Origin of the sequence: Mycobacterium sp. IS-1264, from assembly GCF_001954195.1 — a bacterium.
Classification (GTDB): Bacteria; Actinomycetota; Actinomycetes; order Mycobacteriales; family Mycobacteriaceae; genus Mycobacterium.
In genome coordinates this window covers 56,217-113,231 of the sequence record NZ_MBES01000074.1, presented here as the reverse complement: position 1 = coordinate 113,231, position 57,015 = coordinate 56,217, and the positions used below count along the sequence as shown (strand labels likewise).

Sequence of the window (57,015 nt, the reverse complement as noted above, 5' to 3'; positions counted from 1 at the left end):
TGGCCAGCGACACCGCGTGCGCCTCGTCCCGGGCAACCAGGCTCACCACACCGTTGTGCCGCTGGACGTCGATCGGCCCGATCGCCTCCGGCGGGTAGACCCCGAGGCCGCCCCCCTCGATCATCGCGGGACCGCCCATCCCGATGTTGGCGTCCGGGGTCGCGACGATCACGTCGCACACCCCCGCCAGCGCGGCGTTGCCGGCGAAGCACCGGCCGGAGACGATCGCCACCAGCGGCACCCGGCCGCTGAGGCCGGCCAGCATCCGGAAGGTCGGGACATCCAGCCCGGCGGCGCCGCCGACGTCCGTGTCACCGGGCCGCCCGCCGCCGCCCTCGGCGAAAAGCACCACCGGCAAACGCTTTCGGGCGGCCAGCTCGAAGACCCGGTCGGTCTTGGCGTGGTTGCGCATGCCCTGCGTGCCGGCCAGGACGGTGTAGTCATAGGACACGACGACGGCCTCGGCTCCCCCGATGGTCGCCACGCCGGCGACCAGGCCGTCGGCCGGGGTGTTGGCGATCAGATCCTCTTCCGAGCGCCGGCTGCGCTGCGCGGCGATGGCCAGGGCGCCGTACTCGACGAAGCTGCCGGCATCGACCAGGTCGGCGATGTTCTCCCGCGCGGTGCGCCGGCCTTGCTTGTGCCGCTTGGCAACCGCGGCCTCCCGGCCCTCGTCGAGGGTGAGCCGGTGGCGCTCGCGAACCTCGTCGAGGTCGGCGCGTGGGCGATCGAGATCCATTGCGGCCCCGGCGGACTCGCTCCCACCGGCGGCCCCGGTTCGGGTGAAGACCAGTAACGGGTCTCCCGTGCCGACGACCTGGCCGGGTGTCACCAAACGGCGCACGGTGAACAGCGCGTCCGGCGCGACGAGCGCGTGCTGCATCTTCATCGCCTCGAGGACGACGAGCTGGGCACCGGGGGCGAACTCCACGCCCTCGGGCGCGACCTCGACCACGGTGCCGGCCAGCTGCGCGCGCAGCGCTTCCTCACCCGGATGGAGCTCGACGGTGGCAACACTGGTGTCATGCCGGTGGGCGAGTGCCGCGGCCGCCAATTCGGGCAGCTTCTCGTCGAGGAAACCGGTCGTTACTATGCCCGACTGGATTTCGCTGTCGGACAACAGCTCTCGCAGAAACTCTATGTTGGTGCGAACGCCCTCGACGCCGAACTCGCCCAGGGCGGTGCGGGCCTTGCGCACCGCCGCGGCAAACGACGATCCCCGCACATGGGCGACGACCTTGGCCAGCAGCGAGTCGTATCGCGTACTGGTGGCCAGCCCTGGCCGGCCGTAGCTGTCGACGCGAACTCCCGGACCGGTGGGCGGCGAAAACACCGTCAGGGTGCCGGCCGCGGGAACGACGGACCCGTCGGCGGCAAACGTCTCCATGTTGACCCGCGCCTGTATCGCGATGCCCCGCCGCGCGGCGGGCTCCCCGATGACTTCGGTACCGTCGGAAGCGATTCCGGCCGGCAGGCCTAGCTGGTAGTAGGACGCGCCACCGGCGATGGCCAACTGCACCTCGACCAGGTCAACCCCCGTGGTTTCCTCGGTGACCGTGTGCTCCACTTGAATACGGGGGTTGATCTCGAGGAAGACGTGCTGGCGGTTGGTGACGAGGAACTCGACCGTCGCCAGCCCGTGCAGGCCGACCCTGGCGCAGATCCGGACGGCCTCCTGATGCAGTTCTCGGCGCAGACCATCCGAAAGCCCTTGCGCAGGCGCGATTTCCACGAGCTTTTGGTAGCGCCGCTGGATGCTGCAGTCGCGATCGCCGAGAGCCAGCGCGCGCGTCTGATACCCGGCCGGTGCGCCCACGACTTGGACCTCGATGTGCCGCGCGGCGTCGAGAAGCGCCTCGGCGAACAGCGCCCGATCGCCGAAGCCCAGTTGTGCCTCCGCGGCGCACTGGCGGTAGGCGTCGGCGATGTGGTCGGCGCTGCGCACCTGGCGCATTCCCCGCCCGCCGCCGCCGGCAAGCGCCTTGATCATGATCCCGCCCGACTGGGCTGCGAAAAACGCCGCGACGTCCTCGACGGTGCTCGGGCCGTCGGTTGCGGGCAACACCGGCAGCCCGGCGGCGATCGCGGCGGTACGGGCCGACGATTTGTTGCCGGCCAGCTCCAGCACGTCGGCGTCGGGCCCTACGAACGTGTATCCGTTCGCCCGGCACGCGCGGGCGAACGCAGCGTTCTCGCTGAGGAAGCCGTAGCCCGGATGAATCAGTGCGGCGCCGGACTTTTTTGCGGCCGACAGTATCTGGGCGTGATCCAGGTAGGCCGGCGGACCGGCGCCGGGTAGGCCGATCGCCTCGTCGGCCGCATGCACGTGCGGGCTGTCGGCGTCGTCCTCGGCATAGACCGCGACCGTTTGCAGGCCCAATTCCGTTGCGGTGCGGATGATTCGAAGCGCGATCTCGCCGCGGTTGGCGATCAGTAGCGTCATCGCAGCGGGTCGCCCCACTGGACCTGCTCGCGGAGTTTGCCCTTGAGCAGTTTGCCGCCGGCGTTGCGGGGCAGCGCGCTGTCCACCACCGTCACGTACTGCGGCACCTTGAAGTCGGACAGCTGGGCGCGGCAATGGTCGAGCACGGCCGTCACGTCGATCCGGTCTTGGTCGCCGAACAGCACCGCACCGACCTTCTCCCCCATGACCTCGTCGGGCACCGCCAGCACGCACGCATCCGCGACATTGGGCGCCGACAGCAGCACCGCTTCCACCTCGACGCTGGATACGTTCTCGCCGCCGCGGTTGATGATGTCCTTGAGCCGGTCGACGATGTGCACCCGGCCCGCGTCGTCGACCCGTACCACGTCGCCGGTGTGCAACCAGCCGTCCACGATCGTGGCGGAGGTGGCCTCGGGCCGGTTCCAGTAACCGCTGCTCACATTGGCCCCGCGCACCACCAATTCGCCCACGCCGGGCTCGTCGCCGCCGAACGGGACCAGGCCGAGATCCACCGACGGCACCGCGTATCCGACCGAGTCGGCGTGCTCGACCGCGTCATCGTCGGGCAGGACGGTCATCAGCGAGGCGGTCTCGGTCATGCCGTACCCGTTGAACACCGTGGCTTGGCCGAACGCCTCCTTCACCGATCGCACCAACGACGGGGCGATCGGCGCGCCGCCATATCCCACCCAGCGGACCCCGGACACGTCGGCGCTTCCAAAGGCCTTGTGCCGCAACATTAAAGCGTAGATCGCCGGAACGGTCACCATGACCGAGATTCGCTCGGCACTCAGCGTGGCGATCAGTTCGTCGAGGTTGAGCGCGGGCATGATCACCGACGCTCCCCCGAGACGGGCCGCGGCCAAAAGCTGTGAGTTGCACCCGGTCACGTGGAACAGCGGCACCGAGATCAGCGTGCGCATGCCCTCGCCGAGATCCCTCGGCTGGTCGAGACACCGGATCGCGTTCTCGGTGTTGGTCACGAACGCCTCATGAGTGGTCGGCACGCCCTTGGGGTGGCCGGTGGTTCCCGAGGTGTAGAACAGCGCTGCCGTGTCGGTATGGCTGAGGCCGTGGGTCACATGCGGCTCGCCGTCGGGCAGCGGGGCGTCGGGCGCGAGGTCCATACGCGCTCCCGAGTCGGACAGGACGAACTCGATCTCGGGCTGCGCCGATCGCGTATTGACCGGCACCGCAACGCCCCCGGCCATCACGATGCCCCAGAATGCGAGCACCCAGTCGATGCCGGCCGGGTAGCGCACGGCGACACGGTCACCCGGGCCGAGCCCCTCGGCCCGCAGGCCGCCGGCCACCCGCGCCGCGCGGTTCCACAGTTCCCGGTACGTCAGCCGGCCGGCCCCGAGCTCGACGACGGCCTCGCTGTTCGGGCGGTTGTCGACTTGCTCGGCGAGCATGTCCAGCAGCGTGGCGGGCAGCCGATCGTAGCGCGGGATGCCGTTGGGATCACGGGAGACGCCGGTGCTCGGGAACGGGTTGCGGTCACGGGGAATTTCGATCACTGCAGGCATGCCCTGTCCTTGTCCTAGCGTCCTAGCGTCCTAGCGTCCTTGCCCTAGCCCGGTATCCGGTGTCCTATCGTGATACTGGTGACGACCGAGGATTCCGCCATCATGCCCGAGGCTTTCTTCACTGTCGATGGCGAGTTCTATTTGCCGGGCGCGCTGACGCGGGGACCGTGGGGCGCGGCGATGGGCGGCCAGAACGTCGGCGGTTTGTTGGGTTGGGGGATAGAGCGATCCGGTATCGATCCCGAGTTCCAGCCCGCCCGCTTCACGGTTGATCTGTTGCGTCCGGCGCTGCCCGAACCGGTGCGGATTGAGACGTCGGTGCAGCGGGAAGGCCGGCGCATCAAACTGGTGGATGCGGCGCTGGTGCAGAACGGGACGACGGTCGCGCGGGCCAGCGCGCTGTTTCTGCGGCGGGGTGATCATCCCGACGGACGGGTCTGGTCCTCGCCGGTAGAGATGCCGCCGCTGCCGACGCACTCCGACGGCTTCCCGGCCGACATGCCGTTCCTCATCTGGGGATACGGCGCCACCCTGGAAGGCAGTCCCGGCATCGCCGCGGGCGAGTGGGAGCAGTCGCACTCGCAGAAGTTCGCCTGGGTGCGATTGTTCCGTCCGATGGTGGACGGCTATCCCCTCACGCCGTTTACCCGCCTGGCATTCGTCGGCGACATCACCAGCTCGCTGACCCATTGGGGCACAGGCGGATTGCGCTATATCAACGCCGACTACACGGTCACCGCGAGCCGATTGCCCGACGGTGAATTCCTTGGCCTCGCGGCCCAAAGCCACTACGGCACAGCCGGTGTGGCCACCGGCGCCGCGACCCTGTTCGACCGGCACGGGCCCATCGGCACCAGCTCGGCGCTGGCTTTGGCTCAGCCGGCCGACGCGTTCCAGCCGGCTTAGGAGGTCAGCACGGTGATCCAGCGCATACGGGACAATCGGCTGGCGACGGCCGCCGCTTGCTTCGTGGGATACACGGCGGGAATGCTCGTGCTGGAGCGTCGAATGCGGCGCAGCGGCGGGCCCGGGATCATCCCATTTGAGCTGGCCGGCAGCGCATCTCGAGCCGAGGAGATCATGACCCGGTGGGGCTCCGACGGTCAGCGTGCCGCGCGATTGTCGCTGTGGCTGGACTTCGGCTACATGACGACCTATGGCATCCTCACGGCGCTCCTGGTCGATCGCACGCGGCGGCGGCGCGGCCATCCGGCCTTCTTGCCCGCCGTTGTGCTCGTCGCAGTCGCCGGCGACGCGGTGGAGGGGGCGTCGCTGCTGAAGGTGCTCGAGCGCAGGCGGATTGCCGTTCACGCGCGGCGCGCGCGGATCGCGGCCCTCATCAAGTTCGCCGTTCTCGCGGGCGCCCTCGGCTACGTTGCCTACCCCATGAGCTGAGCCGCAACCGTCGCGCCGAGATTCCAGCACGCCTCCAGGTCATCCTTGCTCGGCTTGCTCGACACCACCACGTGCTCAGCGGCTTTCACCCAACCGAGCCCGGTGGTGATCGCCTCCACGGCGCGTTCGGCTCCCTCGGTGCCCTCGTTGCCGTGCAGGTACAGCCCGAACGGGCGCCCGCGCGTCGCGTCGAGGCACGGGTAGTAGCAGACGTCGAACGCGTGCTTGAGGGCGCCGCTCATGTAGCCGAGATTGGCGGGGGTTCCCAGGAGATAGCCGTCCGCCTCGAGCATGTCGGCCGGGGCGACGGTAAGTGCCGGCCGCCGCACCACCTCAACACCCTCGATCTCGGGGTCGGTCGCTCCGGACAGGACCGCCTCGAACATCGCCTGCGTGAACGGCGACGGCGTGTGATGGACGATAAGCAGTCGCGGCATCCGCTGGCTCCCATCTGATGGCCGCGCCGGAGCGGCAGTCCGGCTGGAGAGCAATAGAGTATCCCTCCACATAGGAAACCAGATGTCACCGCGCCCCTTCTTGCCCCGGTGAGAACAGCGGGCCAAGTTGCGGAACTCTTGACCCTATATACCCTACCGGGGTACCCTTCACGAAGGGCGGCGACCTTGGAGGAAATGTAATGACGATGTGGTATGGCGGGAATGGCTGGGGCTGGTGCAGCGCGATCGCCCACCTTCCGTCGATGGTGATTTTGTGGGCGTTGGTCTTCGCCGTCACGAGCATCGCGGTTGGTTTTGCTATCAGACCGCGACACGATGCCCCGGCCCGGATTGGGCGAAGCGAAACGGACGATGACGACTTCTACCGTCGATTGATGTAGCCACACGGGAAGCGTTGAGCTCCAAGTCTATTCGTTGAAGACATACCACCGAGGCGCTTAGGAGGCCACCCGATGGCTACATTCACGCGGCGGGCAGCACTTGCCGCGCTTGGTGCTGGCGCGGTGCTGGGTATCGGATATGCCCTTCGCGGGGTCTTTGGTTCACCCGTCCCGCGAGTCCGCTTGACCGACGGCGGCATGATGGGTGCAAGTCCGGCGGACATGAGCCTCTACATGGACATGTTCAACCGACACACCGAGATCACCCGCACCGTCGAGGAGATCCCCGGAGGGGTGCGCACCACCACCGAATCAAATGCCCCCGACCTGGCTGCGAAACTGCACGCACACGTGTCCAGCATGTACTCCCACCTCGGCCAGGGTTCCGAGGTCATGTGTATGAGCCAGAGCCTGCCAACGCTGTTCCGCAACGCCGGCGGTTACCGTCGCCAACTGACGCTCACGCCCACAGGCGTCGTCGCCGAAGAAATCTCCGACAATCCCGTCCTCACCGAGACGATTCGCGCCCACGCCCGCGAAGTCAGCGGGTTCGTACGCGACGGAATGCCCGCCATGATGCAAGGCATGATGGGCGGTTCCGGCGGAATGATGGGACCCGGCGGAATGATGGGACCCGGCGGACGGCCATAACCCCTCCCGTCTTGCTCATCGGCTCGCCTGCATTTGGACAGCTGTCTTCATGGCCTCGCGGGCCCGGCGGCGATCCCCCGCGTAGTCGTAGGCCCGGGCCAGCCGGTACCAGCGGCGCCAATCGTCGGGATCGTCTTCAACCTCGGCGCGCACGGTAGCGAACAGCTCGTCGGCCGCGTCCCGCTCGATGCGTCCCGACGGCCGTCGCGGCAGCGCACTCGTGTCGAGTTCCATTCCGTCCTCCGCGATCAGGCGGGCCAGCCTCTGGTGGGCGAATCCTGCCCGAAGGGTGGCGATCATCGCCCACAGCCCGACGATCGGCATGACCAGCAGCGCCAGCCCCAGGCCCACGGCGGCGGACCGCCCCGAGCCGATCATCACGACGGCCATGCGGCCCAGCAGCACGAAGTACACCAGTAGCGCGACGCACAAGAACGCGATGAGCAGCTGGATGCGCAGCGTCTTGGTCATCGCGGGTTCTTAATGCAGGTTGAGCAGGGGCTCGATGCCAACCGTGAGGCCGCGGCGTTCCCGGATGCGGCGCACCGCCATCAGCACGCCCGGCACGAACGACGTGCGGTCCAGGCTGTCGTGACGGATGGTCAGCGTCTCCCCCTCGGTCCCGAACAGCACCTCCTGATGGGCGACCAGGCCGGCCAGCCGCACCGAGTGCACCGGAATTCCGTCGACGTCGGCGCCCCGGGCGCCAGGCAGGCTGGTGCTGGTGGCATCGGGGTTGGGCGGCAAGCCTTTTCGGGCCTCGGCGATCAGCTTGGCGGTTCGGGCCGCGGTGCCCGACGGGGCATCGGCCTTGTGCGGATGATGCAGCTCGATGACCTCTGCCGAGTCGAAGAACGGCGCGGCCTGCTTGGCGAAGTGCATCGACAGCACCGCCCCGATCGCGAAGTTGGGCGCGATCAGCACGGCCGTGTCGGGGCTATCGGCCAGCCACGCCTCCACCCGCTCGAGGCGCTCCGCGGTGAAACCGGTCGTGCCAACGACGGCGTGAATTCCGTTGTCGATCACGAACTTCAGATTGTCCATCACGACGTCCGGGTGGGTGAAGTCGATGACAACCTCGGTGTCGCCGTCGGTCAGCAGGCTCAGCGGATCACCGGCATCCACCTCGGCGGACAGCGCAAGGTCGTCGGCTGCCTGCACGGCGCCCACCATCGTCGCCCCGACCTTGCCCTTGGCTCCCAGCACGCCTACCCGCATGGCCTTCACCCTAGACCGGGGCGGTTCCGCGCCACGGCGTGCGTCTCTCGCGCAGATCAGGTGTGGACGATCCAGCCCGCTTCGGTGTAGGGCGCGCGTTGCGCGGGGTCGTTGATCGTGATGTATAGGTCGCCCGCCGTTGGCATACCGAAGCCGACGAATCCATGCGCGGTCTGCCCGTCGTGAAGGCCACCCGATTGCAGCGGGGGCATCTTGTCGAGCCTCCGGTAGTCGACCGCAAGCGTTGCCGGCTGCGGCGCGTCGTCGGGATGGGTCCACGGCTGATTGCCGCCGCCGTAGCTGGCAAACATGTAGCGCTGGTCGAACTGGAAGAACCGGTGCGATGTCGCGGTGATAGTCAGTTCCACCACGTTGCACGCGGAGCCAGGCGTCGGAGCCGCAAAATGAGTGGTGCACCCCGGCGGTAACCACGTTGCGCTGTTGACAGTGATGTCGGCGGTCGCGCCGTTGGCCGCCTGCGCATGCAGGGGTACGCCCATCTGACCGATCGGGAACGGTGGACCGTCGGACGGGGTGTCGGCCGAACCAGTGGCGCACACGGATGCGGCGGTGACCATGGCGACCGCGGCTGCCGCAAATACAAATCCCGCGCGCATCACTGGATATTACCCGCGCCGCTGCCGCGAAAAACGCGGAACTGTCCTTGGCCGCGAGCCTTATCCACAGTTGGGCGTTCATCCACAACGTACGCGTTCTCGGTGGCCTCGGGTGGGGCGCAGGACCTAGAATTCGAACATGCGTTCGATCGAGGTTCCGGCCGAAGTGGCTGCCGCTTTGGAAGCGCAGGACGCCGCCGACGCGGCGATCCGGCGCCTGAACTTCGACGTCCTGAGCCCCGCGGTCAGGCTGCGCCTGCTGGAGCGAATGGAGACGGCCCGACGACGACAGATGGCCGTAAGCAACGACGTCATCGGCGGCCTCGCGAAAGAGGATCCGGCCGACATTGGCGGCCCGGTCCACAAAGTGGTCGCCGACTGGCTGCGGATCAGCTGCGCCGAAGCCGGCCGTCGGGTCCGCGACGCCAAACAGCTTTCCCCGCGCCTGACGCTCACGGGCGAGGAATTGCCACCCGAGCTGCCGGCCACCGCCGAGGCCTGGCGCGAGGGGCTGCTTGACGGTCAGCACGTGCGGGTGATTCAGACATTCGTCGCTGACCTGCCGGATGCGATACCCGTCGAAACGGTAGAAAAAGCCGAGCGCTTTCTGGCCCGCCAGGCGATGAAGCTGCGTCCCGACCAGCTTCAGAAGGTGGCGCACCAATGCGCGCTGCGGATCAATCCCGACGGCAAATTCTCCGACTCTGACCGCGCGCGGAAGCGCGGCTTCACATGGTGCGGTCAGCGCCCCGACGGGATGAGCCTCGGGAAGCTGGTGGCATCCCCGGAATTGCGCGCCGGCCTCGACGCGTGGCTGGCCCGGTTCGCCGCGCCCGGAATGTGCAATCCGGACGACCAAACCCCTTGCGTCGAAGGCGAACCCACCGAGGAGTCGGCGGTCAGCGACACGCGCAACCATGCCCAGCGCCAGCACGACGCGCTGAACGCCCTGGTGCGCGGCCGGTTGGGCGATCCGAAACTCGGCGTGCACAACGGCTTGCCGGTCACCGTCATCGTGTCGACCACGCTGCAGGAACTGACGTCGGGCGCGGGCCGGGCAGTCACGGGCGGCGGGACGCTGCTGCCGATGCGCGACGTGATCCGCATGGCCGGCCACGCCTACCACTACCTGGCCGTGTTCGACGACCACTCAAGCCGGCCGTTGTACCTGGGCCGGTCAAGACGAATCGCGTCACCGGATCAACGAATAGTCCTCTACGCGAAGGATCGCGGCTGCACCCACCCCGGCTGCGACGGACCCGGCTACTGGTCCGAGGTCCACCACGTCGACGACTGGGCCACAGGCGGGATGACCGATGCGGACAAGCTCACCTTCGCCTGCACACCCCACCACAAGCTGATCGAAAAAGGCTGGCGGACAAGGAAACTCCCCGATGGTCGCACCGCGTGGATCCCACCACCGCAGCTGGACCGCGGCGCGCGCACCAACGACTACCACCACCCGGAACGCCTCTTCGACGATGACGATGACGATGACGACGACGACGACGAAGCCCCTTGACGCCCCATCACCGGTGCTACCTCTTGAACCGCCCCGCGAAGCCGCGCAGCGGCAGGTCGGCGCTGGTGATCAGTCCCGGGGGCGCCGCCACCACCGACTTGATCGAGTACAACGCGGGCATCCCGGTCACGGTCATGCCGATCGAGGCAAAGTTGTCCGGGTTGGACAGGTCCACACCGGGTTTGGGGAAAATCATGTGTTTGTTGTAGATGCACGGGTCGCCCTTGATCTGGGTGATGTAGCAGCCCTTGATGTTCCAGCTCGGGTCGGTGTGCGGGGTCATCTGCCACTCCAGGTGCGTCTCGACCCGCGGCACCCCGTCGACGATGCCCTGGTATTTGAGATAGTTGCCGCCCAGCGAGCCCTTGGGGAGCGTGTACCAGCCCAGGTCGACGTCCTTGGTGCAGGCGCCCAATTCGTAGCTGAACTTGACCTCGTCGAGCGGCAGATCGAAGCAATCCGCCATCATCAGCACGCTGTCGGCGAAGACGCGGGTGTACTTCTCCAACTTCGACGGGATTTCGGGATCGTCGACGGGCTGGCCGTAGCCGACCTCGATCCAGGTGTCCTTGGAGTGGTGGCATGACACGTCGACGGATTCGATGGTGGTGATGTTCTCGATGTCGGCGACGTCGGCCGAGCACACGACGCCCAGAATCTGGTTCAGCCCCGGGTTCATCCCGGTGCCGTAGAAGCTCGCACCGCCCTTCTCGCACGCCTCCGCCAGCAGCTGGGTCACCGGCTTGCCAGACGGGTGCGGGTGGTTCTTGTCGCGATGCCAGCCGGTGATCCAGTCGGCGGTGGTGACGATGTTGATCCCGGCCTCGAGCACTTTGACGTAGAGGTCCTCATCGGGAAAGACGCCGTGAAACGTCAGCACATCGGGCTTGGCGGCGATGATCTCCTCGACGCTCCCGGTAAACGTCACCCCGTTGGGAGCCAAGCCGGCGAACTCGCCCGTGTCCTTGCCGACCTTCTCCGGCGAATAGCAGTGCACGCCAACGAGTTCCAGGTCGGGCTGGGTGGCGATCCGCTTGATCATCTCCGAGCCGACGTTTCCACTTCCGACCTGGAAGACGCGGATCGGTCGAGCGGGTGCGTTCATGAAGTTCAGCCTTTCTGGGATGCTGCGTAGAACTGCTTGGCCCACTTGCGAATCGCGGTGAAACCCTCGTACTCATCGGTGGCCAGCGCGGGTGGATCCGAATAACGTTGGTGCTGCCAGATTTCGACATCCTGCTCGAACTGGCGGATCACTTCGCGGCCGAACTCCTGCGCCCTGGTCTCGGCCCGGGCCGGATCCTTGCCCGCGCCAACCTTAGGGCGGCCGATGTAGACCATGAACCGGACGTCCGAGGTGCGCTCGTCGACCGGTGTGATCGCCGAGATGGTGCGGTTGTCGACCATGCCCCAGCTCTTGGTCACAGCGATTCCCAGGCCGCCGTTGATGGCCTCCACCCCGCTGTTGACGTCCTCGATCTTCTGGCCGTCGTCGCCTTCGAAGGTGATGGTGAAGTCGACGAACGAGACCGGCTCGTCGAAGTCGTGCCGGGTGAAGACCGGCACGATCGGGGTGTTGTGCACGAACTTGAAGTGCGCGAAGTCGACGCCGTTTTCCAGCACGTATTGCGGGTGCAGCTCGAGGCTTTCGCGGTACAGGCGCTGCTGTGGGTAGTAGTCGTCGGCGCTGCTGCCGTCGCCGAACGCGGCAAATACGTCGGGCGCGTCGAAATAGGGCTCGCGACGTTCGGCGTCGTGCCAGATGTAGACGGACTCGTTGCGTTCGACGACCGGATAGGTGCGGATGCGCCGGCCGCGGTTGGGATGGTCCTGATACGGGATGCACACGTTGCGCCCCTGCGGGCTCCACTGCCACCCGTGAAACGGGCATTGCAGCACCTCGCCTACCACCTTGCCGCCGTAGCCCAGGTGCGCGCCGAGGTGTTCGCAATAGGCGTTCATCACGGTGAGCTCGCCGGACTCGGCGCGCCAGGCGACCATCTCCTGGTCGAAGTACTTCATCCGGTGCACGTCGCCGACGCCGATCTCGTCGGACCACGCGACCTGGAACCATCCGGTCGGTTTCATCGACAACGGCGGCTTAGCCATTTAACCCTGCCATCAGAGCCCTCCTTCGCGAACAGAATCACAGGCGCGCAGAATCACAGTACCGTCTATGAAAATGTTAGGCTAGGCGGGTGCCCGAAACAAAAGCCGCCGGTCGGCGCCCCAATCGGCGGCCCAATCGGCGGCCCAATCGGCGTGGCAACGCGACCCGCGAGAGCATGCTGGAGGCCGCGCTGCGGTCGCTGGCATCGGGCGAACCGGGCTCGGTGTCGGCCAACCGCATCGCCAAGGACATCGGCGCCACCTGGGGCGCCGTGCAGTACCAGTTCGGCGACACCGACGGTTTCTGGGCCGCGGTGCTGCACCGCACCGCCGAGCGGCGGGCCGCGACCTTCTCCGCGCTGTCCGCGCCGGTCCACCCGGACGCACCGCTGCGAGAGCGTGTCGGCGCCATCATCGAAACGCTCTACCGCGGCTTGGCGTCGGCGGACTCGCGCGCGATCGAGAATCTGCGGGCCGCGCTGCCCCGGGACCCTGACGAGCTCGAGCGTCTCTACCCGCGAACCGCCACCGAACTGTTCTCCTGGGGCAAGAGCTGGCTGGACACCTGCCAGCATGCCTTCGCCGGTCTCGACGTCGATCCCGAACGGGTACGCGAGGTGGCCGCCCTCATCCCCGGCGCGATGCGCGGCCTGGTGTCGGAGCGCCAGCTGGGGTCGTATGCCGACCTCGACATGGCGCGTCGGGGTCTGACCAACGCCCTCGCCGCGTACTTGGAGGGTTCGCGAGACAGAGATAATCGGAGATCATCGGAGAACACCGAATGATCAGGATCCGAGAAGCCACTCCGGCCGATTTCGCTGACGTCGCACGGATGCACTATCCCGTGTGGCGGCAGTCGTGGTCGGGGATACTGGCGGACCACCTGCTCGACATACTCGGCTCGCCACGGCGCTGGGCCACCGAGACTTACCCGCAAGATCTCAGTCGACCCGGCTGGTCCATGTGGATCGCCGAGGCCGACGGCACGACAGTCGGCGTGACCATCTTCGGACCCGACGAGGTCAATCCCGAAGACCTACAAATCGACGCCCTCTACACCGCGGAGGAAAGCCAGGGCTGCGGCATCGGTGGCCGCCTGCTCGACACGGCGGTGCGCGCCAACCCCTCCGGCGACGTGATCTTGTGGTGCGCCGAAAAGAACTGCAAGGCACGCGAATTCTACGAGAAGAGAAACTTCCGCCTCGACGGCCGCACCCTGGTCTGGAAGCCACTGCCCGACGTGCCCGTGCCTCATGTCGGCTACCGGCTGTATCGATCTTCGGCACGAGACTGACCCCGTCAGGCGTCGATGACCAGACGATCGCCTTTTGCCCGCGACACGCAGACCACCATCTCGTCGTTGCCGACCGCGGTTCGGCCGCGGTGATCGACTTGTCCGGCAAGGACTTTGACCTTGCAGGTCCCACAGAAACCCTGCTGGCAGGAGTAGGCGGTCGTCGGATCGTGGTCGAGCATCACGTCCAGCGCGGACCGATTCGCGGGCACGCGCAGCACCCGGTCGGAGCGCGCGAGCTCGAGCTCGAAGGGAACGCCGTCAACCACCGGCGGCGGGCTGAACCGCTCGTAATGCAGTGGCGCATCGGCATGTTCGTTGCGGGCCACGCGCACCGCTTCCAGCATGCCGGTGGGTCCGCACACGTAGACCGCCGTCGTCGGCCCGGCGCCGGCCAGTAGCTCGTCCACGCCGGCCACTCGGCCGTGCTCGTCGTCGGCCCACACGGTGACCCGATCTGGCGCCACCGCGACCACCTCGCGCAGGAACGGCATGAACTCGCGGCTGCTGCCCGCATAGACGGCGCGCCAGTCGATTCCGCGCTGCTGGGCCACCTGCAACATCGGCAAGATGGGTGTCACCCCGATGCCGCCGATCACGAACAGCACATCGCGCTCGGCCGCGCCCAGATAGAACGCATTACGCGGTCCTTCGAACACCAACGTGTCACCCACGTCGTACGCATCGTGCATCTCGATCGAACCGCCACCGCCGTCGGCGATCCGGCGGACGGCGATGCGGTAGTCGGTGCGCCGCCCGGGCGGACCGCACAGCGAGTACTGCCGTCGCCGGCCCGACGGCAACTGGACGTCGATGTGCCCGCCCGGGGTCCAGGACGGCAGCAATCCGCCGTCGGGATCGGCCAGCGTCAACGCAACGACGTCCGGCGCCGCGAGTTCGCGTTTGGTGACCACCGCGGCCTGCGTCCGCCGCACCGGCTTGACCCGCGACGGCTCCCATCGCGAGACCGAGGCGAATCCGCCGATCACCGTGCGAATCCCCCACAGCACCGTGCCCAGCCGATCGCGGTCGCGGCGGCCATAGAGGTCGGCGGGCCTAGATCCCCAAATGCTTGATCCCCAAATACTTTCCGGCACAGTCAAATCCCTAGCGCTGGCCTTATTTTCGGCGCAGGTCGAAACGCGCGAACAGCCGGATCATCGACGGGCTGATGCGGCTCATCGCGTAGCCGATCCTGGACTCGGCGGCGATCGGTAACACGGCCGGGCCGCGCTCGATGGCCTTGACGATCGCTCGGGCGGTGGCTTCCGGTGTGTAGTTGCGGCGCCGGTAGGCCGCGTCGGCCTTGTCCCGGGCGCGCGCCTGCTGTTCGGCCGACATGCCCGCGTAGATGGTGCTTTTGGCGATGTTGGTATTGACGAACCCCGGGCACACCGCAGTCACGGTGATCCCCTCGTCGGCGAGGTCGGCCCGCAGTGATTCGCTGAACGCCAGCACCGCCGCCTTGGTCGTGCTGTAGGCGACCATGGATTTCGACGGCAGGAACGCCGCCGCGGACGCCACGTTGATGATCGTTCCGCCCTCGCCCCGCTCGACCATTTGGGCGCCGAACGCCCTGCTGCCGGAGATGACGCCGCGGACGTTGACGCCGAGGATGTCGTCCCAGTTCGCCGACGTCGTCTCCAGGAACCGGCCGGCCATTCCGATGCCGGCGTTGTTCACCAGGATGTCGACGACGCCGTGCTCGTTGAGGACTTGTGCGGCAAGGTTATTCATCGCGGATTCGTCGCTGACGTCGGCCTGGTACACCGCCGCCTCGGCGCACGCGGCGCGAACGGCGTCCGCGGTTTCGTGGGCGGCGGCGAGGTCGCGATCGACGATCACGACCTTTCGTGCGCCGTGCCGGGCCAGTTCGACCGCGGTGGCCCTGCCGATGCCGGCACCTGCCCCGGTGACAAGGGCGAGCTTGCCTTGTACCTCGCGCGGTCCGCCGCGCACGCCCAGCCCGGCGGGGGCGCCGCTGATTGTGCTATCGACAGCGTGATCGACGTTACAGTCGACCCATTCTGCGGTCAGCCGGGCGATGACCTCGGGGCGCGAGGTCACCACCCAATGGCCGCCCTCGATCGAAATCACCCGGCCGCCATCGGGTATCGCGCCGGTGAACCGTTGCAGGGCCGGCGTCACGAAGACGTCCCTGCGCGGCACCAGCACCTGGACCGCCACGGTGGTTTTGGGTAGCTCCGGCCCCGGCGACAAGAACGGCGCGGGCATGTTCTCCCGGTACAGGTTGAGCCCGTTGACATAGTCGGCAACGGAGCGCGGCGCCTTGTGGTACTTGCTCCGCGTGCTCGACCGGCCGATACGTTCCAGAGCTTCAACGACTTTCACGCCCAGGCGCGAGCGAAACGCCAACTCCGGCACAACCGGACACAGGAAGAAACCGATATAGCCCGACGACACCAATTGCCTGGCGACCTGGGCCAGCGTCCGGGGCGAGCGGCCGGATCGCAGGAAGGCGCCCGCGTATCGCAGGTGCGGACCCGAGATCGACGTGAAGGAGGCGACCCTGCCCATGACCGAGTCGCCCATCACCGGATCATCCGTGACGGCGGCCCAGGCCTGAATCGAGCCCCAGTCGTGGGCCAGCAGGTGGACCTGCTGCACTCCCAGGCTGTCGATCACCGCGCCGATATCGGACACCAGCTGTCCGAAGGCGTATCCGGATCGTCTTGGTGGACGGGATGATTCGCCGGCTCCGCGCACGTCGTAGGCCACCAAGTTGTAGCGGTCCGGGTAGCGCGCTCCGAATTCCTCGGCCACCGGGTCCCACACGTGGTGGTTGTCGGGATAGCCGTGGATAGCCAGGATGGTCGGGCGCGCCGGGTCGATCTCGGTGTAGGCGTGAACCGCCAGCTCGACGCCATCGGACGCGGTGATGCGGGACGTGATGCTCATAGATCAGTGCGACGCGCGGGCGGCGGGCGAGAGGGCCAGATAGTCGACCGCGAGCCCCAGCCCGCCCAGCTGCGACGGGTGGAACCCCGGCCGGTAGTAATCGGCGACGACCCGGATGAATCGCATGGGCCCGGGGACCAGGCCGCGCCGGGCCGCCCGAAAGTAGTCCCGCCAGCGCGGCTTGGTCCCGGGCGGCAGCTGCGGATCCACCGAGTACATGAACCGCACCCCGCGAATCCACAACCACAGCATCGCGGGCGTCACCACCAGCTGGGCGCGCACCTGCCGCCAGTATCCGGCCCGCAGGTGCTTCATGGTGTCGAAGGCCACCGCCTTGTGCTCGACCTCTTCGGCCCCGTGCCACCGCAGCATGTCCAGCATGGTCGGGTCGGTGCCAATCGCATCGTGCGCCGGGGCGTTCAGAATCCACTCACCCAAAATTGCGGTGTAGTGCTCGATCGCCGCCACCAAGGAGACCTGCTCCAGCAGCCAGCTGTGCTGTCGCCGGGGGCTCCACCGCGGCCGTTCGCCCAGCAGCTTTCCGAACAGCCAGCCAATCTGGTCGGTGAAGGGCGTCACGTCGACGCCTCGGGCGGCGAAGTGGTCAAGCACCCCGGAGTGCGCCTGGGAATGCACGGCCTCCTGACCGATGAACCCCTGCACATCCAGCCGCAGCTGATCGTCTTTGATCAACGGCAACGTCCTCTTGAAGACGTCGACGAAAAATTCCTCGCCCGCCGGCAGCAGCAGGTGCAACACGTCGAGGACGTGGGTGGCAAACGGCTCGCCGGGCACGTAGTGAAGCGGCAGCTTCGCCCAGTCGAACTCGACGTCGCGAGCCTCGAGCACGAGGCGCTCGTGGTCCAGCGACGTCCCGGACCTGCCATAGTGGGGCCCGGCGGCCTGGTCGTCGACGGTGAACATCACGGGCAAGTATAGTGACTCGGCCCAGATATGCGAAACCGCCGGTACCGGGTTTTGCGCCCGAGGGATTCCGAGGGATTTCCGTGGGATGTCCGAGGGATTTAGGCCAACTCGTACTGACTGGGATCGGGGTTGGCCAGCATGGAGCGGTGCTCGGCCGGGGTCAGCGGCCACACCTCGGGCACCCCGTCTTTGTTCAGATACCAGCTGTTACAGCCGGTGGTCCACACGGTGTCCGGCATCGCGGCACGCAGCTTCGCGTTGAAACGCTCGGTTGCCGAGGCCGTCGGCTCGATCGTGTCGAATTCGCCGCGGCGCCAGCGCTCGATCCAGCCCAGGATGTGGTCGGACTGTGATTCGGCCACCGTCGTGAGCGCCAGGTTTCCCACCGGGCTGTGCGGCCCGAGCATCATGAAGAAGTTGGGAAAGCCCGACAGGGCGACGGTTTGGTAGGCCCTCGGACCGTCGCGCCAGACGTCGTTGGCGCGGATGCCGTCCCGGCCGATCAGCTCCATCGGCCGGAAGAACGCGTGCGTGTCGAATCCCGTTGCGAACACGATGATGTCGGTCTCGTGCAGCACGCCGTCGTCGGTGACGATGCCGCGCCGCTCCACGTGGTCGATGCCGGCGGTGACCAGCTCGACGTCGTCGCGCTGCATCGCCCGGTAAAAGCCGTTCGACATCACCAACCGTTTGCACGCCGGCGTGTAGTCCGGTGTCAGCGCCTGGCGCAGTTCGCGATCGCGCACCTCCCAGAGGCTGGCGCGGCACAGCGCCGCCATGATCCGTCGGCGCAAGCCGGGCTTGATCAGTCCCACCGAGAAGAAGTCGTAGGCGCGGCTGTACCCGCGATACGCCAACCCGTCGAGCCACGGGATCTTCCGCCGGGTAATGGCGGTGAACCTGCTGTATCGGGGATTGGCCAGCCGCAGCACCCATTGTGCGGTGCGCTGGAACATCGTGACGTGACCGGCCAGCCCGGCCAGGCCGCAGACGAGCTGGACACCGGTAGATCCGTTGCCCACCACCGCGATTCGGCGCCCCCGCAACGTGACGTCGTGATCCCAGCGCGCCGAATGGAAGACGTGGCCGGCGAAGTCGTCCAGGCCGGGGATCGACGGCATCCGGGGGTGATGCAGCACGCCGGTGGCCGAGATCAGGAAGTCCACGGTGGACTCGTCGCCGGCATCCGTGTGCAGCACCCAGCGGCCGTCCTCGAAGTGGGCATGGGTGACTTCGGTGCCGAACCGGATGCGGTCCCGCAGCCCGAAGCGATCGGCGATGGCACAGAAATACGCCTGGATTTCGCCGCCCGGCGAGAACAGGTGCGACCAGTCGGGTTTGCGGGCGAACGAGTACTGGTAGACCCGCGAGGGTATGTCGCAGACCAGGCCGGGATAGGTGTTCTCGCGCCAGGTGCCGCCCACCTCGTCGGCCTTCTCGTAGATGGTGACATCGGTAATCCCGCTGCGCAGCAACGCAATTGCGACGCACAACCCGGACATGCCGGCTCCGACGACGGCTACGGCGGGATCGCGTCTTGTCATCGGTGCCACCGCCCTGGAGTTACCCGCCCTCGGCGCGCTGCTTGAGGCGCTGCAGGGTGAGCTCGATGTGTTTTCTGTTGGCGGCCACCCGGTCGGTCACGCCGGTGGCCCTGCCCGCGAGCTTGGCAAACCAACCCGGCCGGCGGTCCCAGGTGCTTTCGGTGACCCGGCACCCGCCGCCCGACGCGTCCAAATCAAGCGCCGCCAAGTCGGTGATGTCGTATTGCCACCGCGCGATCGGGAAGACCGTGTGCCGCACGTCGAACGCGAAGGTGCGGCCCGGCTCGGCGTCGGTGACGGTGCATTTCGTGCTCCACCGCTTGCCGCCGTTTTGGTTGTGCCCGACGAACACCGCACCGGGGCGGACGGCGTCACCCTTGAGCCATTCCATCGCCACCGCCTCCTCGGCAAGCGACGCCAGCGTCGGCAGGTCGGTGATGAGCCCGTAGACCACGTCCGGGCGGGCGTCGATCTGAACGCTGGCCGACACACAGGGTTCACTCATTGGTGGATCATATGCCCTAGATGGGTGCCGCCCCACGGAGATGTTCGAAGATCAGCGATGTCTGGGTGCCGGCGACGTCGGCGTCGGCGTTGAGGTTTTCGACCACGAACGAGCGCAGGTCCTGGGTGTCGCGCGCGGCCACGTGCAACAGGAAATCGTCTGCGCCGGCGAGGAAATAGACGTCCATCACCTGCCGCCTGCGGCGGATCTGTGCGATGAAGCTGCGGATCTTGCCGCGCGCGTGGGACTGCAGGCTGACGGAGATCATCGCCTGCAGGGGCATCCCCACCGCGACCGGGTCGATGTCGGTGTAGAAACCCCGGATGACGCCAAGGTCCGTCAACCGGCGCACCCGGCCATGACACGTCGACGGCGCGATCCCGACCGCCTCGGCGAGCGCGTTGTTGGGGATGCGCGCATCGGCGTGCAGCAAACCCAGGATCCTACGGTCCACGCCGTCCAGATCGACGGGTAGATCAACGGGCCGAACATCCTTCGGTGAATCGTCCGGGGCAGCCGCTGGTTTCGCTGTCTTATCGGCCATATGCGTACTTTATAGAATTATCGTCAGCATGTTTGAAGGCTGCCCGAACTTTCTTCACACTTGAGCCATGCGCGTCGGCGTCGTGACCGAGACCAAGAACAACGAATTCAGGGTGGCCCTCACCCCGTCCGGCGTGGTCGAACTGACGCGCCGCGGCCACGAGGTGCTCGTGCAGGCGGGCGCCGGCGAGGGCTCGGCAATCTCCGACGCGGATTTCAAGGCGGCGGGTGCCCAGCTGATCAACACCGCCGGGCAAGTGTGGTCCGAGGCCGATCTGCTGCTCAAGGTCAAAGAACCGCTGCCCGACGAGTACGCCAGCCTGCGGCGCGGCCAGACCCTGTTCACGTTCTTGCATTTGGCCGCATCGCGCGCCTGCACCGAGGCGTTGTTGTCGTCCGGCACGACCTCGATCGCGTACGAGACCGTCCAATCGGCCGACGGCGCGCTGCCGCTGCTGGCGCCGATGAGCGAAGTCGCGGGCCGGCTTTCCGCGCAGGTCGGGGCTTATCAACTGATGCGGACCCACGGCGGGCCTCCCCATCGTCGCGGCGTGCTGATGGGCGGGGTGCCCGGCGTCGAACCGGCCGACGTGGTGGTGATCGGCGGCGGCACCGCGGGCTACAACGCCGCCCGGGTGGCCACCGGCATGGGCGCGGCGGTCACGGTTTTCGACGTCAACATCGACAAGCTTCGCCGGCTCGACGCGGAGTTCGGCGGCGCGGTCCGCACCCGCTACTCATCGGCCTACGAGCTCGAAGGCGCCGTCAAAGCGGCCGACCTGGTGATCGGCGCCGTCCTGGTGCCGGGCGGCAAGGCGCCCACGCTGATCTCGAATTCGCTTGTCGCACATATGAAGCCGGGCTCCGTATTGGTAGACATCGCGATCGACCAGGGCGGCTGCTTCGAGGACTCCCGGCCGACCACCCACGATTGCCCGACGTTCACCGTGCACGACACGCTGTTCTACTGTGTGGCGAACATGCCCAGCGCAGTACCGAAGTCCTCGACCTTCGCGCTGACCAACGCGACGATGCCGTATGTGCTGAAGCTCGCCGACCAGGGCTGGCGGGCGGCGAGCCGGTCGGATCCCGCTCTGGCAAAAGGGCTTTCGACGCACGACGGTGCGCTGTTGTCCGAGCGGGTGGCCGCCGACCTGGATTTGGCGTTCACCGAACCGGCGAGCGTGTTGGGCTAACTCTATTCGACGAGCCCGGCGATGATGTCGGCTGCGGGCCCGGGACGGGCGTCCTTGAACCCCGTTCCGGCCCAGAGGTTCATGCCGTTGGGGTCCCCGCGTTCGGCCGCCGCCGCGCGGATCGGCGCCGTCATGTGGTTGACCTCCGGATAACCCAGTGGCGCAACGCGATCAAGCAGGCGGATGAACTGATTCTCCAAACTTCGCGCATACCGGCCGGAGAACGCGCGCGTGACGATGGTGGCGGTGAAGAGCGGATGCTTCAGGGCAGAGCGGTGTGCGGCATGGGTGCCGGCTTCGTCGCTGAGTAGCAATGCCGTGCCGACCTGCGCGGCCACCGCTCCCCTGTCGAGCACCCCGGCCACATCCTCGGCGGTGCCCAGCCCGCCCGCCGCGATGAGCGGGACGTCGTGTGCCTTGCGAATCCGGGCGAGCAGCTCGTGCAGCGACTCGGTATTGGGCTCCATGTCCGGCGCAAAAGTGCCGCGGTGCCCGCCGGCGTCCGGGCCCTGGACCACCAGGCTGTCCGCACCCGCGGCGAGGGCCACGCCCGCCTCGTACGCCGACGTCACCGTGACCATGACCAATAACCCCAACGCGCCGAGCCGGCGGATGACATCCGGCGACGGCACACCGAACGTGAATGACACCAGCTCCGGGCGTAGATCGGCCACCACCTCGAGCTTGCGCTCCCAGTCGTCGTCGTCGCCTGATCGGGGGTATCCCACCTCGACGTTGTAACTGTCGGCGATCTCGTCAAGTTCATCCGCGTAGTACTCGAGCTGGAGGAAGTCGGCGACGCTGGGTTGGGGCACAAACAGGTTGACGCCGAGCGGGCCGGTGGTGGCGGCGCGCGCCTTGGCGATGTCGTCGGCGAACTGCTCCGCGCTGAGGTACCCGCCGGGTATGAAACCGAGCCCGCCCGCGTTGGTCACCGCCGCAGCCAGCGCCGGGGTGCCCGGGCCTCCGGCCATCGGCGCGCCGACGATGGGCACCATGATGTCCCAGAAGCCCAGTACCCGCTGGCCGACCAGTACCATCGGGCTAATTTACCATCGCCCGAAGTTGTTGGGGCAGCGACCGTTTCGAGGCGAACGGTCCCAAAACCGCGGCGCCGTAGCGCTTGCTCAGCAGTCGGTGCGCCACCGCGTTGACCTCCTCAACGGTCACCTCGTCGATTTGCCGCAGGGTGTGTTCGATGCTGCGGTGCTTGCCGTAGTTCAGTTCGCTGCGGCCGATCCGGCTCATCCGGGAGCCGGAATCCTCCAGGCCCAGCACGATCCCGCCCCGCAACGAGCCCTTGGCGATGCGGCATTCCGCTTCGGTGATCCCGTCGCGTGCCACCGATTCGAGCACCGCGCTTGTCACTCGCATGACGTCGGCGAATCGTTCGGGCAGACACGCGGCATACACCGAGAGCGCGCCACTGTCGGCGAAGATGTCCAGCGCCGAGTAGACGGAGTACGCGAGCCCGCGCAACTCTCGAACCTCTTGGAAGAGCCGCGAGCTCAGCCCGCCGCCCAGGGCGGTGTGCAGCACCGAGAGCGCCCAGCGGTGCTCCCAACCGCGCCCGGGCGTGCGCACGCCCAGGGACACGTGGGTCTGCTCGGCGTCGCGGCGTCCCAGCAGCAATCCGCCGCCGCCACCGTTCACCCGTCCCGAGCCCTTGCGGGGCGCAACGGGATGACGCCCGCGGACCAATCGAGACCCGAAGTGCTCGCGCACCAGCTCGACCACGTGGTCGTGGTCCACGTTGCCGGCCACCGCGACGACCATGCGTTCCGGCGTGTAACGCCGCACATGGAACGAATGCAGCTGGGCGCGCGTCATCGCCGACACCGATCGCGCGGTGCCGATGACCGGCCGGCCCACCGGGTGATCGCCGAACAGCGAGGCCAGGAACATGTCGCCCAGCGCGTCCTCGGGGTCGTCGTCGCGCATCGCGATCTCCTCGAGGACGACGTCGCGTTCGAGCTCGACGTCGTCGGCGGCGCAGCGGCCGTTGAGCACCACGTCGGCGACGAGGTCGACGGCCAGCTCCAGATCGCTGTCGAGCACGTGCGCGTAGTAGCAGGTGTGCTCCTTGGCGGTGAAGGCGTTCAGCTCCCCGCCGACCGCGTCCATCGCCTGCGCGATGTCGACGGCGTTGCGGGTCGGGGTCGACTTGAACAGCAGATGCTCCAGGAAGTGCGCCGCCCCGGCAACGCTGGCACCCTCGTCGCGCGATCCGACGCCGACCCAGACCCCGACCGACGCGGAACGCACCGCGGGCAGGTATTCGGTGACCACCCGCAGGCCCCCCGGCAGCGTGGTGCGGCGCAGCGCGGAGCTCGTCGCCTCGACGTCGTGACTACCCCGGCGCAACGCGCCCGCAGGGTCAGCTGCTGGCCTTCTAGACGGAACTGGGGGCATCGGCTGGCGCGGTCTCCTGGGGCGCTCCGGCATCGGCGGGTTCGGCGGTTTCGATAGCCACGTCTTCCGCCACCAGGACCAACGAGATCTTGCCGCGCTTGTCGATATCGGCGATCTCGACCCGCAGTTTGTCGCCGACGTTGACGACGTCCTCGACCTTCGCGATCCGCTTGCCCTTGCCGAGCTTGGAGATGTGCACCAAGCCGTCGCGTCCGGGCAGCAGCGATACGAATGCACCGAAATCCGTTGTCTTGACCACGGTTCCGAGGAATCGCTCGCCGACAGTCGGCAGCTGCGGGTTCGCGATGGCGTTGATCTTGTCGATCGCGGCCTGCGCCGAGGGCCCGTCGGTGGCGCCGACGAACACGGTGCCGTCGTCCTCGATGGAGATCTGCGCGCCGGTCTCCTCGGTGATGGCGTTGATGACCTTGCCCTTGGGGCCGATGACCTCACCGATCTTGTCGACCGGCACCTTGATGGTGGTCACCCGCGGCGCATACGGGCTCATCTCGTCGGGCGCGTCGATGGCCTCGGCCATGACCTCGAGGATGGTCAGCCGCGCGTCCTTGGCCTGCGCCAGCGCACCCGCGAGCACCTGCGACGGGATCCCGTCGAGCTTGGTGTCCAGCTGCAGCGCGGTGACGAAGTCCTTGGTGCCGGCGCACTTGAAGTCCATGTCGCCGAACGCGTCTTCCGCCCCGAGGATGTCGGTCAGGGTGACGAAGCGCCGCTCGATTTTTCCGTCGACCTCGACGTCGTCGGAGACCAGCCCCATCGCGATGCCGGCCACCGGCGCCTTGAGTGGCACGCCGGCGTTCAGCAGCGCCAGGGTGGAGGCGCAGACGGATCCCATCGAGGTCGAGCCGTTCGAGCCCAACGCCTCGGACACCTGGCGGATGGCGTACGGGAATTCCTCGACGCCGGGCAGCACCGGGATCAAAGCCCGCTCGGCCAGGGCGCCGTGCCCGATCTCGCGCCGCTTGGGCGAGCCGACGCGGCCGGTCTCGCCGGTGGAGAACGGCGGGAAGTTGTAGTGGTGCATGTAGCGCTTGGACGTCTCGGGTCCCAGCGAGTCGATCTGCTGGGCCATCTTGACCATGTCCAGCGTGGTCACACCCAGGATCTGGGTTTCGCCGCGTTCGAACAGCGCGCTGCCGTGCGCGCGGGGAACGACGGCGACCTCGGCCGAGAGCGCGCGGATGTCGGTGATGCCCCGGCCGTCGATGCGGAAGTGGTCGGTGAGGATGCGCTGACGTACCAGCTTCTTGGTCAGCGAGCGGAACGCGGCGCTGACCTCTTTCTCGCGGCCCTCGTAGGTCTCGGCGAGACGAGCCAGCACCTCGGCCTTGAGCTCGTCGGTGCGCGCGTCGCGCTCGGCCTTGCCGCCGATGGTCAGCGCCTTGGCCAGCTCGTCGGTGGCCACGGAGGCCACCGAGTAGTACACGTCTTCCTGGTAGTCCGGGAACGTCGGGTATTCGGCGACGGGCTTGGCGGCGGCGCCGGCCAGCTCCTCCTGCGCGGTGCACAGCGCGGCGATGAATGGCTTCGCGGCTTCCAGGCCTTGCGCCACAACGGTTTCCGTCGGCGCCTGGGCGCCGCCCTCGACGAGCTCGATGACCTTCTCGGTGGCCTCGGCCTCGACCATCATGATGGCCACGTCGGGACCATCGGAGCCCTCGACCTTGCGGCCGGCCACCACCATGTCGAAGACGGCCCGCTCGAGCTGCTCGACGGTGGGGAAGGCGACCCAGGTGCCGTCGATCAGCGCCACCCGCACGCCCCCGATGGGACCGGAGAACGGCAGGCCGCTCAGCTGGGTGGAGGCAGACGCGGCGTTGATCGCCAGCACGTCGTACAGGTCGTTGGGGTCCAGGCTCAGGATCGTCACCACGACCTGGATCTCGTTGCGCAGCCCATTGACGAACGACGGGCGCAGCGGGCGGTCGATGAGCCGGCAGGTCAGGATCGCGTCGGTGGACGGCCGGCCCTCGCGGCGGAAGAACGAGCCGGGGATGCGGCCCGCGGCGTACATCCGCTCCTCGACGTCGACCGTCAGCGGGAAGAAGTCGAAATGCTCCTTGGGAGACTTGCTGGCGGTGGTCGCCGACAGCAGCATGTTTTCGTCGTCCAGGTACGCGACGACGGCACCGGCGGCCTGCTGGGCCAACCTGCCGGTCTCGAAACGGACGGTGCGGGTGCCGAAGCTCCCGTTGTCGATGGTGGCGGTCGCCTCGAAGACGCCCTGTTCAATTTCAGCTACAGACATGACGTTGTCCGTACGGCCTCTCTGGGTATTCAGCTTTTTCGCGCGCCCACGCATCACCCGAGAGCAAAAGTCTGAATGCGGCTACGGCCATCGATCGAAGCGGCCGACCTACCCCAGATCCGGAGAGCCCGGCAGCCACTACCGAAGACCGCCCGATACAGACCGGGCTGCTCCCTTGCGACATGCGTACCAACACGCTGGAACGGCACACGCGGATCTGCGCGAACCGCACCGTTTGCCCAGGCCGAGTCGGCCCAGAACGCTCCCACTCTACACGGGGGTCAGCGGCGCAGACCCAGCCGCTCGATCAGCGAGCGGTACCGCTCGACGTCGATCTGCGAGATGTACTTGATCAGCCGGCGCCGGCGCCCGACCAGCAGCAGCAGTCCCCGCCGCGAGTGGTGATCGTGCTTGTGCACCTTGAGGTGCTCGGTCAGGTCCGCGATCCGCTTGGTCAACAGCGCGATCTGCGCCTCCGGGGATCCGGTGTCGGTGTCATGCAAGCCGTACTGGCTGAGAATTTCTTTTTTCTGCTCGGCAGTAAGCGCCACGAAATAACTCCATCAATTGGTCCGCGATCATGGATTCTCGAGCGCGGCCACCGCGAACCGCAGCACGCGCCGATGTCGTCCGGCAGTTTATCAGCCGGGCGGCGCCCGGCCCGAATCGTCAGCCCGTGAGCAGGGACGGCGCCCGCCCCGAATCGTCGGAGGCGGTCACTCCGTGAGCAGGGCGCGCGCCCGCTCGGTGTCCTTGTCCATCGCGGCTACCAGGTCGGCCACCGAGTCGAACTTGTGCTGCGGGCGGATGCGTGCGACGAAGTCCAGGGCCACATACTGCCCGTACAGGTCGGCGGTGGTGTCTAGGACGAACGCCTCCACCGTGCGGGTGCGTCCGGAGAAGGTCGGGTTGGTGCCGACGGACACCGCGGCCTGGTAGCGCTCGCCGGGGACGACGGTGCCGGTCATCGGTCCGGGGCCGAGCACGGTGAACCAGGCGGCGTACACGCCGTCGGCGGGGATGGCCGAGTACATCGGGGGGGCCACGTTCGCGGTGGGAAAGCCCAGCTCGGCGCCCCGGCCGTGGCCACGGACCACGACGCCCTCGACGCGATGCGGGCGGCCCAGCGCCTCGGTCGCCGCCACCATGTCGCCCGCGTCCACGCAGGACCGGACGTAGGTGGAGGAAAAGGTCACGGTCTCGCTGTCGTGGTGCTCGGAGAGCAGTGACATCGACTCGACCGCGAAGCCGAATCGCTCGCCGGCCTTGCGCAGGGTGTCGACGGTTCCGGCGGCCTTCTTGCCGAACGTGAAGTTCTCCCCCACCACGACCTCGACGACATGCAGGTTTTCCACCAGCAACTCGTGGACGTAGCGCTCGGGGGTGAGCTTCATGAAGTCGCTCGTGAACGGCATCACCAGGAAGACGTCGATGCCTAACTCCTCGACGAGCTCGGCGCGGCGGGTCAGCGTCGTCAGCTGGGCGGGATGACTGCCGGGATAGACCACTTCCATCGGGTGGGGGTCGAACGTCATGAGCACGGCCGGCACGTTGCGGGTGCGGCCGGCTTTCACCGCGTGCGCGATGAGTTCGGCATGGCCACGGTGCACACCATCGAACACGCCGATGGTGACCACGCATCTGCCCCAGTCCGTGGGGATCTCGTCCTGGCCCCGCCACCGCTGCACGACCGCAAGCCTACGGCGCCGGGTGGCCCGACAGCACGCCAGATCAGGCACGGTTGCCTAAACTTCCGGTTGTGAGGGCTGACGAAGAGCCTGGCGGTCTCACCGCGGTCGGCCAGGACTATCTGAAGGTCATCTGGAATGCCCAGGAGTGGTCCCCCGCGGGGGCCCCGCAGAAGGTCAGCACCAAGATGCTGGCCGAGAAGATCGGGGTCTCCGCCAGCACGGCGTCGGAGTCGATCCGCAAACTCGCCGAGCAGGGCCTGGTGGACCACGAGAAGTACGGCGCGGTGACCCTGACCGAGGCGGGGCGGCGGGCGGCGCTGGAGATGGTGCGCCGGCACCGCCTGCTGGAGACGTTCCTGGTCAACGAGCTCGGCTACGGCTGGGACGAGGTGCACGACGAGGCCGAGGTGCTCGAACACGCGGTATCGGACCGGTTGGTGGCCCGCATCGACGCCAAGCTGGGATTTCCGCAACGCGACCCGCACGGCGACCCGATCCCGGCCTCGGACGGACGGGTGCCCACGCCCCCGGCCCGTCAGCTGTGGGCGTGCGGCGACGGCGACACCGGGACCGTGGCCCGCATCTCCGACTCCGACCCGGAGATGCTGCGCTATTTCGACAGCGTCGGGATCAACCTCGACTCGCGGGTGCGGGTGCTGACCCGTCGCGAATTCGCCGGCATGATCTCGGTGGCGATCGAATCCGCCGACGGCGCCGAGGCCGTCGTCGACCTGGGCAGTCCGGCGGCGAGGGCGATCTGGGTGGTGGGCTAGCCGGGCTCAGTCGGTCAGCAGGCCCTTAGCGATGTGGGTGACCTGAACCTCGTTGCTGCCGGCGTAGATCATCAACGACTTGGCGTCGCGGGCCAGCTGCTCCACCCGGTATTCGGCCATGTAGCCGTTGCCGCCGAAGAGCTGCACGGCCTCCATCGCAACCTCGGTGGCCGCCTCCGACGAGTACAGCTTGATCGCCGACGCCTCGGCCAGGGTCAGCGGTTTACCGGCCTGTTGGCGCTCGATGATCTGAAAGACCATGTTCTGCACGTTCATTCGCGCGATCTCCATCTTGGCCAGCTTGAGTTGGATCAGCTGGAACTGCCCGATGTTCTTCCCCCACAGCGTGCGGCTCTTCGCGTAATCCACGCAGAGGCGGTGGCATTCGTCGATGATGCCCAGCGCCATCATCGCGATGCCGATCCGTTCGGCCGCGAAGTTCGCCCGGGCGCTGTCGCGGCCGTCGCCGTCGTCGTGCCGTTCGCTCTCGCCGAGCAGCCGGTCGGGGCTCAGGCGCACGTTGTCGAAGAACAGCTCGCCGGTCGGCGAGGACATCATGCCCATCTTCTTGAACGGCTTGCCCTGCGTCAGGCCCGGCATGCCCGAATCGAGCACGAAGACCAGCACCGGGCGGTTCCGCTTATCTTGCTTGTCGGGGCCGGAATCACCCTCGTCGAGTTTGGCGTACACGACCAGCACGTCGGCGTAGGGCCCGTTGGTGATGAACGTCTTCTGCCCGTTGAGGATGTAGTCCGCGCCGTCGCGCTTGACGTAGGTCTTCATCCCGCCGAACGCGTCCGAGCCCGAGTCCGGTTCGGTGATTGCCCACGCCGCGATCTTTTCCAGCGTCATCAGCTCGGGCAGCCAGCGTTCCTTCTGGGCAAGCGTGCCGCGGCTCATGATGGTCGCCGCACCCAGGCCGAGGCTGACCGACGCGGTGGAGAGCAATCCGATGCTGACCCGGGCGATTTCGGACACCAGCACCGCGACCATCGATCCCTGCGCGCCGAAACCGCCCGTCCCGTCCGGCTTTTCGTCCAGCGCCTCGCCCGCTTCCTTGGCCCGCTCGCGGTCCAGCATCTTCTTGACCGCCTCGGCGGCCATGACATCGAGACCGAACTGGCTGAACAGCTTTCGCGCGATCGGGTAGGGCGACATCTGGCCGGTTTCCAACTCGTCCAGGTGAGGGCGGATCTCCCTGTCGACGAACTGACGAACCGAGTCCCGAACCATCAGGTCGGTGTCGGACCACTCGATCATGGGTTCAGCGTTCGGCGCGCTGGTATGCCGTCACGACGGCCGCGCCGCCCAGGCCGATGTTGTGTTGCAAAGCGGCGGTGACGTTGTCGACCTGACGCTTGTCGGCCGTCCCGCGCAGCTGCCAGGTCAGCTCGGAACACTGGGCCAGCCCCGTCGCGCCCAACGGGTGCCCCTTGGAGATCAGTCCGCCCGACGGGTTGACCACCCAGCGCCCGCCATAGGTGGTCTGGTTGTCGTCGACCAGCTTGGGCGCCTCGCCCTCGCCACATAGGCCGAGCGCCTCGTAAAGCAGCAGCTCGTTGGCGGAAAAGCAGTCGTGCAGCTCGATCACCTGGAAGTCCTCGGGACCGAGCCCGGACTGATCGTAAACCCGTTGGGCGGCTTGCACATTCATGTCGTAGCCGATGATGTTACGGGCACTGCCGTCGAAGGTGGACTCGAAGTCGGTGGTCATCGCCTGCCCCACGATCTCCACCGCCTGCCCGGCGAGGCCGTGGTTGGCCACGTATTCCTCGCTGGCCAGCACCACCGCGGCCGAGCCGTCGGAGGTCGGCGAGCACTGCAGTTTGGTGAGCGGGTCGGAGATCATCTTCGCGGCCAGGATGTCCTCGAGGGTGTACTCCTCCTGGAACTGCGCGTACGGATTGTTTACCGAGTGCTTGTGGTTCTTCAGGCCGATCTTGGCGAAGTGCTCGGCGGTGGTGCCGTATTTCTTCATGTGCTCGCGGCCGGCCGCCCCGAACATCCACGGCGCCACCGGAAAAGCGAATTCGTCGATCTCGGCCAGCGCCTTGACGTGCTTGCCCATCGGCGATTCCCGGTCTTGGGCACCGCCCTGCAGGGGCCCGGGCTGCATCTTCTCGAAGCCCAGTGCCATGGCGCAGTCGGCGATGCCGCCGCGGATGGCCTGTGCCGCCAGGAAAAGCGCGGTCGAGCCGGTGGAGCAGTTGTTGTTGACGTTGACGATCGGGATGCCCGTCATGCCAAGTTCGTAGAGGGCCCGCTGCCCCGACGTCGAGTCGCCCGCGACGTAGCCGACGTAGCCCTGCTCGATGTCGCGGTAGTCGACACCGGCATCCTCGAGGGCCTTGGTGCCGGACTCCCGCGCCATGTCCGGGTAGTCCCAGCCCTCGCGGCGGCCCGGCTTCTCGAATTTCGTCATGCCGACGCCGACGACGTAAACCTTGTTGGACATCTTGCTGGACATCTCGCTGGACATCGTTGTCCCCTTCCGACCCGTAGCCCGTCTAGCTACCCGCGACCCAGCGTATGCCTACAGCGTCGCCGGGCGAACCACCACCACCGACTTGGTGCGCGAGCCCTCGTCGCGCAGCAGCGCCATCACCCGGCCGTCGGGGTCCGTGGCGGCATAGACGCCGTCCACACCGGCCGGCGAAAGGGGCCGGCCGTTGGCGGCCGCGTTGGCCTCCTCGGCGGACAGCTCGCGGCGCGGAAACATCAGCAGACACGCCTCGTCGAGCGTCCAGCTCAGCCTAGAAGAGGCGTCGCGCTCGGCCAGGTCGTCGAGCGAGCGCGCGTCCTGCAGCGTGAAGCGGCCGACGCGGGTGCGCCGCAACGACGTCAGGTGTCCGCCGACACCAAGCGCGGCACCCAGATCGCGCGCCAGTGCGCGGACGTAGGTGCCCGACGAGCAGTCGACCTCGATGTCGACGTCGACGAGAGGGCCGTGTCGTCGAACGTCGGCCACCTCGAGCCGGTCGATGCGGACTGGGCGGGCCTCGAGCTCGACCTCGCGGCCCTCGCGGACCAACCGGTAGGCGCGACGCCCGCCGACCTTGATCGCGCTGACGGCAGACGGCACCTGCTGGATCTCGCCGCGCAGCCCGGCGACCGCGGCCGCGATCGCCTCGCCGGTCACCTGCTCGGCCGAGACGCTTTGCAGCAGTTCACCTTCGGCGTCCTCGGTGGACGTGGTCTGGCCGAGTCGGACGGTGGCGGCGTACGACTTCGACGCAGCCGTCAGCAGGCCGAGGATCTTGGTGGCGCGGTCGACCCCGATCACCAATACGCCGGTGGCCATCGGGTCCAGGGTCCCCGCGTGTCCCACCCTGCGGGTGGAAAAGATGCGGCGACACCGGCCTACCACGTCGTGGCTGGTCATTCCGGCCGGCTTGTCGATCACCACAATGCCGGAGCCGCCTGGGCCCGGTTCGCTCATAGCACGATCGCGGTCAGCACGAGCCCGCGCTCGACCGACCAGCGGCCCCGCAGCACGGTCAGCGGCGGGCCCGACAGCGCGGCGGGATCGATCAGGATCTTGGACACGAACACCCCGGCCCTTCCGCCGCCGGCCGGATCGACGTCGAAAACCACGTGGGCGTCCTCGAAACCCAGCCAGCGCTTCGTCAACGGGAACCAGGCCTTGTACGTTGCCTCCTTGGCGCAGAACAGGATTCGATCCCAATGCAGGCCCTCGGGCAGGGCGGAAATCTCGTGGCGTTCCTCCTCCAGCGTGACAGCGTCCAGCACGCCGTTGGGCAACACGTCGTGGGGTTCGGCGTCGATACCCACCGACCGCACGGATGCACTGCGCCCCACCACCGCGCCGCGATAGCCCGTGCAGTGCGTGAGGCTGCCGACCACGCCGTCGGGCCAACACGGTTGTCCCTTGTCGCCCTTGAGGATTGGCACCGGCGGCACCCCGAGCTCGCCCAGCGCGATCCGAGCGCAATGCCGGACGGTGATGAACTCGTTGCGCCGCTTGGCAACCGACCTGGCGATCAGCGGCTCTTCTTCGGGCAACGGGGCCAGCCCGGGCGGATCGGTGTACGCCTCCGCGTACGCCAGATCCCCGTACGCCGGATCCCCGGACGCCGGCAGCACCGACGACACCAGCATCCGCTCCGTCATCGTGACTGCCGCTGGCGCAGCCGTTCCCGGAATTGCGTGGCCTGTTTGCGCATCTCGGGGGTGATCACGAAGTGACCGCCGAAGTCGTTGAGGTAGCCGGGCGCGTACTGCGGATCCGGCAGGACCTGACGCAGCCAGGTGTGCGGCTTGCGCCGCCGCCATTCCCGGGGGTAACCGACCGACACCTCCTCGAAGCGCACGTCGTCGTACCAGGTGGTGCGCGGGATGTGCAGGTGTCCGTAGACCGAGCAGACGGCGTTGTAGCGGGTGTGCCAGTCGGCGGTCTTGGTGGTGCCGCACCACAGCGAGAACTCCGGGTAGAACAACGCGTCGCAGGGGTCGCGGACCAGCGGGAAGTGGTTCACCAGGACCGTCGGTGTCATCCAGTCCAGCTGTTCGAGGCGCGCGCGGGTGGCCGCGAGCCGCTCCCGGCACCAGGCGTCGCGGGTGGGGTAGGGCTCCGGTGAGAGCAGGAATTCGTCGGTGGCCACCACGTTGCGCTCCCGCGCGATGGCCAGACCCTCGGCTTTGCTCGTCGCCCCCTCGGGCAAGAAGGTGTAGTCGTAGAGCAGGAACATCGGCACGATCGTGGCGGGACCGCCGCGTTCGGTCCATACCGGGAACGGGTGCTCCGGCGTGACCACGCCCAGCTCGTCGCACATGTGGACCAGGTAGTCATAGCGCGCCCGTCCGAAGACCTGCGCGGGATCGCGATTCGTGGTCCACAGCTCGTGGTTGCCGGGCACCCAGATCACCTTGGCGAAGCGTCGTCGCAGCAGGTCAAGGGCCCAGCGGATCTCGTCGGTGCGTTCGGCGACGTCCCCGGCGACGATCAGCCAGTCCTCCGGCGACGACGGGTGCAGCGATTCGGTGACGGGCTTGTTGCCGAGGTGGCCGGTGTGCAGGTCCGAAACCGCCCACAGGGTTGGCTGTCCCCCGTTGCTCGACTGCTGACTTGCCACGACTAACCAGCCTAACGACCCGTTGTCACCCGCCGGTGTGATGGCCCGGTTTCGGCTAGGGCCTTGATCGGCGGATTAGAACATGTTCTCGTTTCACTGTGAGGGCCCGACTTGTACACTCCCGCCAAGGGATCGCCGAGGCGTCAGGGGGTCCGGATCAGGGGGCATGGTGTTCACCAGAGTGCGACTGATCGGAGCGGTCGCTGCGTTGATCGCGGCGGCCCTGGGGGGAACCGCGGGCTGGTTCAGCGGCCCGCCCGCGCGGGACACGGGCAAGGCCGTCGAGCTGCGCTCGACCGCGGCCCCGATGGAGACCCCGGAGACCACGATGAAGAGCCCGATCGTGGCAACCACCGACCCGAGCCCGTTCGATCCGTGCCGGGACATCCCGTTCGATGCCCTGCAGCGGCTCGGGCTGGCCTTCACCCCGCCGGAGCCCGAGGACGGGCTGCGCTGCCACCTGGACGCGGGCAATTATCAATTGGCCGTCGAGCCCATCATCTGGCGCCAATACGAACAGTCGCTGCCGCCCGACGCGCTGGAGACCACCATCGCCGGGCATCGCGCCGCCACGTACTGGGTCCTGAAGCCGACGTATCACAACAGCTACTGGTACTTCTCCTGCATGGTGGCGTTCAAGACCAGCTACGGGGTGCTGCAGCAGGCGCTGTACTACTCGACGATCTACTCCAACCCCGAGGTCGACTGCCCGTCCACCAACCTGCAGCGGGCCAACGACCTCGTGCCGTACTACAAGTTCTAGCCCGGGCTCGCTTACCCGACCCGTCAGCCAACCCCGAGTCAGCCAACGGCGTCGCGCACCCGGACGGCGACGTCGGCTAGCGCGGCGTCGTCATAGACGGGGTCATGCACCGCCGCCGCCAAATCCGGGCGCACCGCCAGCTGCACCCAACTCTTGCAGCCCGCGTAGTCGGGGCTGCGGGCGATGCGCACCGGCTCGGCGAACGGGATGACCGACACCACCAACACCGCCAGCTTGTGCTTGGGGCGGAAGTCGAGCCGATCGGCGCGCACCGATTCGGGCGTCCAGATGTGCAGGTCCTCGATGGCCGCAAGCCCGTCGGGGCGGTTGACCTCTTGCGCGGCAACGACTTTCGCGGCGGCCCGGATCACCAGGTGATCGTCGGTGCTGTCGGCGGCCGCCGGTTGAAGCAGGTCGCGGTGTTCGGGCCGGACGCGCTGCGCGTGGCTGTGCGCGACGGTCGGAAAGAAGAGGAACTCCTGGGCCGCCACCTCGAAGCGCTTCTCGCCGATGCCGCCCTTGCGCAGCAGCACGCGCTGCCGGCCGTCCAGCAGCGCGTGCACGACGGCGCTCCACTCCTTGAGCGCGGGCGCCGTGGCGGTCAGCGTCATACCGGGCCGCCGAGCCGGGCCAGCACCTCGGGCCGGCGCAGCGGCGGAACGGTCTTGGGTGGCTGGCGCCGCGGCGGCAGGGCGCGCAGCAGCCGCGTCGTCGTCTCGGTGACCTCGGCCACCGCCGTCTCGAACGCCTCGGCGTTGGCCGCCGACGGGCGGGTGATGCCGCTGACCTTGCGCACGTACTGGCGGGCGGCCGCCGCGATCTCCTCGGCCGTGGCCGCGGGCTGCAATCCCCGCAGTTCGGTGATGTTTCGGCACATGGCTCAACGATAGGCGCCGCGCCTGATTACGGTGATGGCATGACCGACGACATCCTGCTGATCGACACCGACGAGCGGGTGCGCACCCTGACGCTCAACCGGCCCCAGTCCCGCAATGCCCTGTCCTCGGCGCTGCGGGACCGGTTCTTCGGTGCCCTGACCGACGCCGAGAGGGACGAGGACGTCGACGTAATCATCGTCACCGGCACCGATCCGGTGTTCTGCGCCGGACTCGACCTCAAGGAGCTGGGCAGCGTCACGGCCCTGCCGGACATCTCACCGCGGTGGCCGGCGATGACCAAGCCCGTGATCGGCGCCATCAACGGCGCCGCCGTCACCGGCGGGCTGGAGCTGGTCCTGTACTGCGACATCGTGATCGCCTCGGAGCAGGCTCGCTTCGCCGACACCCATGCCCGGGTGGGGCTGCTACCCACCTGGGGCTTGAGCGTGCGGTTACCGCAGAAGGTGGGGGTCGGCCTGGCCCGGCGGATGAGTATGACCGGGGACTACCTGTCGGCGGCCGACGCGCTGCGGGCCGGGCTGGTCACCGAGGTGGTGCCGCACGAGGCGCTGCTGGCCACCGCCCGCGAGGTGGCGGCGAGCATCGTCGGCAACAACCAGGACGCGGTGCGGGCGTTGCTGGCGTCCTATCACCGGATCGACGATTCGCAGACGAGTGCCGGGCTGTGGCTGGAAGCGATGGCGGCCAGGCAATTCCGGACCAGCGGTGACGACATCGCCGCCAACCGTGAGGCCGTGCTGCAACGCGGACGCTCCCAGGTGCGCTAGGCGCGTGACCTTTCACAGGCCGCCCTACGGTGCGAGCTTTCCGCCGCCTCCCCGGCAGCGATCGACCGCCGACAAGGCCGCGACCATAACCCTTTTCGTAATTCAAGCAGGGGCCAGCCTGCTGGCGCTCGCCGCCGCGGCGCTGGGTTTGTTGTGGACGATGATGCCCATTTGCAGTGATGACTGCGACAGCCCAGCGGTGACGCGCTTCGTTCACAACATGTGGAGCGGAGCGGGCGTCATCGTCGGCGGGATCGCTCTTGCCGCGCTGCTGGCGGGCATCGGGGCGATCGTCTCCGGCGTTCGTCGGACCACTCGCCGAACCGTCATGTGGAAGTGGCCGGCCCTCGGCCTGGCGATCGTGTTCATTGCCTTCGCCATCGCCGTCCTCGCCTATTGGGGTGACGCCATGCCCAAGACAAAGTGAGGCGGCCGGCGCTGTAACCCGATCAGCCGAGCGCGGTGCGCAGCGAGGCGACGACGTCGTCGACCGAGCCGGTCGTCGAATAGCCGGCGGCCAGCCGGTGGCCACCGCCGCCGAACACGGACGCGACCGCCGCCAAATCCACCTCGGCCTTGGCGCGCATCGACACCGACCAGTGTTGCGGGTCGACCTCCTTGAACACCGCGGCCACCTCGGCCTGCTGCGTGGTGCGCACGATGTCGACGATGCTCTCGACTTCCTCCGGGCGCGAGTTGACCCATTCGGAGTTGTCGACGACCACGTAGACCAGACCGCGGCCACCCGCCCCGTCGGGCACCAGCTGCGCCGAACCCAACACCCGCGACAGCATCGGCAGCCACGCGAATGGATGGGTGTCCATCAGCGCCCGGGATATCGCGGCGTTGTTCACGCCGGCGTCCACGAGCCGGGCCGCCAGCCGGTGAGCCCGGGCGCTGGCCCAGCGGAAGGACCCGGTGTCGGTCGTCAGTCCCGCGTAAATGCAATGCGCGACGGCGGTATCGAGCGGCTGGCCCCACGCGTCGAGCAGTTCGGCAACCAACAGCGTGGTGGAGTCCGCCGACGGGTCGACGAAATTCGCGGTACCGAACTCCTCGTTGGAAGCGTGGTGATCGATCACCAGCAGGTGCTGGTCCGGGCCGGCCAGGTCAATCAGGGCACCGAGCCGTTTGGCGCTCGGAACGTCAACGGTCACAACCAAATCCACGTCGCGGCGCATCGCGTCGGGATGCACCAGCAGGTGGCAGCCGGGCAGCGTCCCCAACGACTCCGGCAACGTCTCGGGCGCGGCGAAACCGACCTCGACCTCTTTGCCGCACCGATCCAGGACCGTGGCCAGGGCCAGCCCCGCACCGATGGTGTCGGCGTCGGGATGGACGTGGCAGACCACCGCGATCGTCGTCGCCGCCGCCAGCAACTCGGCGGCGCGCACCGCGTCGACGCGTACCCCGGCAACCGGGGCATCGGCCAGCTCAGTTTTCGCGTTGATCGTCGTCACCGGTGTCCTTAGCGTCGAGCCCCGTCTCACGGTACGGGTCGGCCTCCCCTGCCGGCTTGGCGCCCACCCGAACCCGCGCCAGATCGGCGTCCGCGGCGCGGGCACGGGCCAACAACTCGTCCATCCGTCGCACGGTGTCGGACGTCGTGTCCCGGGTGAACGTCAACGTCGGAGTGAAGCGCACACCGGTTCCGGCCCCGACCATGGTGCGCAGGGCGCCCTTGGCGCGATCCAGCGCGGCCGCGGCGGCCGCGTAGTCCGGCTCGTCGTCGAGCGTGCGTCCCATCACGGTGTAGAACACCGTCGCATCGTGCAGGTCGGCTGTCACCTTCGTGTCGACGATGGTCACCCCGTCCAGCCCGGGATCCTTGATCTCGAACTCGATCGCCGACGCGACGATCGTGTTGATCCGCTTGGCCAGCCGGCGCGCCCGAGCGGGATCTGCCATTAGGCGCGTTCCTTTTGGACGAGCTCGTAGGACTCGATGATGTCGCCTTCCTTGATGTCGGAGTAACCCAGTGTCATACCGCATTCGAAGCCGTCACGGACCTCGGTCACGTCGTCCTTTTCCCGCCGCAGCGAGGTGATCGTCAGGTTGTCGGACACGACGATGTTGTCGCGCAACAACCGGGCCTTGGCGTTGCGGCGCACGATCCCGGAGGTGATCAGGCAGCCGGCGATGACGCCGACCTTCGAGGACCGGAAGATCGCGCGGATCTCGGCGCGGCCCAGCTGGTTCTCCTCGTAGATCGGCTTGAGCATGCCGCGCAGCGCCTTCTCGATCTCGTCGATCGCCTGGTAGATCACCGAGTAGTAGCGGATGTCCACGCCTTCGCGGTTGGCCAGCTCCGTCGCCTTGCCTTCGGCGCGGACGTTGAAGCCGATGATCACCGCGTCGGAGGCCGACGCCAGGTTGACGTTGGTCTCGGTGATGCCACCGACGCCGCGGTCGATGACGCGCAGTTCCACCTCGTCGTCGACCTGGATGCCCATCAGGGCCTCCTCCAGCGCCTCGACGGTACCGGCGTTGTCGCCCTTGAGGATCAGGTTCAGCTGGCTGGTTTCCTTCAGCGCCGAGTCCAGGTCCTCCAGGCTGATCCGCTTGCGGGAACGCGCCGCCAGGGCGTTGCGCTTGCGGGCGCTGCGCCGGTCGGCGATCTGGCGTGCGATGCGGTCCTCGTCGACGACCAGGAAGTTGTCACCGGCGCCGGGCACCGACGTGAAGCCGATGACCTGCACCGGCCGCGACGGCAGCGCCTCCTCGACGTCCTCGCCGTGCTCGTCGACCATGCGGCGGACCCGCCCGTAGGCGTCGCCGGCGACCACCGAGTCGCCGACGCGCAGCGTGCCGCGCTGCACCAGCACGGTGGCCACCGGCCCGCGGCCGCGGTCCAGGTGTGCCTCGATCGCCACACCCTGGGCCTCCATGTCGGGGTTGGCCCGCAGGTCCAGCGCGGCGTCCGCGGTCAGCAGCACCGCCTCCTCCAGCGCCTCGATGTTGGTGCCCACCTTCGCCGAGATGTCCACGAACATCGTGTCGCCGCCGAATTCCTCTGGCACCAAACCGAATTCGGTGAGCTGCCCGCGAATCTTGGCCGGGTCGGCGCCTTCCTTGTCGATCTTGTTGACCGCCACCACAATCGGCACGTCGGCGGCCTGCGCATGGTTGATGGCCTCCACCGTCTGCGGCATCACGCCGTCGTCGGCGGCGACCACCAGGATCGCGATGTCGGTGGCCTTGGCGCCGCGGGCACGCATGGCGGTGAACGCCTCGTGACCCGGGGTGTCGATGAAGGTGATCAGCCGCTCGGCGCCGTCGAGGTCGACGGAAACCTGGTAGGCGCCGATGTGCTGGGTGATGCCACCCGCCTCGGCCTCGCGGACGCTGGCATTTCGGATCGTGTCCAGCAGCCGGGTTTTACCGTGGTCGACGTGACCCATCACGGTCACCACCGGCGGACGCGTCTGCAGGTCTTCCTCGGTGCCTTCGTCCTCGCCGTAGGTCAGGTCGAACGACTCCAGCAGCTCGCGGTCTTCGTCCTCGGGGCTGACGACCTGCACGACGTAGTTCATCTCGCTGCCCAGCAGCTCGAGCGTCTCGTCGCCCACCGACTGGGTGGCCGTCACCATCTCGCCGAGGTTGAACAGCGCCTGCACCAGTGCGGCCGGGTTGGCGTCGATCTTCTCGGCGAAGTCGGACAGGGAGGCCCCGCGGGCCAACCGGATCGTCTCGCCGTTGCCGTGCGGCAACCGCACGCCACCGACGACCGGCGCCTGCATGTTCTCGTATTCGGCGCGTTTCGCCCGCTTGGACTTGCGACCACGCCGCGGCGCACCGCCGGGACGGCCGAATGCGCCGGCCGCGCCGCCGCGCTGCCCGGGACGACCGCCGCCGCCGGGACGGCCTCGAAAACCGCCGCCTCCAGGTGCCGCTCCGACGCCGCCTCCGCCGCCGCGGTAGTTACCGCCACCGGCATCGCGGCCGCCACCAGGCCCACCGGGCCGGCCGCCGCCGGGACGCGGACCACCGGCGCGCGCCGGACGGCCTTGCGCACCGGCGCCGCCGGGACGCGGCGGCATGCTGCCCGGCGACGCGCCCGGGCGCGGTGCCCCGGGCCGGGCCGCGCCGGGACGCGGCGCCATGGGACGCGGGATGGGCCGGTCGACGGGTTGCGCCGACGAGAACGGGTTGTTGCCGACGCGCGGGGTGCGCACGCCCGGCTTCGGCGCCGGACCGGGACGCGGTCCCGGCGTCATCCCAGGGGTCGCCGGTTGGCCCGGGGCCGGCGGTTTCGGCTGGCCCGCCGGCGGCGCGGGTGGCGCAGTCGCCTCCGCCGCCGCGGCCGGGGACGCCTTGGCGGCGGGCTGGGCAGGGGTCGCGGTGGCTTCGCCGTTACCGGCGGACTTGTCGATCGCCTTGTCGAGGGCCTGGTCCAGCGCCTGGTCGGGGGCCTTGGCGGCCTTTGCGGCCTTGGCCGGGGCCTTTTCCGCGGCGGGTTTGCCTCCGCCGAACGACTCGCGCAGCCGGCGAGCCACCGGCGCCTCTACGGTCGACGACGCGGATTTGACGAATTCGCCCTGTTCATTCAGCCGGGCGAGGACTTCCTTGCTGGTGACACCGAGTTCCTTAGCCAACTCGTGTACGCGGGCCTTACCTGCCACTACTTCTCCTGTCTATGAGGCGACAGTCGTGGGGCGGCCGCGCCTCGGGTTTAGCTATGACGCATTGTCATCGGGACTTCACGGTGTGCTCATGTTCTTTGCTGCCTCTTCTGTTGGTGCCGGGTGAGCCGAGCGCACGAAGCGTCGCTATGTGCTCGACCACCGCGGTCGTGTCCGGTGAACCGGCGATGCGCAGCGCTTTGGTGAAAGCCCGCCGCCGAATCGCCTGCTGGACGCACTGCGGTACGGGATGCAACCATGCACCCCGCCCCGGCAGGTTACTCCCCGTGTCAACGATCACGGCGTATTCGCCGTTCCCGGCCGACACGGCTACCACTCGAAGCAGTTCGACGGCCAGCTCTCGCTTTCGGCACCCAACACACGTCCGCACCGGTCCACCCGGGCGTCCGCGCGCCGACTCCGAAGGCTCGCGCTGGATCACGGCTCAGTCTAGCGTCACCGGATCAATGGTCAGAACCGCCCGCGCCGGGGCGGTTACAGGTCAGCGGTCGTGTGCCACCGGATGGCCGGCGCCGTGTTCGGACTGGTTCTCCGCGTGCCCCTCGGAACTTCCCGGCGAATCGCCGCGGATGTCGATGCGCCACCCGGTCAGCCGGGCGGCCAACCGCGCGTTCTGGCCCTCCTTGCCGATGGCCAGCGACAACTGGAAGTCGGGCACCACCACCCGGGCGGCCCGGGCGCTCTGGTCGATCACCGAGACGGAGACCACCTTGGCCGGCGACAATGCGTTGGCCACGAAGCGGGCCGGATCCTCGTCGTAGTCGATGATGTCGATCTTCTCCCCCGACAGCTCGCTCATCACGTTGCGGACCCGCTGCCCCATCGGGCCGATGCAGGCGCCCTTGGCGTTCAGGCCCGGCACGCGGGAGGCGACCGCGATCTTGGAGCGATGGCCGGCCTCGCGGGCCACCGCCACGATCTCGACCGAGCCGTCGGCGATTTCGGGAACCTCCAGCGAAAACAGCTTGCGCACCAGATTGGGGTGCGTCCGCGACAGCGTGATCAGCGGCTCGCGGGCGCCCCGGGTGACGCCGACGACATAGCACCGGACCCGGTTGCCGTGCTCGTAGCTCTCGCCGGGGACCTGCTCGGCCGCCGGGATGACGCCCTCGGACGCCTTGGTTTCGGTGCCCATCCGGACGACGACCAGGCCGCGCGCATTCGCGCGGCTGTCGCGCTGGATCACCCCCGCGACGATCTCGCCCTCGCGGGTCGAAAACTCGCCGTAGGTGCGCTCGTTTTCGGCGTCGCGGAATCGCTGCAGCATCACCTGGCGTGCGGTCGTGGCGGCGATGCGGCCGAAGCCCTCCGGGGTGTCGTCCCATTCGCTGATGAGGTTGCCGTCCTCGTCGAGCTCGCGGGCGATCACCTTGACGACGCCGGTCTTGCGGTCGATCTCGATGCGCGCGTCGTTCTGGTGACCCTGGGTGTGCCGGTAGGCGGTGAGCAACGCGGATTTGATCGTCTCGAGCAATTCGTTGACCGAGATCCCCCGGTCCACCTCGATCGCGTGCAGCGCGGCCATGTCGATATTCATGCTTCGGCCTCCGTCCTGTCGGCCTGCCCCATGAGGGCCCCAGTCGCCAGTTCCAACTCCGCTTGGGGCGGCTGCGAAAACTCAACCTGGACAACGGCTTTCACGATCTCGGCGAGTGGGATCCGCCGCACCGCCCAGTCGCGCCCGTCGCGGACCACCAACGCCAGCGTCTCGTCGCGGGTCTCACCGGCGCGGCCGGTCAGCCGCGATCCGTCCGCCAGCGCCAGTTCGACCTTGCGTCCCCGCGCGCGGCGGAAGTGCTTCGCGCTGGTCAGCGGGCGGTCAACACCCGGCGAGCTGACCTCCAAGACGTAGCGCTCGCGAATGCCGGCGAGAAGGTCCGAGCCGTCCAGCAAAGCCGACGCCGAGCGCGACAACGCGGCGATCGTGTCCAAGTCGAGTGCAGTATCGCCGTCGGCGATCACACTGATCCGCGGCGGGTGCGCGCGGCTGTCGATGACCACGTCTTCGATCTCATAGCCGGCGCGCGCGAACTCTTCACCGAGTAGCTCGATCACCTGCGTCTGCGAAGGTAGCCCGGTGGTCACGGCGAGCTCCTCATCTTGAGTTGTCCGGTCATCTGGCGGATACCGCCGCCCTGTCAGCCGCCCAGGCGGCTTCCGGCGTCCCGGCGGAACGTTGTGCGTTCGACGAGAACCAGCTATCAACGATACGCCAGGAATCGCCCATGACGGGGCGGATCGCATGGTCAGGTAGTGGGTCAGGTAGTGGGTCAGGTAGTGGTTCAGTCGAGGTCCTCTTGGCGTGGCCGCCCTCCCCGCGATGGCAGGTGGCAATGGCAGGATGTTTCTGTGCCCGTACCCGTCACCAACCGGCGGGGTGTGCTCGCCGGCGGCGCGGCAATCGCCGCGCTCGGGGTGGCCGCGTCCGCCTGTGGCGAGTCCCCGCCCAAGCCCCCCGCCGTCGAGGAGTTGCTCGGGCCGCTGGACCAGGCCCGCCGCGACAGCGCGCTCGCGACTGCCGCCGCGGCGGCCGTCGGCAACCCGCCGCAGATCGCCGCCGCGCTGACCGTCGTCGCCACCCAGCGCGCCGCGCATGCGCGGGCGCTGTCCACCGAGATCGCCCGGGCGGCCGGCAAGCTCTCGTCCTCGTCGAGCGAAACGCCCAGCCCCAGCCCGGCCGAGCCGGGCGCGCCGCCGCCACCGCCACCGCCGCTGAGCGATGTGGTCAACGCGCTGCGCGCATCGGCCGAGAGCGCCAGCCGGTTGGTGGCCTCGTCATCGGGCTACCGGGCCGGGTTGCTCGGCTCCATCGCCGCGTCCTGCACGGCGTCGTACCTGGTGGCCCTGGTGCCCGCGGGGCCGACGCCATGACCTCGGGCAAGGACGCCGACAACGCGGCGCTGTGTGACGCGCTGTCCGTCGAGCACTCGACGATCTACGGCTACGGCATCGTGTCCGCGCTCTCGCCGCCCGGCGTCAACAACCTGGTGGTGGAGGCGCTACTGCAGCACCGCCAGCGCCGCGACGACGTGATCGCCATGCTGAGCGCCCGCAAGGTGACCGCCCCGGTCGCCGCCCCCGGCTACCAGCTACCGATGCTGGTGGGCAGCCCGGCGGATGCGGCGCGGCTGGCCGTGCGGATGGAAACCGACGGCCAGACGGCGTGGCGCGCCGTCATCGAGCATGCCGAGACGGCCGACGACCGCGCGTTCGCCGCGACGGCCCTGTCCCAGGGCACGGTCTTGGCCGCCCGGTGGAACCGGGTACTGAACGCCTGGCCCATCACGACGAGTTTCCCGGGCGGCAATGAATAACTAGCCGGCATAGCTAGCCGGAATAGCTAGCCGCCCGGTCGACCGGCCAGGGCCGCCACGATGTCGGTGGCCAGCGAGGTGCGGGTAGCCAGCTCGCGGGTCTGTCCGCCGAAGCGGTCGCGCAGCTCGACCACGCCGTCCGCCCAGCCGCGCCCCACCACGACGATCCACGGCATGCCCAGCAGCTCGGCGTCCTTGAACTTGACGCCGGGCGATGCGGTGCGGTCGTCGAGCAGCACCTCGAGCCCAAGCCGATCCAGGTCGGCGGCCAGCCTCGTGGCCCCGGCACGGGCCTCGGCGTCCTTGTTGGCGATCACCAGGTGGACGTCGAACGGCGCGATCGACGCCGGCCAGCGCAAGCCCAGCTCGTCGTGCTGCTGCTCGGCGACGACGGCCACCAGCCGCGACACCCCGAGGCCGTAGGAGCCCATGATGAGTCGCACCGGCTTGCCGTCCTCGCCGAGGACGTCGACGGTGAAGGCATCGGTGTATTTGCGGCCGAGCTGGAAGATATGGCCGACCTCGATGCCGCGCGCGGAGACCAGCGGGCCGGCGCCGTCCGGCGACGGGTCGCCCTCGCGCACCTCGGCGGCCTCGATGATGCCGTCGGCGGTGAAGTCGCGACCGGCCACCAACCCGACCACGTGGCGGCCCGGCTCGTCGGCCCCGGTGATCCAGCTGGTGCCGTCGACCACCCGCGGATCGACAAGGTAACGAACGTCGTTGTCCCGCAATGCCTTCGGCCCGATGTAGCCCTTGACCAGAAAGGGATACTTGGCGAAATCGTCGTCGCCGAGTAACTCGTACTCGGCCGGCTCCAGCGCGGCGCTGAGCCGCTTGTCGTCGACCTCGCGGTCGCCGGGCACGCCGATGGCCAGTAGCTCCCAGTCGCCGCCGGGCTGGCGGACTTTGACCAGGACGTTCTTCAGCGTGTCGGCCGCGGTCACCGTGCGGCCCAGGCCGACCTCATTCGCCCAGGCCACCAATGTGGCGATGGTCGGGGTGTCGGGGGTGTCGTGCACCACCGCCTCGGGGAGCCCCTCGATGGGCAGCGCGTCCGGGCGGGCGGTGACGACGGCCTCGACGTTGGCCGCGTAACCGGACTCCAGGCACCGCACGAAGGTGTCCTCACCCACCGGGCTCTCGGCCAGGAACTCCTCGGAGGCGCTGCCGCCCATGGCGCCGGTCACCGCCGACACGATGACGTAGCGCACCTTCAGCCGATCGAGGATCCGCTGGTAGGCCTCCCGGTGCGCGTGGTAGGACGCCTTGAGCCCGGCCTCGTCGATGTCGAAGGAGTAGGAGTCCTTCATGACGAATTCCCGGGCGCGCAGGATGCCGGCCCGCGGCCGCGCCTCGTCGCGATACTTGATCTGGATCTGGTAGAGCGTCAGCGGAAAGTCCTTGTAGGAGCTGTACTCCCCCTTCACCGTCAGCGCGAAGACCTCTTCGTGGGTGGGGGCGAGCAGGTAGTCGTTGCCGCGGCGGTCTTCGAGCCGAAAAATGCCGTCGCCGTACTCGGTCCAGCGGTTCGTCGTCTCGTACGGCGCGCGCGGCAGCAGGGCGGGGAACAGAATCTCCTGCCCGCCAATGGCATTCATCTCTTGTCGGACGACGCGTTCGATGTTGCGCAGCACCCGCAGCCCGAGCGGCAGCCAGCTGTACAGCCCGGGCGCGACGGGCCGGACGTATCCCGCCCGAACCAGCAGCTTGTGGCTGGGCACTTCGGCGTCGGCGGGGTCGTCACGCAGGGTGCGCAGGAACAACTCGGACATCCGGGTGATCACAGCGGGCAAGCCTAGTGGCGGCGGTTTCGGCGAAGGAAATCCGAGTGTGCGCTCACGGCTTTGAGAGTGCGGTCAGGGCGCCCGAGGGGCACACGGAAAGCCGGGCTACAGCTCCCCGGCGTCGATCGCGTCCTTGACTTCCTGGGCGTGCGCGACCTGCTCGGGGGTGTAGCCGATGAGCAGCGCCGCACCGCCGACGATGACGGCCACCCCGGCCACCCACAGCAGGCCGTAGGTGTAGCCGTGGTCGAGGGCGTGCAGCTGGGCGTCGTTCATGAACTTCACCGGGCCGGTGGTGCCACCCAGGTACAGCGTGCGCGAGGTGATCACCGCCTGAATGACCGCCAGCACCAGCGGGCCGCCCAGGCTCTGCAGCATCAGCGCGATCGCCGAAACGGGGCCGATCCGGTCGAATCCGACGCCGGCGATCGCCGACAGCGTCAGCGGCACGACCGCCATGCCGATGCCGATGCCGCCGACGACGATGGGCAGCACCAGGTTGGGGAAGTAGGGCACGCCGCGGTTCATGAACGCCCAGCCGTAGATCATCGCCCAGAACAGCAGGACTCCGCCGCCGATCGTCAGCACCCGGGGCGAAAACCGCGACACCAGCTGCGAAGACACGCCCAGGCCGATGCCCATCGCGATGACGAACGGAATGAAGCCGACGCCCGCGCGCAGCGCGCTGTAGCCCAGGATGTCCTGCACGTACAGGCCGATGGACACGGTCAGGCTGAACATGAGTCCGCCGGCCAGGAAGATCGCGACGAAGGTGACCAGCCGGTTGCGGTCACGGAACAAGTCGAACGGCACGACGGGGTTGTCGGCGGTGCGCTCCACGATCGCGAAGGCGATGGCCGCGGCCAATGCCACCACGCCCGAGCCGATGGTGGTGGGTGAGACCCAGCCCTTTTCCGGACCCATCGAGAACGCGTAAACGGCGGCGGTGCACGCCAGCGTGGCCAGCATCGCCCCGGTGGCGTCGAGCTTCATCCGCTCCCGGTTGGTTTCCCGCAGCGCGGTGCGGGCCAGGTAGATCATCACCAGCCCGATCGGCACGTTGACGATGAACGCCAGCCGCCACGACACCTCGGTCAGCGCCCCGCCGACCACCAGACCCATCACGGAACCGATCGCGGTCATGGCGGCGAACACGGCCGTCGCGGCGTTGCGCGCCGGCCCCTTGGGGAAGGTGGTCGCGACCAACGCCAGACCGGTCGGCGATGCGATGGCCGAACCGATGCCCTGCAGCAGCCGGGCGATGACCATCGTCGCCTCGTCCCATGCCACGGCGCACAGCACCGAGGAGATGGTGAACAGGGTGACGCCGACGATGAAGGTGCGCTTTCGCCCGATGGTGTCGCCGAGGCGCCCGCCGAGCAGCATCAGCCCGCCGAAGGTGAGCACGTAGGCGGTGATCACCCAGCTACGGCCGGCATCGGACAGGCTCAGCTCGTTTTGAATCTTAGGAAGCGCGACGATGGCGACGGTGCTGTCCATGGTCGCCAACAGCTGCATCCCACCGATCGCGATAACCGCTGCGATGAAACGGCGAGACGGCAGCCATGCGGGGTAGTACCTGCTCATACGTGGTGAGGCGGTCTCCGCCGGACGCGTGGCGCGCATCGGGGCTGGACGATCGGGGCGCGCGGCGGTCCAATTGTGGACCGCGCGCTCACTGTCGTTGAGAGCCGTCATATCGGGTTACCTTACAGTAATCTTAAGATTTGTTTAAACGCCGAACGCCGCCACCGGGCCGATGACGATGATCGCGGGAGGTCGAATCCCGTCGGCGCGAATCTTCTCTGGCGTGTCGACGAGAGTCGACCGCAACGTCTGCTGAGCGGCCGTCGTTCCATGTTGTACTACCAGCACCGGCGTCTCCGCAGGTCGCCCCCCTTGCAGCAGGGCGTCGACGAAAAGCTCGATACGTTCGACGGCCATCAGCAAAACGATCGTGCCAGACATTGCTGCCAATGCATCCCAATTCACTAACGATTCGGGGTGACCGGGCGGCAGGTGGCCGCTGACCACCACGAACTCGTGATTTACCGCCCGATGGGTGACGGGAACGCCGGCCAATGCGGGAACCGCTATGGCACTTGTCACACCCGGCACCACCGTGACGGGAATCCCGGCATCGGCGCACGCCAACACTTCTTCGTAGCCGCGCGCGAACACAAAGGGGTCGCCGCCCTTGAGGCGCACCACGAAGTTGCCGGCCCGGGCTCGGTCGATCATGACCTCGTTGATCGCGTCCTGCGCCATGGCCCGGCCGTACGGAATCTTCGCGGCGTCAATGACTTCCACGTGCGGTGGTAGCTCGGCGAGCAGTTCGGGCGGCGCCAATCGGTCGGCGACCACCACGTCGGCCTGGGCGAGCAGGCGGCGGCCACGGACGGTGATCAGTTCCGGGTCGCCGGGACCGCCACCGATCAGCGCCACCCCGCCGCGCACCACGTCGGAGCTCTCTTCGGCGGTTTCCGGGATGATCACCCCGGTCTGCAACGCCTCGCGGATGGCCGACCGGATCGCCGCCGACCGGCGGTGCTCGCCGCCGGCCAGCACCCCGACCGACAACCCCGCGTAGCTGAAGGTCGCCGGGGTCACCGCGGTCCCCTCGATCGCGATGTCGGCGCGGACGCAAAAGATCTGGCGCCGATCGGCCTCGTCGACCACCGCGGCGTTCACCTGCGCGTCGTCGGTGGCGGCGATGGCATACCAGGCGCCGGCGAGGTCCCCGTCGCGGTATTCGCGCAACGACAAGGTGATTCCGCTCATCGCCTCGACGGCGCGGGTGACGGTGCGGGAGATGACGTGGACGTTGGCGCCGGTCGCGATGAGCAGGGGTAAGCGGCGCTGCGCGACGGTTCCCCCGCCGACTACAACGACCTTCTTACCGGCCAGCCGCAATCCGACCAGATAGGCGCTCTCGGTCACCCGCCAAGCCTAGTGGGGTGGTGGTTGCGCCCGGCGGCGTGCGCGACGAAACGCGTCACCGCGTCCGGCGTCGCGGCCGGGTGGGTGTGCAGATACGACGCATGCACCCCGGCGTGTACCACGCCGTCGCGCACCGGCGCGTTGTCATGGTCCCCGCTGTCACCGCGATACACCCACGCCGGTTGGTAACTACCGGTGAATGTGACTGCGGTTCGGTGGAATTCGTGCCCGACGACTCGCGCTCCGGTGGAATACAGCGACGAATCCGCGACGGCCACCGCGTCGCGATACGCCAACGTCAGCCGCGGAGTGAACCGCGCCGAGCCGGCAAGCACCCCGCACATGGGATACCCGTCGAGTTCGTCGGCCAGATAGATCAGCCCGGCGCATTCGGCGTGCACCGGGGCGCCGGTGGCGGCGAGCTCGTTGATCTGCCGGCGGACCACGTCGTTGGCCGAGAGCTCGGCGGTGAATTGCTCGGGGAAGCCGCCCGGCAGTAGCACCGCGTCGGTGCCGTGAGGCAACGGATCGACCAGCGGGTCGAACTCGACGACGGTGGCTCCGGCGGCGCGCAGCAGCTCGGCGTGTTCGGCGTAGCCGAAGCTGAACGCCTTGCCCGATGCCATTGCCACGACAGCCTCGCCTCGCGGAGTCGCGCCCACGGCCGCCGCGGGATCCCACGGCGCGTCGGCGACACGCGCGGCCGCGGCCGCGACCACGGCGCCCAGATCGACATGGCGCGCGATCAAGTCGGTCATCGCGTCCACCGCCTGCCGGGCGCGCCGCCCGTACTCGACGGCGGTGACGAGCCCCAAATACCTTGTGGGCAGCTCCAATTCGGCGGCGCGCGGAATGGCCCCGAGCACATCGACGCCGGCGTGCCCGCATGCCTGCCGCAGCACCTGCTCGTGTCGGGCCGACCCGACGCCGTTGAGGATCACACCGGCGATGCGGGTCGCGGAATCGAAGGTTGAAAAGCCGTGCAGCAGAGCGGCAATGCTGTGGCTCTGGCCGCGCGCGTCGACCACCAGGATCACCGGCGCGCCCAGCAGACCAGCGACGTGGGCGGTGGAGCCCGCGGCCGGGGTGGTCGCGGCCGGCCCGATCCGCCCGTCGAAGAGTCCCATCACCCCCTCGATCACCGCGATGCGCGCACCGGCGGTGCCGTGGGCGTAGAGCGGACCGATGAGCCGCTCGCCCACCAGCACCGGGTCCAGGTTGCGCCCGGGCCGCCCCGCGGCCAGCGTGTGGTAGCCGGGGTCGATGAAGTCGGGGCCCACCTTGAACGGCGCGACGTTGTGGCCCGCCTGGCGCAGCGCCCCCATCAAACCCGTTGCGACCGTGGTCTTTCCGCTGCCCGACGCGGGCGCAGCGACGACGACGGCGGGAACGGGACTCACCATTCGATGCCCTTTTGGCCCTTGCGCCCGGCGTCCATCGGGTGTTTGACCTTGCCCATCTCGGTGACCAGGTCGGCGGCCTCGACCAGTCGCTGCGGGGCATCGCGCCCGGTGATCACGACATGCTGCTGGCCGGGCCGGGCCACCAGGACCTCCACGACCTGGTCCACGTCGACCCAGCCCCACTTCAGCGGATAGGTGAATTCGTCGAGCACATAGAAGTCGTGGCGCTGCGCGGCCAGCCGGCGCGAAATCTCGGCCCAGCCGTCGGCGGCCGCTGCGGCGTGGTCGGATTCGCCGCCCGCCTTACGCGACCAGGACCAGCCCGCGCCCATCTTGTGCCATTCGACGGCGCCCCCGGCGCCGTGCTGCTCGTGCAGCTGCCCGAGCTGACGGAATGCCGCCTCCTCGCCCACCTTCCACTTGGCGCTCTTGACGAACTGGAACACCGCGACGTCGAGCCCGGCGTTCCACGCCCGCAACGCCATTCCGAATGCCGCCGTCGACTTGCCCTTGCCGTCGCCGGTGTGGACGGCCAATATCGGCGCGTTGCGCCGCGACCGGGTGGTCAGGCCATCGTCGGGGACCTGCAGCGGACGGCCTTGTGGCATAAACGGTTATCCCTTTCAGGCGACTCTCACGCGACGTTGCGCACGGCCCGCGTCAGGTGGTCGGCGTGCAACTGCTCCAGCCTTACGACCGGCGCACCCAGCCGGCCGGCGAGCTGCCCGGCCAAGCCCAGCCGCACATACGATGTCTCGCAGTCCACGACCACCGCGGCGGTGCCTTCGGCGACCAACCGCGCCGCCGCGGTTCGGCTGCGGCCCAACGGGTCCGGCCCGGCGTTGGCCCGGCCGTCGGTGAGCACCACCACCAGCGGACGGCGCGCGCGGTCGCGCGCCCTTTCCCGGACGATCAGCTCGCGCGCGGCCACCAGCCCCTCGGCCAGCGGTGTCCTGCCGCCGGTGTCGAACCGGGCGAGTCGCCGGCCCGCGATGTGCGCCGACGACGTCGGCGGCAGCAACAGCCGCGCGCCCTGGCCGCGGAAGGTGATCACCGCGACCTTGTCGCGGCGCTGATACGCGTCGCGCAGCAGCGACAGGGTGGCGCCGCTGACGGCGGCCATCCGGTCGCGGGCGGCCATCGAACCGGACGCGTCGACAACGAAGATCACCAGATTGCCTTCGCGGCCCTCGCGGATGGCCCGGCGCACGTCGTCCGGCCCCGGTCGCAGCGGGCCCGCGCCCGCGCGCTCGGCCGCCGATAGCAGGGTGGCGAACAGGTGCAGTCCGTGCGCCGCGGGACCGGCGTCGTCAACATCGGCGGCCGCCACCACCCTGCCGGAGACGTTGCGGGCCCGCGACCGTCGGCCCGGTGCGCCCTCGCCGATGCCCGGCACCCGCAGCGCCCGGGTACGGAAGGTCTGCGCCGGTGGCGCACTGGGCTTGGGTGGTTGCGATCTAGCATGCGAATTAGATTGCGGTTCAGGGTCATTGGCCGACTGACCGCCACCGGGCGGATCGGGCTCGGGGTCGGGTTCCGGGTCGCGGCCGGCCTGCGCCAGGGCCTGGTCCAACTGGTCGCGGTCGATGCCCGGATCGTCGAAGGGGTCGCGGCGGCGCCGATGCGGCAGCGCCAGTTCGGCCGCCACCCGGATGTCCTGCTCCTCGACGGTGTTGGCGCCGCGCCAGGCGGCGTGCGCGGCGGCGGTGCGGGCCACCACCAGGTCGGCCCGCATGCCGTCGACGTCGAATGCCGCGCACAGCGCCGCGATGCGCCGTAATTCGTTGTCCGGCAACACCACGTCGTCGACGAGCGCACGCGCGGAAGCGATCCGGCGCGCCAGCTCCGCGTCGGCCTCGGCATAGCGCTCGGCGAACGCGTCCGGGTCGGCCTCATACGCCATCCGCCGCCGGATGACCTGCGCCCGCACGTCGACGTCACGCGAGGCGTGCACGTCGACGGTCAGACCGAAGCGGTCCAGCAGTTGCGGGCGCAGTTCGCCCTCCTCGGGATTCATCGTGCCGATCAGCACGAAACGGGCCTCGTGCGAATGGGAGATGCCGTCGCGTTCGATGTGCACCCGCCCCATCGCGGCGGCGTCGAGCAGCACGTCGACCAGGTGATCGTGCAGCAGGTTGACCTCGTCGACGTAGAGCACGCCACCGTGCGCGCGGGCCAGCAGTCCCGGCGAGAACGCGTGCTCACCGTCGCGCAGCACGCGCTGCAGATCAAGCGAACCGATGACCCGGTCCTCCGTTGCGCCGAGCGGCATTTCGACCAGTCCGGCCCCCGAGCCGGCATCGGCGCTCCCGGTTGCGGCCGACAGCAGCGCGGCAAGGCCGCGCACCGCGGTCGACTTCGCGGTGCCCTTCTCGCCGCGGATCAGCGCCCCGCCGATCTCTGGCCGCACGGCGCACAACAACAGCGCGAGCCGAAGCTGATCGTGCCCGACAATCGCACTGAACGGATAGGGCTTCATGCCTGAGTTCATGTCTGGGCCACCGGACGCCAGCCGGGCCGCAGCATCGGCACGTGCGGCACCCCGTCTTCGACGAAATCGTCACCGTCGCGGACGAATCCGTGCTGGGCATACATGTCCGCGAGATAGGTCTGCGCGTTGATCCGGCACGGGTAGTCACCCACCTCGGCCAGCGCGGCGGCCAGCAGCCGGGTGGTGTGGCCCTGGCCCCGCGCCGCGCGCTTGGTGCACAGCCGGCCGAGCCGGAATGCCTTCTCGCCGCCGGCGTGCTCCTCCATCAGCCGCAGCGTACAGATCACCTCGCCGTCGGGTGTCTCCAGCCAGAAGTGCCGGGTCTCGGCGAGCAGGTCACGCCCATCCAGCTCCGGATACGGGATCGCCTGCTCGACGACGAACACCTCCACCCGCAGCTTGAGCAACTCGTAAAGAGTTGCAGCGTCAAGGTCTTTGGCCCAACTGCGGCGCAGCGCCATCGTCATGATCGCCCCCTGGAATCTAACTGCAGTACCTTGGTTCCCCACGACCACACCTCGTCGTACAACGCCGGCTCACGGGACAGCTCCACCCCCAGTGACGGCACCATCTCTTTCAGCGTCGGCAGCCACGACCGGTACCGGCCGGCGAAGCAGCGTGACAGCACATCGAGCATGGCCGGCACGGCCGTGGACGCGCCCGGCGAACCCCCGAGCAGCCCCGCGATGGTGCCGTCGGCGTCGCTCAGCACGGTGGTGACGAACTCGAGCACCCCGCCCCTGCGGCTGTCGCGGCGGATCACCTGCACGCGCTGGCCCGCCGTCGTCAGCTCCCAGTCCGAATCCACGGCACGGGGGGCGAATTCGCGCAGCGCGCGCACCCGATCCGGTCCGGAGAGCCGCAGCTGGCCGATCAGATAGTTGATCAGCGTCAGTTGGGTGACGCCGACACCGAGCATCGACAACACGTTGTCGGGCTTGATCGACCGCGGCAGGTCGGAGAAGTGGCCGTGCTTCAGGAACTTCGGCGACCAGCCGGCATAGGGCCCGAACACCAGCCACGGCTTGCCGTTGACGAACCGCAGGTCCAGATGCAGCGCCCCCAGCGGCGGGGCCCCCGGCGCGGGAACGCCGTACACCTTGGCCTGGTGCGCGGCGGTGAGCGTCGGGTTGCCGGCGCGCAGGAACCGGCCCCCGATGGGGAATCCGGCGAAGCCCTTCACCTCCTTGATGCCCGACTTCTGCAGCAGCGGCAGGGCGTCGCCCCCGGCGCCGACGAACACGAATTTGGCGTTGCAGCGGCGTTTTTCGCCTGTGCGGCGATTGCGAACCAGCAGCGTCCAGCTGCCGTCGGATTGGCGGCGCAGGTCGCGGACCTCGTGACCGAACAGGGCAGTGGCGCCGCCCCGCACGCAAAAGCCGATGAGCTGCCGCGCCAGCGCACCGAAGTCGACGTCGGTGCCCGCAGCGGCCCAGTTGAGCGCGATCGGCTCGGCGAAGTCGCGCTTGGCGGCCATGAACGGCAGCCGGCGGGCGAACTCAGCCGCGTCGGTGATCAATTCCGTGCCGGCGAACAGCGGATTGTCGGCCAGCGCCCGCTGACGCCGGCGCAGATAGTCCACGCCCTCGGCGCCGTGGACGAAGCTCACGTGCGGGACGACGTTGACGAAGCCGGGGTCGCCCAGCATGCCGTTGTCGACGGCATACGCCCAGAACTGGCGGGTCACCTGGAATTGCTCGTTGACGGCCACCGCTTTGGTGATGTCGACGGAGCCGTCGGCGCGCTGTGGCGTGTAGTTCATTTCGCACAGCCCGGCATGACCGGTGCCCGCGTTGTTCCACGGGCTACTGCTTTCGGCGGCGACGGCGTCCAGCCGCTCGATCAAGGTGATGGACCAGTCCGGTTCCAGCCGCCGCAGCAACGCACCCAGCGTGGCGCTCATGATCCCCGCGCCTACCAGCGCGACGTCGGTGCGCGCGGTACTGGCTAGGCCTGACACCGTCCCAGGCTATCCCGGGCGCCATCCGGGCGCTGACGCGTGCGGCCCGCCCGTCACCAGCAAAACCTTTAAGCTGGCCTCGTGACTGGCGGGGTGACTGGCTGGGTGGCCGATGTCCTGCCCGGGTATTGGCAGCGCACGCTCCCGCTGGGACGCGATCCCGCCGGCGAGGGCGATATCGCCGCAACCCTGATCCGGCGCGGCCCCGAGGCACAGGCCGGCCGGGCCGACCACGCGGTGCTCGCGGTGCATGGCTACACCGACTACTTCTTCCACACCGAACTGGCCGATCACTTCGCCGAGCGGGGTTTCGCGTTCTACGCGCTGGATCTGCAGAAGTGCGGCCGTTCGCATCGCGAGGGCCAGACGCCGCACTTCATCACCGACCTGGCCGCCTACGACGCCGAACTCGAACAGGCGCTGGCCGTCATCAACGAGCGGCATCAGCGGGCGAAGGTCTTGGTGTACGGGCACTCGCTGGGCGGGCTCATCCTGCCGCTATGGCTGGACCGGATGCGCCGGCGCGGCGCGGCGGCGCACGCCGGCATCGGCGGCCTGGTGCACGGCCTGGTTCTCAATAGCCCGTTCCTGGACCTGCACGGCCCGGCGATCCTGCGGTTGTTCGTCACCTCCGCGGCGATAGCCGGCCTGTCGCGAGTGCGCGCCAAGGGCGTGATCCGTTCCCCCACCGAAGGCGGCTACGGCACCACCCTGCACCGCGACTACGCCGGCGAGTTCGACTACAACCTGGCGTGGAAACCGTTGGGCGGCTTCCCGATCACCCTGGGGTGGCTACACGCGGTCCGCCGCGGCCAGGCGCGGCTGCATCGCGGGCTCGACGTCGGTGTGCCCAATCTGATCCTGCGCTCCGATCACAGCGTGCGCGAAGGCAACGATGCGGCGGCAATGCAGCGCGGCGACGCGGTCCTCGACGTCACCCAGATCGCGCGATGGGCGGGCTGCATCGGCAACCGCACCACCATCGTTCCGGTGACCGACGCCAAACACGACGTCTTCTTGTCGCTGCCGGAGCCGCGCCAAGTCGCCTACCGGCAATTGGACCTGTGGCTGGATCGCTACCTCGACTTAAACACCGGCGCGCAGGCGTCTTCCGGAAAGGGATGACAGCGTGGAGACTTACGACATCGCGATCATCGGAACCGGTTCGGGCAACAGCATTCTCGATGAGCGCTACGCGAACAAGCGCGCGGCGATCTGCGAGCAGGGCACCTTCGGTGGCACGTGTCTGAACGTCGGGTGCATCCCGACGAAGATGTTTGTCTACGCCGCCGGGGTGGCTGACGAGATCCGCGGCGCGGCGCGCTACGGCATCGACGCCCACATCGACCGGGTGCGCTGGGACGACATCGTCTCGCGCGTCTTCGGACGGATCGATCCGATCGCGATGAGCGGCGAGGACTATCGCCGCAGCGCACCCAACGTCGACGTGTACCACCAGCACACCCGGTTCGGCCCGGTGCTGCCCGACGGGCGTTATCTGTTGCGGACGGACGCTGGCGAGGAATTCGCCGCCGATCAGGTGGTGATCGCGGCGGGCTCGCGGCCCGTCGTGCCGCCCGCAATCCTCGCGTCCGGCGTCGGGTACCACACCAGCGACACCGTGATGCGAATCCCTGAGTTGCCTGAGCACGTCGTGATCGTCGGAAGTGGCTTTGTGGCAGCCGAATTCGCGCACGTCTTCTCCGCGCTCGGTGTGCGGGTGACACTGGTGATCCGGGGCGGCACCATGCTGCGCCATCTCGACGACACCCTGTGCGAAAGATTCACCCGCATCGCCTCGAGCAAATGGGAACTGCGCACGCACCGCAACGTCGTCGCCGCCTTCGACCGCGGCTCCGGCCCAGGTTCTGGAGTTGAGCTGGAACTCGACGACGGCTCCAGGTTGAACGCGGGCGTGCTGCTGGTGGCGACCGGCCGGTTGTCCAACGCCGATCTGCTGGACGCCGGCCAGGCCGGTATCGACGTCGAGAACGGCCGGGTGGTTGTCGACGAATACCAGCGGACCTCCGCGCGTGGGGTTTTCGCTCTCGGCGACGTCTCGTCGCCGTATCAGCTCAAGCATGTCGCCAACCACGAGGCCCGCGTCGTGCAGCGCAACCTGTTGTGCGACTGGGACGACACCGAGTCGATGGCCGTCACCGATCACCGCTACGTGCCGTCGGCGGTGTTCACCGACCCCCAGCTGGCATCCGTCGGATTGACCGAAAACCAGGCGGTCGCACGCGGATTCGACGTGTCGGTCGTGGTGCAGAACTACAGCGACGTCGCCTACGGCTGGGCGATGGAGGACACGACGGGAATCGTCAAACTCGTCGCCGAGCGCAACAGCGGATGCCTCCTGGGCGCGCACATCATGGGCCACCAGGCGTCGTCGATCATCCAGCCGCTGATCCAGGCGATGAGCTTCGGGCTCACCGCCGCCGAAATGGCCCGCGGCCAGTACTGGATTCATCCCGCGCTGCCGGAGGTGGTCGAAAACGCGCTACTGGGTCTGTGCTGAGCCGGAAGGACGACATGTCGCGCTGGTCTAGTGTGCGCC

At 68.4% G+C, this 57,015-nt stretch carries 56 protein-coding genes (2 of these 56 running past the window's edge); 16 read left to right on the top strand and 40 right to left on the bottom strand.

Translation table 11 applies throughout. From position 1 onward, the window contains the following. A protein-coding gene (locus A5744_RS19010; RefSeq protein WP_076063645.1) for a carboxyl transferase domain-containing protein crosses the window boundary here: on the bottom strand, positions 1-2,443 show its 5' portion. The gene continues 791 nt to the left of window position 1, outside the view; only the first 2,443 of its 3,234 coding nucleotides appear in the window; its start codon is at positions 2,441-2,443; its stop codon lies off the left edge, out of view. Then, positions 2,440-3,975, bottom strand: coding sequence for a class I adenylate-forming enzyme family protein (locus tag A5744_RS19005; protein WP_170874537.1), 1,536 nt, complete (start codon positions 3,973-3,975; stop codon positions 2,440-2,442). Before A5744_RS19005 ends, A5744_RS19010 begins: the two co-directional genes overlap by 4 nt. 78 nt (positions 3,976-4,053) lie before the next feature. On the opposite strand from A5744_RS19005, the gene A5744_RS19000 reads away from it, so the two are divergent. Next, a complete protein-coding gene (locus A5744_RS19000; protein WP_076063927.1) occupies positions 4,054-4,881 on the top strand; it encodes a thioesterase family protein in 828 nt (275 codons plus the stop codon). A gap of 81 nt (positions 4,882-4,962) precedes the next feature. After that, on the top strand, positions 4,963-5,370 hold the full coding sequence (locus tag A5744_RS18995) for a hypothetical protein (RefSeq protein ID WP_170874536.1): 408 nt from the start codon (positions 4,963-4,965) through the stop codon (positions 5,368-5,370). Here the strand turns inward: A5744_RS18995 and A5744_RS18990 are convergent. Then, complete coding sequence (locus tag A5744_RS18990; RefSeq protein ID WP_076063640.1) at positions 5,355-5,807, bottom strand: NAD(P)H-dependent oxidoreductase; 453 nt, start codon at positions 5,805-5,807, stop codon at positions 5,355-5,357. The two genes, A5744_RS18995 and A5744_RS18990, sit on opposite strands and share 16 nt — an antisense overlap. Positions 5,808-6,280: 473 nt before the next feature. On the opposite strand from A5744_RS18990, the gene A5744_RS18985 reads away from it, so the two are divergent. Further along, positions 6,281-6,859 (top strand): hypothetical protein, encoded by a 579-nt coding sequence (locus A5744_RS18985; RefSeq protein WP_076063638.1) that lies wholly within the window; start codon positions 6,281-6,283, stop codon positions 6,857-6,859. Between the two features lie 15 nt (positions 6,860-6,874). On the opposite strand, the gene A5744_RS18980 is transcribed toward A5744_RS18985, so the two are convergent. Genes A5744_RS18980 through A5744_RS24700 form a run of 3 tightly spaced genes read right to left on the bottom strand, consistent with a single transcriptional unit; the run spans position 6,875 to position 8,694 of the window. Beyond that, the gene (locus A5744_RS18980) at positions 6,875-7,330 is read right to left on the bottom strand and encodes a hypothetical protein (RefSeq protein WP_076063636.1); all 456 of its coding nucleotides are present in this window, start codon (positions 7,328-7,330) and stop codon (positions 6,875-6,877) included. A 9-nt stretch (positions 7,331-7,339) separates the two neighbouring features. Continuing rightward, a complete protein-coding gene (gene dapB, locus A5744_RS18975; protein WP_076063635.1) occupies positions 7,340-8,077 on the bottom strand; it encodes a 4-hydroxy-tetrahydrodipicolinate reductase in 738 nt (245 codons plus the stop codon). Positions 8,078-8,133: 56 nt separating this feature from the next. Further along, a complete protein-coding gene (locus tag A5744_RS24700; RefSeq protein WP_076063633.1) occupies positions 8,134-8,694 on the bottom strand; it encodes a hypothetical protein in 561 nt (186 codons plus the stop codon). A 139-nt stretch (positions 8,695-8,833) separates the two neighbouring features. On the opposite strand from A5744_RS24700, the gene A5744_RS18965 reads away from it, so the two are divergent. Continuing rightward, positions 8,834-10,216, top strand: coding sequence for an HNH endonuclease signature motif containing protein (locus A5744_RS18965; RefSeq protein WP_076063631.1), 1,383 nt, complete (start codon positions 8,834-8,836; stop codon positions 10,214-10,216). A 16-nt stretch (positions 10,217-10,232) separates the two neighbouring features. On the opposite strand, the gene A5744_RS18960 is transcribed toward A5744_RS18965, so the two are convergent. Both A5744_RS18960 and A5744_RS18955 read right to left on the bottom strand, forming a co-directional pair. Further along, a complete protein-coding gene (locus tag A5744_RS18960; RefSeq protein WP_076063629.1) occupies positions 10,233-11,321 on the bottom strand; it encodes a dihydrodipicolinate reductase in 1,089 nt (362 codons plus the stop codon). A 5-nt stretch (positions 11,322-11,326) separates the two neighbouring features. Continuing rightward, entirely contained in the window at positions 11,327-12,325 is a 999-nt protein-coding gene (locus tag A5744_RS18955) for a Rieske 2Fe-2S domain-containing protein (RefSeq protein WP_076063627.1), read from the bottom strand. A gap of 176 nt (positions 12,326-12,501) precedes the next feature. Here A5744_RS18955 and A5744_RS18950 point away from each other — a divergent pair, with 176 nt between their 5' ends. Both A5744_RS18950 and A5744_RS18945 read left to right on the top strand, forming a co-directional pair. Further along, on the top strand, positions 12,502-13,110 hold the full coding sequence (locus A5744_RS18950) for a TetR family transcriptional regulator (RefSeq protein WP_076063626.1): 609 nt from the start codon (positions 12,502-12,504) through the stop codon (positions 13,108-13,110). After that, a complete protein-coding gene (locus A5744_RS18945) occupies positions 13,107-13,619 on the top strand; it encodes a GNAT family N-acetyltransferase (protein WP_076063624.1) in 513 nt (170 codons plus the stop codon). Before A5744_RS18950 ends, A5744_RS18945 begins: the two co-directional genes overlap by 4 nt. 5 nt (positions 13,620-13,624) lie before the next feature. Here A5744_RS18945 and A5744_RS18940 read toward each other — a convergent pair whose 3' ends face one another. The 6 genes from A5744_RS18940 to A5744_RS18915 all read right to left on the bottom strand — a co-directional run bounded on the left by A5744_RS18940 (position 13,625) and on the right by A5744_RS18915 (position 20,058). Then, a complete protein-coding gene (locus A5744_RS18940; RefSeq protein WP_076063622.1) occupies positions 13,625-14,716 on the bottom strand; it encodes a PDR/VanB family oxidoreductase in 1,092 nt (363 codons plus the stop codon). A 22-nt stretch (positions 14,717-14,738) separates the two neighbouring features. Then, positions 14,739-16,538: an SDR family oxidoreductase gene (locus A5744_RS18935; protein ID WP_076063621.1), complete on the bottom strand. Its 1,800-nt coding sequence runs from the start codon at positions 16,536-16,538 to the stop codon at positions 14,739-14,741. Positions 16,539-16,541: 3 nt separating this feature from the next. Further along, positions 16,542-17,462 carry a metal-dependent hydrolase gene (locus A5744_RS18930; protein ID WP_076063619.1) on the bottom strand — a complete coding sequence of 307 codons (921 nt, stop codon included), beginning with the start codon at positions 17,460-17,462 and terminating at the stop codon, positions 16,542-16,544. Between the two features lie 101 nt (positions 17,463-17,563). After that, positions 17,564-19,009 (bottom strand): NAD(P)/FAD-dependent oxidoreductase, encoded by a 1,446-nt coding sequence (locus tag A5744_RS18925; protein WP_076063618.1) that lies wholly within the window; start codon positions 19,007-19,009, stop codon positions 17,564-17,566. 19 nt (positions 19,010-19,028) lie between these two features. Continuing rightward, the gene (locus A5744_RS18920; RefSeq protein ID WP_076063616.1) at positions 19,029-19,514 is read right to left on the bottom strand and encodes an SRPBCC family protein; all 486 of its coding nucleotides are present in this window, start codon (positions 19,512-19,514) and stop codon (positions 19,029-19,031) included. A gap of 16 nt (positions 19,515-19,530) precedes the next feature. Next, positions 19,531-20,058: an Lrp/AsnC family transcriptional regulator gene (locus tag A5744_RS18915; RefSeq protein WP_076063614.1), complete on the bottom strand. Its 528-nt coding sequence runs from the start codon at positions 20,056-20,058 to the stop codon at positions 19,531-19,533. 67 nt (positions 20,059-20,125) lie between these two features. Between A5744_RS18915 and ald the strand changes: the two genes are divergently transcribed. Further along, positions 20,126-21,253 carry an alanine dehydrogenase gene (gene ald, locus A5744_RS18910; protein WP_076063612.1) on the top strand — a complete coding sequence of 376 codons (1,128 nt, stop codon included), beginning with the start codon at positions 20,126-20,128 and terminating at the stop codon, positions 21,251-21,253. A 2-nt stretch (positions 21,254-21,255) separates the two neighbouring features. Here the strand turns inward: ald and A5744_RS18905 are convergent, their stop codons facing one another. The 5 genes from A5744_RS18905 to A5744_RS18885 form a co-directional block, all read right to left on the bottom strand. After that, positions 21,256-22,293: a nitronate monooxygenase gene (locus A5744_RS18905; protein WP_076063611.1), complete on the bottom strand. Its 1,038-nt coding sequence runs from the start codon at positions 22,291-22,293 to the stop codon at positions 21,256-21,258. A 4-nt stretch (positions 22,294-22,297) separates the two neighbouring features. Continuing rightward, positions 22,298-23,665 (bottom strand): pitrilysin family protein, encoded by a 1,368-nt coding sequence (locus A5744_RS18900; RefSeq protein ID WP_076063609.1) that lies wholly within the window; start codon positions 23,663-23,665, stop codon positions 22,298-22,300. Then, the gene (locus tag A5744_RS18895) at positions 23,646-25,931 is read right to left on the bottom strand and encodes a polyribonucleotide nucleotidyltransferase (RefSeq protein ID WP_076063607.1); all 2,286 of its coding nucleotides are present in this window, start codon (positions 25,929-25,931) and stop codon (positions 23,646-23,648) included. The genes A5744_RS18900 and A5744_RS18895 overlap by 20 nt, the downstream gene beginning before the upstream one ends. Before the next feature lie 281 nt (positions 25,932-26,212). Further along, positions 26,213-26,482 carry a 30S ribosomal protein S15 gene (rpsO, locus tag A5744_RS18890; protein ID WP_076063605.1) on the bottom strand — a complete coding sequence of 90 codons (270 nt, stop codon included), beginning with the start codon at positions 26,480-26,482 and terminating at the stop codon, positions 26,213-26,215. A gap of 165 nt (positions 26,483-26,647) precedes the next feature. Beyond that, positions 26,648-27,619 (bottom strand): bifunctional riboflavin kinase/FAD synthetase, encoded by a 972-nt coding sequence (locus A5744_RS18885; RefSeq protein WP_076063603.1) that lies wholly within the window; start codon positions 27,617-27,619, stop codon positions 26,648-26,650. 71 nt (positions 27,620-27,690) lie between these two features. Here A5744_RS18885 and mntR point away from each other — a divergent pair, with 71 nt between their 5' ends. Then, positions 27,691-28,395 carry a manganese-binding transcriptional regulator MntR gene (gene mntR, locus A5744_RS18880; RefSeq protein ID WP_076063602.1) on the top strand — a complete coding sequence of 235 codons (705 nt, stop codon included), beginning with the start codon at positions 27,691-27,693 and terminating at the stop codon, positions 28,393-28,395. A gap of 6 nt (positions 28,396-28,401) precedes the next feature. On the opposite strand, the gene A5744_RS18875 is transcribed toward mntR, so the two are convergent. From A5744_RS18875 to A5744_RS18855, 5 genes are all read right to left on the bottom strand, one after another. Continuing rightward, positions 28,402-29,655 (bottom strand): acyl-CoA dehydrogenase family protein, encoded by a 1,254-nt coding sequence (locus A5744_RS18875; RefSeq protein ID WP_076063600.1) that lies wholly within the window; start codon positions 29,653-29,655, stop codon positions 28,402-28,404. 4 nt (positions 29,656-29,659) lie between these two features. Further along, positions 29,660-30,862, bottom strand: a complete 1,203-nt coding sequence (locus A5744_RS18870; protein ID WP_076063925.1) for a lipid-transfer protein — start codon at positions 30,860-30,862, stop codon at positions 29,660-29,662. Between the two features lie 66 nt (positions 30,863-30,928). After that, entirely contained in the window at positions 30,929-31,834 is a 906-nt protein-coding gene (gene truB / locus A5744_RS18865) for a tRNA pseudouridine(55) synthase TruB (protein WP_076063598.1), read from the bottom strand. After that, a complete protein-coding gene (locus A5744_RS18860; protein ID WP_076063596.1) occupies positions 31,831-32,526 on the bottom strand; it encodes a 4'-phosphopantetheinyl transferase in 696 nt (231 codons plus the stop codon). Before A5744_RS18860 ends, truB begins: the two co-directional genes overlap by 4 nt. Then, positions 32,523-33,488 carry a metallophosphoesterase gene (locus tag A5744_RS18855; protein WP_076063594.1) on the bottom strand — a complete coding sequence of 322 codons (966 nt, stop codon included), beginning with the start codon at positions 33,486-33,488 and terminating at the stop codon, positions 32,523-32,525. The genes A5744_RS18860 and A5744_RS18855 overlap by 4 nt, the downstream gene beginning before the upstream one ends. A 169-nt stretch (positions 33,489-33,657) precedes the next feature. Here A5744_RS18855 and A5744_RS18850 point away from each other — a divergent pair, with 169 nt between their 5' ends. Beyond that, entirely contained in the window at positions 33,658-34,251 is a 594-nt protein-coding gene (locus A5744_RS18850; protein WP_076063924.1) for a DUF3558 domain-containing protein, read from the top strand. A gap of 38 nt (positions 34,252-34,289) precedes the next feature. Here A5744_RS18850 and A5744_RS18845 read toward each other — a convergent pair whose 3' ends face one another. Together A5744_RS18845 and A5744_RS18840 are read right to left on the bottom strand one after the other, a co-directional pair. Then, positions 34,290-34,862: a DUF1802 family protein gene (locus A5744_RS18845; RefSeq protein ID WP_076063593.1), complete on the bottom strand. Its 573-nt coding sequence runs from the start codon at positions 34,860-34,862 to the stop codon at positions 34,290-34,292. Continuing rightward, on the bottom strand, positions 34,859-35,128 hold the full coding sequence (locus tag A5744_RS18840; protein ID WP_076063591.1) for a DUF2277 family protein: 270 nt from the start codon (positions 35,126-35,128) through the stop codon (positions 34,859-34,861). The genes A5744_RS18845 and A5744_RS18840 overlap by 4 nt, the downstream gene beginning before the upstream one ends. A gap of 39 nt (positions 35,129-35,167) precedes the next feature. On the opposite strand from A5744_RS18840, the gene A5744_RS18835 reads away from it, so the two are divergent. Next, positions 35,168-35,917, top strand: a complete 750-nt coding sequence (locus A5744_RS18835; protein WP_076063589.1) for an enoyl-CoA hydratase — start codon at positions 35,168-35,170, stop codon at positions 35,915-35,917. A gap of 4 nt (positions 35,918-35,921) precedes the next feature. After that, positions 35,922-36,344, top strand: a complete 423-nt coding sequence (locus A5744_RS18830) for a hypothetical protein (RefSeq protein ID WP_076063588.1) — start codon at positions 35,922-35,924, stop codon at positions 36,342-36,344. Positions 36,345-36,366: 22 nt separating this feature from the next. On the opposite strand, the gene A5744_RS18825 is transcribed toward A5744_RS18830, so the two are convergent. The 6 genes from A5744_RS18825 to rimP all read right to left on the bottom strand — a co-directional run bounded on the left by A5744_RS18825 (position 36,367) and on the right by rimP (position 42,645). Beyond that, positions 36,367-37,377, bottom strand: coding sequence for a bifunctional oligoribonuclease/PAP phosphatase NrnA (locus A5744_RS18825; RefSeq protein WP_076063586.1), 1,011 nt, complete (start codon positions 37,375-37,377; stop codon positions 36,367-36,369). Further along, entirely contained in the window at positions 37,352-37,825 is a 474-nt protein-coding gene (gene rbfA / locus A5744_RS18820) for a 30S ribosome-binding factor RbfA (protein WP_076063583.1), read from the bottom strand. Before rbfA ends, A5744_RS18825 begins: the two co-directional genes overlap by 26 nt. Continuing rightward, complete coding sequence (gene infB, locus A5744_RS18815; RefSeq protein ID WP_076063582.1) at positions 37,825-40,539, bottom strand: translation initiation factor IF-2; 2,715 nt, start codon at positions 40,537-40,539, stop codon at positions 37,825-37,827. Before infB ends, rbfA begins: the two co-directional genes overlap by 1 nt. 67 nt (positions 40,540-40,606) lie before the next feature. Continuing rightward, positions 40,607-40,867, bottom strand: coding sequence for a DUF448 domain-containing protein (locus A5744_RS18810; RefSeq protein ID WP_346425767.1), 261 nt, complete (start codon positions 40,865-40,867; stop codon positions 40,607-40,609). Between the two features lie 174 nt (positions 40,868-41,041). Further along, entirely contained in the window at positions 41,042-42,097 is a 1,056-nt protein-coding gene (gene nusA, locus A5744_RS18805; protein WP_076063580.1) for a transcription termination factor NusA, read from the bottom strand. Continuing rightward, positions 42,094-42,645, bottom strand: coding sequence for a ribosome maturation factor RimP (gene rimP / locus A5744_RS18800; protein ID WP_076063578.1), 552 nt, complete (start codon positions 42,643-42,645; stop codon positions 42,094-42,096). The genes nusA and rimP overlap by 4 nt, the downstream gene beginning before the upstream one ends. 264 nt (positions 42,646-42,909) lie before the next feature. Between rimP and A5744_RS18795 the strand changes: the two genes are divergently transcribed. Beyond that, positions 42,910-43,431 (top strand): hypothetical protein, encoded by a 522-nt coding sequence (locus A5744_RS18795; RefSeq protein WP_170874533.1) that lies wholly within the window; start codon positions 42,910-42,912, stop codon positions 43,429-43,431. Beyond that, entirely contained in the window at positions 43,428-43,874 is a 447-nt protein-coding gene (locus A5744_RS18790; RefSeq protein ID WP_076063576.1) for a ferritin-like domain-containing protein, read from the top strand. The genes A5744_RS18795 and A5744_RS18790 overlap by 4 nt, the downstream gene beginning before the upstream one ends. Before the next feature lie 26 nt (positions 43,875-43,900). Here A5744_RS18790 and A5744_RS18785 read toward each other — a convergent pair whose 3' ends face one another. The 8 genes from A5744_RS18785 to mqo form a co-directional block, all read right to left on the bottom strand. Continuing rightward, a complete protein-coding gene (locus tag A5744_RS18785; RefSeq protein ID WP_076063575.1) occupies positions 43,901-45,661 on the bottom strand; it encodes a proline--tRNA ligase in 1,761 nt (586 codons plus the stop codon). Positions 45,662-45,766: 105 nt separating this feature from the next. Then, positions 45,767-47,359, bottom strand: coding sequence for an MFS transporter (locus A5744_RS18780; RefSeq protein ID WP_076063572.1), 1,593 nt, complete (start codon positions 47,357-47,359; stop codon positions 45,767-45,769). A 33-nt stretch (positions 47,360-47,392) separates the two neighbouring features. Beyond that, a complete protein-coding gene (gene cobA / locus A5744_RS18775) occupies positions 47,393-48,601 on the bottom strand; it encodes a uroporphyrinogen-III C-methyltransferase (protein WP_076063570.1) in 1,209 nt (402 codons plus the stop codon). Further along, positions 48,598-50,004: a cobyrinate a,c-diamide synthase gene (locus A5744_RS18770; RefSeq protein ID WP_076063568.1), complete on the bottom strand. Its 1,407-nt coding sequence runs from the start codon at positions 50,002-50,004 to the stop codon at positions 48,598-48,600. Before A5744_RS18770 ends, cobA begins: the two co-directional genes overlap by 4 nt. After that, on the bottom strand, positions 49,998-50,612 hold the full coding sequence (gene cobO / locus A5744_RS18765; protein WP_076063566.1) for a cob(I)yrinic acid a,c-diamide adenosyltransferase: 615 nt from the start codon (positions 50,610-50,612) through the stop codon (positions 49,998-50,000). The genes A5744_RS18770 and cobO overlap by 7 nt, the downstream gene beginning before the upstream one ends. Positions 50,613-50,638: 26 nt before the next feature. Beyond that, entirely contained in the window at positions 50,639-52,483 is a 1,845-nt protein-coding gene (locus tag A5744_RS18760; protein WP_076063564.1) for a magnesium chelatase subunit D family protein, read from the bottom strand. 8 nt (positions 52,484-52,491) lie between these two features. Continuing rightward, positions 52,492-52,962, bottom strand: coding sequence for a GNAT family N-acetyltransferase (locus tag A5744_RS18755; RefSeq protein ID WP_076063563.1), 471 nt, complete (start codon positions 52,960-52,962; stop codon positions 52,492-52,494). Further along, complete coding sequence (mqo, locus tag A5744_RS18750; RefSeq protein ID WP_076063561.1) at positions 52,959-54,455, bottom strand: malate dehydrogenase (quinone); 1,497 nt, start codon at positions 54,453-54,455, stop codon at positions 52,959-52,961. The genes A5744_RS18755 and mqo overlap by 4 nt, the downstream gene beginning before the upstream one ends. A 93-nt stretch (positions 54,456-54,548) precedes the next feature. Here mqo and A5744_RS18745 point away from each other — a divergent pair, with 93 nt between their 5' ends. The 3 genes in view from A5744_RS18745 to A5744_RS18735 are tightly spaced (at most 14 nt apart) and all read left to right on the top strand, a layout consistent with a single transcriptional unit that may run on beyond the window. After that, on the top strand, positions 54,549-55,580 hold the full coding sequence (locus tag A5744_RS18745; protein WP_076063559.1) for an alpha/beta hydrolase: 1,032 nt from the start codon (positions 54,549-54,551) through the stop codon (positions 55,578-55,580). Positions 55,581-55,584: 4 nt separating this feature from the next. Continuing rightward, positions 55,585-56,976 carry a mycothione reductase gene (gene mtr, locus A5744_RS18740; RefSeq protein ID WP_076063558.1) on the top strand — a complete coding sequence of 464 codons (1,392 nt, stop codon included), beginning with the start codon at positions 55,585-55,587 and terminating at the stop codon, positions 56,974-56,976. A gap of 14 nt (positions 56,977-56,990) precedes the next feature. Then, positions 56,991-57,015: the 5' portion of a HoxN/HupN/NixA family nickel/cobalt transporter gene (locus tag A5744_RS18735; RefSeq protein ID WP_076063917.1), read on the top strand. 1,082 nt of this gene lie beyond the right edge of the window; the window shows 25 of its 1,107 coding nt (coding positions 1-25); it begins with the start codon at positions 56,991-56,993; its stop codon lies beyond the right edge, outside the window.

Coding starts and splice junctions, on each gene's coding strand:
- A5744_RS18935 (WP_076063621.1), bottom strand. CDS start 16,538: ATGAGCATCACGTCCCGCATCACCGCGTCCGATGGCGTCGAGCTGGCG.
- A5744_RS18870 (WP_076063925.1), bottom strand. CDS start 30,862: ATGTCCAGCAAGATGTCCAACAAGGTTTACGTCGTCGGCGTCGGCATG.
- rbfA (WP_076063583.1), bottom strand. CDS start 37,825: ATGGCAGATCCCGCTCGGGCGCGCCGGCTGGCCAAGCGGATCAACACG.
- A5744_RS18995 (WP_170874536.1), top strand. CDS start 4,963: ATGCTCGTGCTGGAGCGTCGAATGCGGCGCAGCGGCGGGCCCGGGATC.
- A5744_RS18960 (WP_076063629.1), bottom strand. CDS start 11,321: ATGAACGCACCCGCTCGACCGATCCGCGTCTTCCAGGTCGGAAGTGGA.
- A5744_RS18895 (WP_076063607.1), bottom strand. CDS start 25,931: ATGTCTGTAGCTGAAATTGAACAGGGCGTCTTCGAGGCGACCGCCACC.
- A5744_RS18930 (WP_076063619.1), bottom strand. CDS start 17,462: ATGTTCACCGTCGACGACCAGGCCGCCGGGCCCCACTATGGCAGGTCC.
- ald (WP_076063612.1), top strand. CDS start 20,126: ATGCGCGTCGGCGTCGTGACCGAGACCAAGAACAACGAATTCAGGGTG.
- A5744_RS24700 (WP_076063633.1), bottom strand. CDS start 8,694: ATGCGCGCGGGATTTGTATTTGCGGCAGCCGCGGTCGCCATGGTCACC.
- dapB (WP_076063635.1), bottom strand. CDS start 8,077: ATGCGGGTAGGCGTGCTGGGAGCCAAGGGCAAGGTCGGGGCGACGATG.
- A5744_RS18875 (WP_076063600.1), bottom strand. CDS start 29,655: ATGATCGAGTGGTCCGACACCGACCTGATGGTTCGGGACTCGGTTCGT.
- A5744_RS19005 (WP_170874537.1), bottom strand. CDS start 3,975: ATGCCTGCAGTGATCGAAATTCCCCGTGACCGCAACCCGTTCCCGAGC.
- A5744_RS18965 (WP_076063631.1), top strand. CDS start 8,834: ATGCGTTCGATCGAGGTTCCGGCCGAAGTGGCTGCCGCTTTGGAAGCG.
- cobO (WP_076063566.1), bottom strand. CDS start 50,612: ATGCCACAAGGCCGTCCGCTGCAGGTCCCCGACGATGGCCTGACCACC.
- A5744_RS18755 (WP_076063563.1), bottom strand. CDS start 52,962: ATGACGATGGCGCTGCGCCGCAGTTGGGCCAAAGACCTTGACGCTGCA.
- A5744_RS18920 (WP_076063616.1), bottom strand. CDS start 19,514: ATGAGTGAACCCTGTGTGTCGGCCAGCGTTCAGATCGACGCCCGCCCG.
- A5744_RS18990 (WP_076063640.1), bottom strand. CDS start 5,807: ATGCCGCGACTGCTTATCGTCCATCACACGCCGTCGCCGTTCACGCAG.
- A5744_RS18840 (WP_076063591.1), bottom strand. CDS start 35,128: ATGTGCCGAAACATCACCGAACTGCGGGGATTGCAGCCCGCGGCCACG.
- nusA (WP_076063580.1), bottom strand. CDS start 42,097: ATGAATATCGACATGGCCGCGCTGCACGCGATCGAGGTGGACCGGGGG.
- A5744_RS18900 (WP_076063609.1), bottom strand. CDS start 23,665: ATGCCCCCAGTTCCGTCTAGAAGGCCAGCAGCTGACCCTGCGGGCGCG.
- A5744_RS18925 (WP_076063618.1), bottom strand. CDS start 19,009: ATGACAAGACGCGATCCCGCCGTAGCCGTCGTCGGAGCCGGCATGTCC.
- A5744_RS18980 (WP_076063636.1), bottom strand. CDS start 7,330: ATGACCAAGACGCTGCGCATCCAGCTGCTCATCGCGTTCTTGTGCGTC.
- A5744_RS18760 (WP_076063564.1), bottom strand. CDS start 52,483: ATGAAGCCCTATCCGTTCAGTGCGATTGTCGGGCACGATCAGCTTCGG.
- A5744_RS18845 (WP_076063593.1), bottom strand. CDS start 34,862: ATGACGCTGACCGCCACGGCGCCCGCGCTCAAGGAGTGGAGCGCCGTC.
- truB (WP_076063598.1), bottom strand. CDS start 31,834: ATGAGCGAACCGGGCCCAGGCGGCTCCGGCATTGTGGTGATCGACAAG.
- A5744_RS18780 (WP_076063572.1), bottom strand. CDS start 47,359: ATGACGGCTCTCAACGACAGTGAGCGCGCGGTCCACAATTGGACCGCC.
- A5744_RS18945 (WP_076063624.1), top strand. CDS start 13,107: ATGATCAGGATCCGAGAAGCCACTCCGGCCGATTTCGCTGACGTCGCA.
- A5744_RS18860 (WP_076063596.1), bottom strand. CDS start 32,526: ATGACGGAGCGGATGCTGGTGTCGTCGGTGCTGCCGGCGTCCGGGGAT.
- A5744_RS18955 (WP_076063627.1), bottom strand. CDS start 12,325: ATGGCTAAGCCGCCGTTGTCGATGAAACCGACCGGATGGTTCCAGGTC.
- A5744_RS18835 (WP_076063589.1), top strand. CDS start 35,168: ATGACCGACGACATCCTGCTGATCGACACCGACGAGCGGGTGCGCACC.
- A5744_RS18985 (WP_076063638.1), top strand. CDS start 6,281: ATGGCTACATTCACGCGGCGGGCAGCACTTGCCGCGCTTGGTGCTGGC.
- A5744_RS18905 (WP_076063611.1), bottom strand. CDS start 22,293: ATGGTACTGGTCGGCCAGCGGGTACTGGGCTTCTGGGACATCATGGTG.
- A5744_RS18770 (WP_076063568.1), bottom strand. CDS start 50,004: ATGGTGAGTCCCGTTCCCGCCGTCGTCGTCGCTGCGCCCGCGTCGGGC.
- A5744_RS18790 (WP_076063576.1), top strand. CDS start 43,428: ATGACCTCGGGCAAGGACGCCGACAACGCGGCGCTGTGTGACGCGCTG.
- A5744_RS18915 (WP_076063614.1), bottom strand. CDS start 20,058: ATGGCCGATAAGACAGCGAAACCAGCGGCTGCCCCGGACGATTCACCG.
- A5744_RS18950 (WP_076063626.1), top strand. CDS start 12,502: ATGCTGGAGGCCGCGCTGCGGTCGCTGGCATCGGGCGAACCGGGCTCG.